The organism is Kaistia algarum (assembly GCF_026343945.1).
GTDB classification, from domain to species: domain Bacteria; phylum Pseudomonadota; class Alphaproteobacteria; order Rhizobiales; family Kaistiaceae; genus Kaistia; species Kaistia algarum.
Genome location: NZ_JAPKNJ010000002.1, coordinates 967,258 through 1,024,635 on the forward strand (window position 1 = coordinate 967,258; position 57,378 = coordinate 1,024,635).

General features: G+C 64.5%; 51 protein-coding genes, 1 tRNA gene and 1 pseudogene (1 of these 53 only partly in view). 27 read left to right on the forward strand and 26 right to left on the reverse strand.

Annotated features, from left to right (window positions below):
* Positions 1 to 113: 113 nt before the first annotated feature.
* A complete protein-coding gene (locus OSH05_RS17755) occupies positions 114 to 1,271 on the forward strand; it encodes a hypothetical protein (RefSeq protein ID WP_133163182.1) in 1,158 nt (385 codons plus the stop codon).
* A gap of 85 nt (positions 1,272 to 1,356) precedes the next feature.
* Here the strand turns inward: OSH05_RS17755 and OSH05_RS17760 are convergent, their stop codons facing one another.
* Genes OSH05_RS17760 through OSH05_RS17775 form a run of 4 tightly spaced genes read right to left on the reverse strand, consistent with a single transcriptional unit; the run spans position 1,357 to position 6,071 of the window.
* Positions 1,357 to 2,865 (reverse strand): sugar ABC transporter ATP-binding protein, encoded by a 1,509-nt coding sequence (locus OSH05_RS17760; RefSeq protein WP_165801762.1) that lies wholly within the window; start codon positions 2,863 to 2,865, stop codon positions 1,357 to 1,359.
* Between the two features lie 25 nt (positions 2,866 to 2,890).
* Entirely contained in the window at positions 2,891 to 3,853 is a 963-nt protein-coding gene (locus OSH05_RS17765; protein ID WP_104221676.1) for a sugar ABC transporter substrate-binding protein, read from the reverse strand.
* A 26-nt stretch (positions 3,854 to 3,879) separates the two neighbouring features.
* On the reverse strand, positions 3,880 to 4,860 hold the full coding sequence (locus OSH05_RS17770; RefSeq protein WP_104221675.1) for an ABC transporter permease: 981 nt from the start codon (positions 4,858 to 4,860) through the stop codon (positions 3,880 to 3,882).
* Positions 4,857 to 6,071 carry an ROK family protein gene (locus OSH05_RS17775; protein ID WP_266352705.1) on the reverse strand — a complete coding sequence of 405 codons (1,215 nt, stop codon included), beginning with the start codon at positions 6,069 to 6,071 and terminating at the stop codon, positions 4,857 to 4,859. The genes OSH05_RS17770 and OSH05_RS17775 overlap by 4 nt, the downstream gene beginning before the upstream one ends.
* A gap of 100 nt (positions 6,072 to 6,171) precedes the next feature.
* On the opposite strand from OSH05_RS17775, the gene OSH05_RS17780 reads away from it, so the two are divergent.
* Positions 6,172 to 7,437 (forward strand): metal-dependent hydrolase family protein, encoded by a 1,266-nt coding sequence (locus tag OSH05_RS17780; protein ID WP_104220398.1) that lies wholly within the window; start codon positions 6,172 to 6,174, stop codon positions 7,435 to 7,437.
* Between the two features lie 73 nt (positions 7,438 to 7,510).
* Here OSH05_RS17780 and OSH05_RS17785 read toward each other — a convergent pair.
* Positions 7,511 to 7,819 (reverse strand): annotated as a pseudogene (locus tag OSH05_RS17785) (IS3 family transposase); the annotation flags it as partial.
* A 174-nt stretch (positions 7,820 to 7,993) separates the two neighbouring features.
* Between OSH05_RS17785 and OSH05_RS17790 the strand changes: the two are divergent.
* The 6 genes from OSH05_RS17790 (at position 7,994) to OSH05_RS17815 (ending at position 13,952) form a co-directional block, all read left to right on the forward strand.
* Positions 7,994 to 9,085, forward strand: coding sequence for a LacI family DNA-binding transcriptional regulator (locus OSH05_RS17790; protein WP_266352711.1), 1,092 nt, complete (start codon positions 7,994 to 7,996; stop codon positions 9,083 to 9,085).
* Entirely contained in the window at positions 9,082 to 9,834 is a 753-nt protein-coding gene (locus tag OSH05_RS17795; protein WP_104220397.1) for a glucosamine-6-phosphate deaminase, read from the forward strand. The genes OSH05_RS17790 and OSH05_RS17795 overlap by 4 nt, the downstream gene beginning before the upstream one ends.
* 67 nt (positions 9,835 to 9,901) lie before the next feature.
* Complete coding sequence (locus OSH05_RS17800; RefSeq protein WP_104220396.1) at positions 9,902 to 11,071, forward strand: extracellular solute-binding protein; 1,170 nt, start codon at positions 9,902 to 9,904, stop codon at positions 11,069 to 11,071.
* Between the two features lie 76 nt (positions 11,072 to 11,147).
* Complete coding sequence (locus OSH05_RS17805; RefSeq protein WP_104220395.1) at positions 11,148 to 12,224, forward strand: ABC transporter ATP-binding protein; 1,077 nt, start codon at positions 11,148 to 11,150, stop codon at positions 12,222 to 12,224.
* Entirely contained in the window at positions 12,217 to 13,110 is an 894-nt protein-coding gene (locus tag OSH05_RS17810; RefSeq protein ID WP_104220409.1) for an ABC transporter permease, read from the forward strand. Before OSH05_RS17805 ends, OSH05_RS17810 begins: the two co-directional genes overlap by 8 nt.
* A 2-nt stretch (positions 13,111 to 13,112) precedes the next feature.
* Positions 13,113 to 13,952, forward strand: coding sequence for an ABC transporter permease (locus OSH05_RS17815; protein ID WP_104220394.1), 840 nt, complete (start codon positions 13,113 to 13,115; stop codon positions 13,950 to 13,952).
* 723 nt (positions 13,953 to 14,675) lie between these two features.
* Here OSH05_RS17815 and OSH05_RS17820 read toward each other — a convergent pair.
* A tRNA-Ser gene (locus OSH05_RS17820) sits at positions 14,676 to 14,768 on the reverse strand.
* 299 nt (positions 14,769 to 15,067) lie between these two features.
* Here OSH05_RS17820 and OSH05_RS17825 point away from each other — a divergent pair.
* The 3 genes from OSH05_RS17825 to OSH05_RS17835 all read left to right on the forward strand — a co-directional run bounded on the left by OSH05_RS17825 (position 15,068) and on the right by OSH05_RS17835 (position 18,891).
* Complete coding sequence (locus OSH05_RS17825; protein WP_104220408.1) at positions 15,068 to 15,979, forward strand: AEC family transporter; 912 nt, start codon at positions 15,068 to 15,070, stop codon at positions 15,977 to 15,979.
* A gap of 169 nt (positions 15,980 to 16,148) precedes the next feature.
* Entirely contained in the window at positions 16,149 to 17,165 is a 1,017-nt protein-coding gene (locus OSH05_RS17830; protein WP_104220407.1) for a Fe(3+) ABC transporter substrate-binding protein, read from the forward strand.
* Between the two features lie 55 nt (positions 17,166 to 17,220).
* A complete protein-coding gene (locus OSH05_RS17835) occupies positions 17,221 to 18,891 on the forward strand; it encodes an ABC transporter permease (protein WP_104220393.1) in 1,671 nt (556 codons plus the stop codon).
* A gap of 28 nt (positions 18,892 to 18,919) precedes the next feature.
* Here OSH05_RS17835 and OSH05_RS17840 read toward each other — a convergent pair whose 3' ends face one another.
* From OSH05_RS17840 to OSH05_RS17855, 4 genes are all read right to left on the reverse strand, one after another.
* Positions 18,920 to 20,437, reverse strand: a complete 1,518-nt coding sequence (locus OSH05_RS17840; protein ID WP_104220392.1) for a sugar ABC transporter ATP-binding protein — start codon at positions 20,435 to 20,437, stop codon at positions 18,920 to 18,922.
* Between the two features lie 2 nt (positions 20,438 to 20,439).
* Positions 20,440 to 21,399 carry an ABC transporter permease gene (locus OSH05_RS17845; protein ID WP_104220391.1) on the reverse strand — a complete coding sequence of 320 codons (960 nt, stop codon included), beginning with the start codon at positions 21,397 to 21,399 and terminating at the stop codon, positions 20,440 to 20,442.
* A complete protein-coding gene (locus OSH05_RS17850) occupies positions 21,400 to 22,434 on the reverse strand; it encodes an ABC transporter permease (protein WP_104220390.1) in 1,035 nt (344 codons plus the stop codon).
* A gap of 108 nt (positions 22,435 to 22,542) precedes the next feature.
* Entirely contained in the window at positions 22,543 to 23,562 is a 1,020-nt protein-coding gene (locus tag OSH05_RS17855) for a sugar ABC transporter substrate-binding protein (protein WP_104220389.1), read from the reverse strand.
* A 138-nt stretch (positions 23,563 to 23,700) separates the two neighbouring features.
* On the opposite strand from OSH05_RS17855, the gene OSH05_RS17860 reads away from it, so the two are divergent.
* The 11 genes from OSH05_RS17860 (at position 23,701) to OSH05_RS17910 (ending at position 34,454) form a co-directional block, all read left to right on the forward strand.
* Entirely contained in the window at positions 23,701 to 24,429 is a 729-nt protein-coding gene (locus OSH05_RS17860) for a GntR family transcriptional regulator (protein WP_104220388.1), read from the forward strand.
* Positions 24,430 to 24,532: 103 nt separating this feature from the next.
* On the forward strand, positions 24,533 to 25,270 hold the full coding sequence (locus tag OSH05_RS17865; protein ID WP_104220387.1) for an SDR family NAD(P)-dependent oxidoreductase: 738 nt from the start codon (positions 24,533 to 24,535) through the stop codon (positions 25,268 to 25,270).
* A gap of 48 nt (positions 25,271 to 25,318) precedes the next feature.
* A complete protein-coding gene (locus OSH05_RS17870) occupies positions 25,319 to 26,773 on the forward strand; it encodes a mannitol dehydrogenase family protein (RefSeq protein ID WP_104220386.1) in 1,455 nt (484 codons plus the stop codon).
* A 133-nt stretch (positions 26,774 to 26,906) separates the two neighbouring features.
* Entirely contained in the window at positions 26,907 to 27,578 is a 672-nt protein-coding gene (gene deoC, locus OSH05_RS17875; RefSeq protein WP_104220385.1) for a deoxyribose-phosphate aldolase, read from the forward strand.
* Between the two features lie 46 nt (positions 27,579 to 27,624).
* Entirely contained in the window at positions 27,625 to 28,401 is a 777-nt protein-coding gene (locus OSH05_RS17880) for a GntR family transcriptional regulator (protein ID WP_104220384.1), read from the forward strand.
* Between the two features lie 12 nt (positions 28,402 to 28,413).
* Positions 28,414 to 29,331 (forward strand): ribokinase, encoded by a 918-nt coding sequence (locus OSH05_RS17885; protein WP_104220383.1) that lies wholly within the window; start codon positions 28,414 to 28,416, stop codon positions 29,329 to 29,331.
* A gap of 26 nt (positions 29,332 to 29,357) precedes the next feature.
* Entirely contained in the window at positions 29,358 to 30,338 is a 981-nt protein-coding gene (locus OSH05_RS17890) for an ABC transporter permease (protein WP_104220406.1), read from the forward strand.
* Between the two features lie 158 nt (positions 30,339 to 30,496).
* Positions 30,497 to 31,474, forward strand: coding sequence for a sugar ABC transporter substrate-binding protein (locus OSH05_RS17895; protein ID WP_104220382.1), 978 nt, complete (start codon positions 30,497 to 30,499; stop codon positions 31,472 to 31,474).
* A gap of 14 nt (positions 31,475 to 31,488) precedes the next feature.
* The gene (locus OSH05_RS17900; RefSeq protein WP_165801663.1) at positions 31,489 to 32,958 is read left to right on the forward strand and encodes a sugar ABC transporter ATP-binding protein; all 1,470 of its coding nucleotides are present in this window, start codon (positions 31,489 to 31,491) and stop codon (positions 32,956 to 32,958) included.
* Positions 32,959 to 32,981: 23 nt separating this feature from the next.
* Entirely contained in the window at positions 32,982 to 33,455 is a 474-nt protein-coding gene (gene rbsD, locus OSH05_RS17905; protein WP_104220380.1) for a D-ribose pyranase, read from the forward strand.
* Between the two features lie 30 nt (positions 33,456 to 33,485).
* Positions 33,486 to 34,454: an alpha/beta hydrolase gene (locus OSH05_RS17910; protein ID WP_104220379.1), complete on the forward strand. Its 969-nt coding sequence runs from the start codon at positions 33,486 to 33,488 to the stop codon at positions 34,452 to 34,454.
* Positions 34,455 to 34,470: 16 nt separating this feature from the next.
* Here the strand turns inward: OSH05_RS17910 and OSH05_RS17915 are convergent, their stop codons facing one another.
* Positions 34,471 to 35,316 (reverse strand): helix-turn-helix transcriptional regulator, encoded by an 846-nt coding sequence (locus tag OSH05_RS17915; protein WP_104220378.1) that lies wholly within the window; start codon positions 35,314 to 35,316, stop codon positions 34,471 to 34,473.
* A gap of 125 nt (positions 35,317 to 35,441) precedes the next feature.
* Between OSH05_RS17915 and OSH05_RS17920 the strand changes: the two genes are divergently transcribed.
* From OSH05_RS17920 to OSH05_RS17930, 3 genes are read left to right on the forward strand one after another with little or no spacing between them, the layout of a single operon-like run.
* Positions 35,442 to 36,215, forward strand: a complete 774-nt coding sequence (locus tag OSH05_RS17920) for a phytanoyl-CoA dioxygenase family protein (protein WP_104220377.1) — start codon at positions 35,442 to 35,444, stop codon at positions 36,213 to 36,215.
* Positions 36,212 to 37,309 carry a zinc-binding dehydrogenase gene (locus OSH05_RS17925; RefSeq protein WP_104220376.1) on the forward strand — a complete coding sequence of 366 codons (1,098 nt, stop codon included), beginning with the start codon at positions 36,212 to 36,214 and terminating at the stop codon, positions 37,307 to 37,309. The genes OSH05_RS17920 and OSH05_RS17925 overlap by 4 nt, the downstream gene beginning before the upstream one ends.
* Positions 37,306 to 38,184, forward strand: coding sequence for a creatininase family protein (locus OSH05_RS17930; RefSeq protein WP_104220375.1), 879 nt, complete (start codon positions 37,306 to 37,308; stop codon positions 38,182 to 38,184). Before OSH05_RS17925 ends, OSH05_RS17930 begins: the two co-directional genes overlap by 4 nt.
* 2 nt (positions 38,185 to 38,186) lie before the next feature.
* Here the strand turns inward: OSH05_RS17930 and OSH05_RS17935 are convergent, their stop codons facing one another.
* The 15 genes from OSH05_RS17935 to OSH05_RS18005 form a co-directional block, all read right to left on the reverse strand.
* A complete protein-coding gene (locus tag OSH05_RS17935; protein ID WP_104220374.1) occupies positions 38,187 to 38,984 on the reverse strand; it encodes an alpha/beta fold hydrolase in 798 nt (265 codons plus the stop codon).
* An 80-nt stretch (positions 38,985 to 39,064) separates the two neighbouring features.
* Positions 39,065 to 39,976, reverse strand: a complete 912-nt coding sequence (locus OSH05_RS17940) for a DUF2950 domain-containing protein (protein WP_104220373.1) — start codon at positions 39,974 to 39,976, stop codon at positions 39,065 to 39,067.
* A 26-nt stretch (positions 39,977 to 40,002) separates the two neighbouring features.
* On the reverse strand, positions 40,003 to 41,499 hold the full coding sequence (locus OSH05_RS17945) for a DUF3300 domain-containing protein (protein ID WP_266352717.1): 1,497 nt from the start codon (positions 41,497 to 41,499) through the stop codon (positions 40,003 to 40,005).
* A 229-nt stretch (positions 41,500 to 41,728) separates the two neighbouring features.
* Positions 41,729 to 43,573 carry a VWA domain-containing protein gene (locus tag OSH05_RS17950; protein ID WP_323181466.1) on the reverse strand — a complete coding sequence of 615 codons (1,845 nt, stop codon included), beginning with the start codon at positions 43,571 to 43,573 and terminating at the stop codon, positions 41,729 to 41,731.
* Between the two features lie 200 nt (positions 43,574 to 43,773).
* Positions 43,774 to 44,340 carry an RNA polymerase sigma factor gene (locus OSH05_RS17955; RefSeq protein ID WP_266352719.1) on the reverse strand — a complete coding sequence of 189 codons (567 nt, stop codon included), beginning with the start codon at positions 44,338 to 44,340 and terminating at the stop codon, positions 43,774 to 43,776.
* 516 nt (positions 44,341 to 44,856) lie between these two features.
* Positions 44,857 to 45,771, reverse strand: a complete 915-nt coding sequence (locus OSH05_RS17960; protein ID WP_104220371.1) for an SMP-30/gluconolactonase/LRE family protein — start codon at positions 45,769 to 45,771, stop codon at positions 44,857 to 44,859.
* Between the two features lie 50 nt (positions 45,772 to 45,821).
* Positions 45,822 to 47,324: an aldehyde dehydrogenase family protein gene (locus OSH05_RS17965; RefSeq protein WP_104220370.1), complete on the reverse strand. Its 1,503-nt coding sequence runs from the start codon at positions 47,322 to 47,324 to the stop codon at positions 45,822 to 45,824.
* 30 nt (positions 47,325 to 47,354) lie between these two features.
* Positions 47,355 to 48,854: an aldehyde dehydrogenase gene (locus OSH05_RS17970; protein WP_407660406.1), complete on the reverse strand. Its 1,500-nt coding sequence runs from the start codon at positions 48,852 to 48,854 to the stop codon at positions 47,355 to 47,357.
* Positions 48,851 to 49,228 carry a carboxymuconolactone decarboxylase family protein gene (locus OSH05_RS17975; protein WP_104220369.1) on the reverse strand — a complete coding sequence of 126 codons (378 nt, stop codon included), beginning with the start codon at positions 49,226 to 49,228 and terminating at the stop codon, positions 48,851 to 48,853. The genes OSH05_RS17970 and OSH05_RS17975 overlap by 4 nt, the downstream gene beginning before the upstream one ends.
* Before the next feature lie 34 nt (positions 49,229 to 49,262).
* On the reverse strand, positions 49,263 to 49,679 hold the full coding sequence (locus OSH05_RS17980) for a hypothetical protein (protein WP_104220368.1): 417 nt from the start codon (positions 49,677 to 49,679) through the stop codon (positions 49,263 to 49,265).
* Positions 49,679 to 51,352 (reverse strand): GMC family oxidoreductase, encoded by a 1,674-nt coding sequence (locus OSH05_RS17985; RefSeq protein WP_104220367.1) that lies wholly within the window; start codon positions 51,350 to 51,352, stop codon positions 49,679 to 49,681. Before OSH05_RS17985 ends, OSH05_RS17980 begins: the two co-directional genes overlap by 1 nt.
* Before the next feature lie 36 nt (positions 51,353 to 51,388).
* Positions 51,389 to 52,360 carry an ABC transporter permease gene (locus tag OSH05_RS17990; RefSeq protein WP_104220366.1) on the reverse strand — a complete coding sequence of 324 codons (972 nt, stop codon included), beginning with the start codon at positions 52,358 to 52,360 and terminating at the stop codon, positions 51,389 to 51,391.
* Between the two features lie 2 nt (positions 52,361 to 52,362).
* Positions 52,363 to 53,313, reverse strand: a complete 951-nt coding sequence (locus OSH05_RS17995; protein WP_104220365.1) for an ABC transporter permease — start codon at positions 53,311 to 53,313, stop codon at positions 52,363 to 52,365.
* Positions 53,310 to 54,842, reverse strand: coding sequence for a sugar ABC transporter ATP-binding protein (locus OSH05_RS18000; protein WP_104220364.1), 1,533 nt, complete (start codon positions 54,840 to 54,842; stop codon positions 53,310 to 53,312). Before OSH05_RS18000 ends, OSH05_RS17995 begins: the two co-directional genes overlap by 4 nt.
* Before the next feature lie 77 nt (positions 54,843 to 54,919).
* Positions 54,920 to 56,140, reverse strand: a complete 1,221-nt coding sequence (locus OSH05_RS18005; protein WP_104220363.1) for a substrate-binding domain-containing protein — start codon at positions 56,138 to 56,140, stop codon at positions 54,920 to 54,922.
* Between the two features lie 359 nt (positions 56,141 to 56,499).
* On the opposite strand from OSH05_RS18005, the gene OSH05_RS18010 reads away from it, so the two are divergent.
* Together OSH05_RS18010 and OSH05_RS18015 are read left to right on the forward strand one after the other, a co-directional pair.
* Positions 56,500 to 57,267, forward strand: a complete 768-nt coding sequence (locus OSH05_RS18010) for an electron transfer flavoprotein subunit beta/FixA family protein (protein WP_104220362.1) — start codon at positions 56,500 to 56,502, stop codon at positions 57,265 to 57,267.
* Positions 57,268 to 57,270: 3 nt separating this feature from the next.
* Positions 57,271 to 57,378, forward strand: partial view of an electron transfer flavoprotein subunit alpha/FixB family protein gene (locus OSH05_RS18015; protein WP_104220361.1) — the 5' end (the start) only. The gene runs 861 nt beyond the window's last position; the window shows 108 of its 969 coding nt (coding positions 1-108); its start codon is at positions 57,271 to 57,273; its stop codon lies beyond the right edge, outside the window.

The following is a 57,378-nucleotide window of genomic DNA, read 5'->3' on the forward strand; positions in this document are numbered from 1 at the left end:
AATCTCGTCGACGACCTCATGCACGACTCGAGGTACAATTTGCGTTAGAAAATACTGATCATTGATGACTCCTGTTCGAGACAAGCTTACTTCCTTTCGTTTGAGAGATACGCATGGCGCACACGAGCGGTGGAAACGTAAACTTACGCAGCGGCGTAAAAATCTATGACAATGACTGGTATATTCGGTACCGGATGGAGCCGGATGAACTCGCCGATATGCTGGCGAGCTGGAACATCAGCTATGTCATCGCCCAGAGCCGATACCTGCCTATGCAGGATTCGGCGGTGCCGAGTCGGGTGACGCCCGCTGATCTTGAGCGATATGCCACTCTCGACGACGTGGCCGTGCGCAAGGCATTGGCCGAACGTGGCATCGGCTACTTTTCCTGCCTCAATATCTGCTTCGATCCGGACTATATCGCCAGTCATCCCGAACAATTGCCGATCGACCAGTTCGGCAAGATCGAGGAAAAGCAGGACTGGTATATCGGCGTGCCGCCAGATCGGCAGGCGAACCTCGCCCATAAGATCGACCTGCTCGAAAAGGGCGTCGCCGCCCTGATGCCGGATGTCGTGCATCTCGGTTTCATCCGTTGGCCCGGGTTCTGGGAGACGTGGCTGCCTGGGGACAGGCGTTCCGACAAGCCGGAATATTGCTACGCGCCGCAGACCCTCGATCGCTTCGCGGAGGCCTGCGGGCTGACGCTGGATACGTCGGATCCGGTCGCGGCGGCGGCGACGATCGCGCGTAAGCATCGGGCCGAGTGGACCGCGTATAAGAGCGCGACGACAGTCGGCGCGATCCGGCGGATCCGGAACGCGGTGCGGGCCGTGAAGGGCGATGTCGAGATCTCGATCAACACGCTGCCGTTCTTCGCTGACGACTTCGACCATTGCGTCACGGAGGTGTTCGGCCAGGATGTGCGCGCCCTTGCCGAGGTTGTCGACGTGTTCGAGGTGATGGCCTATCACCAGATCATGGCCCGTGAGGCGGAATGGCCCGCCAATGTCGCAACCGATATCCGCGAGCGCAGTGGGGCGAAGGCGATCTGTACCGTGCAAGCCAAGGCGATCTATCTCGAAGGCATGCATGCGGGCCGCGGGCGGAGTCCACTGATCGACGGGCCGGAATTCAGCCGCATGCTCGATGCCGTCGAGACGAGCCCGGTGGAAGGGCTGTGCGTCTTCACGCTCAACGATCTGATGTCGATCCGCGGCTCGCCGGATGGTCAAGCGATCGTCGATCGCCTGACCCGCTTCCGCCGCTGACAGGAAAAAGCCTCGAGAGCGGAACTCCCGGGGCTTTTCGACCAGACGCCCGGAACGATCTTCGATCCGACGATCTGAGTGAGTCTTAGGCTGTGGCAGGGGCGCCTTGGCTGATGGCGGCGAGCAGGCTCGCCCGGTCTAGGCGCTCGCGCGGCAGGATCTCGCGCACGCTGCCACCAACCATGATGGCGACGCGGTCGCTGAGACCCAGGATTTCGTCTAGGTCATCCGAGATCAGCAGGATCGCGGCGCCTTCCGCGGCGCTCAGCTCGACGATCTTGTGTAATTCGGCCTTGGCGCCGACATCGACGCCGGCCGTCGGCTGGTCGAGGATCATCGCTTTCGGGCGCGCCCCGACGGCGCGGGCGACCAGAACTTTCTGAGCGTTGCCGCCGGAAAGCGTTCCGACGATGCGCTTGCGATCAGGCGGTTGGATGCCGAACTTCGCGATCAGGCTCTCAACCAATGAGCGCTTCTGGCCGGCGCGGATGATGCCGAAGCGGGAGAGACGGGGCGACAAAGCGGTCGCTGCCGCGTTTTCCTCGATGTTGGAAGCGAGCGCGAGTCCGCTGACCTTGCGATCCTCGGGCACCATGACAAGGCCGGCAGTCGCTGAGCGCTGCGGTGAACGACGCGTCAACTCGCGTCCGGCGAGGCGGACCTCTCCCTTGGAAGCGACGTCCCCGATGATCGCCCTCGCCAGCCGGGTCCGACCGGCACCGATCAGACCGGCAATGCCGACGATTTCGCCGGCGGCAACCGTGAGGTCGACTGGCGGACGGCCGGCGACCGAGAGCCCTTCGAGCGTCAGAACCGGCCTGCTTTCCTGGGCGTGGCGCACGGCGGTGCGCGGCGGCGCCGCGGCGATATCGCCATGGCCGACGAGCAGGCGCGCCAACTGGGACACGGTGTAGGACGCGCCGGTGCCTGTCTCGACGACCTTGCCGTCGCGCATCACCGTGACGACATCGGCGACCTGGCGGATCTCCTCGAGGAAGTGGCTGATATAGATGATGCCGACGCCGCGCGTCTCCGCCATGCGACGCATGACACTGAACAATTGTTCGCGTTCGGCCGGCGCCAAGCGGGCGGTGGGTTCGTCCATGACGAGAATGCGGGCGTTGCGCGAGCAGGCGCGGACGATCTCCGTCATCTGCTGTTCGGCGACGCCAAGCTGGCGCACCGGAGTGTCCATCGGCAGCTTGATGCCGAGTGCCGCCGCTTCTTCGGCCGAGCGCTTGCGCAGGGCCGAATGCGAAATCAGGCCGGGCAGTCTACCGCGCGGATCACGGCCGAGGCCGATATTATCGGCGACCGAAAGGTCCGGGATCAGCGAGAAATCCTGATAGATCATGGCGACGCCCTTCTCGAGCGCCTGCTTCGGCGCATGAAGAGTGACTTCCTCGCCTTCGATCAGGATGCGGCCGTCATAATCAGCGAAGTTGCCGCCGAGCGTCTTCATCAGGGTACTCTTGCCGGCCCCGTTGTGGCCGACAAGAGCATGGATCTGGCCCCGTACGAGCTGGAAGTCGACGCCGTGCAATACCGGTCCGGCGCCGAAGCTTTTCCGGATCTGCTGCATCTCCAGTAACATCGCGCGGATCCCTCCTACAGCGTGATCAGCCGCCCCAGGCAGCCGGATGCTGCTCGACATTGTCCTTCGTGATGATGGGGAGGTCGAGGTAGTGGTTCGGCGAGGGAACTTCGGATGTCTTGCCGGCGAGATATTTGACGGAGTCCTCGATGGCAAACTTGCCCTGGGGCGCCGGGTCCTGGTTCACGGTGCCGAGCACGATGCCCTTGATGATCGCGTTGCGGACATCGGCCGGGTAGTCGCCAAGGATGAACTTGACGTCGGTTCGGCCGTTCTCAGCGGCGAACTGGGCGCCGTTCACGCCTTCCGGACCCTGGTCCACGATCGCATCCAGCTCGCCCTTGGGATATTTGCTCAGATAGTCCTGGGTGATTGCGAGTGCCTTGGAATTGTCCCAGTCGGCAGCCTGCTTCTCGATGATCTGGATGCCGGGGTGCTTCTTCAGCGTGTCCATCAGGCCGGCTTCACGGGCGAGCTGTGCCGAGGTGCCCAGCTTGCCGAGAATGTAGGCGACCTTGGCGTTCTCGCCGACCGACTGGACCAGGAGATCGCCCTGGCGCTGGCCGAAAACGAAGTCGTCGACGCCGACATAGGTGACGAGCTTTGCGCCGGTGCTGGTGTCGGCCGTCGTATTGACGGCCATGACCGGTATCCCGGCGGCGGTCGCCTGGCGGATCACCGGTACGATCCCTTGCGGATCGCTCGGCGCAATCAGGATCATGTCGACACCTTGGGTGATGAACTGCTGCACGACCGAAATCTGGGTCGCGAGGTCGCCGTTGCCGCTCTGGATGTTCAGTTCGACGCCAAGGTCCTTGGCCGTATCCTCGGCGGTCTTGATCAGGTTGGAATAGAACGGAACCGAGGTGTTCCAGATCATGAACCCGATCCGAGGTGCGTCCGCGGCCTGGGCGGCGGAGCCGCCCAGGGCGATCAGGGTTGCTCCGGCCAAGCCGAGCATGAGGCGTCTTGTCATCGAGGTCGTCATGTTAGTCTCCTCCTTTGAGATATTGATCAGCGCCGTTCGAGACGGCGGCGCTGATAGCTATCGATGCCGACCGCGACCAGGATGACCGCGCCAGTAACGGCGGGCTGCCAGAAGGGGGATACACCGAGCAGGTTGAGGGCATTTGCAATGACCCCCAGAAGCAGCGTGCCGAGAACGGCGCCGCCGACTTTGCCGACGCCGCCGCTGAGCGGGACTCCACCGACCACCACCGCGGCGATCGCGGTCAGTGGCCAGTCCGCCGCACTGGCTGGCTGGCCGATATTGGTCTGGCCAAGAAGGACGACGCCGGCGATGCCGGCGAACAAGCCGCCAAGGCCGTAGGTCGCAATCACCACGCGGTCGACATTGATCCCGGCGAGCCGGGCTGCGAGCCGGTTGCCGCCAACGATGTAGACGTGATGGCCAAAGGCAGTGAAACGCAGGATGGCCCAGGTGAGTATGGCCACCGCCGCGAAGATGATGGTCGGCACCGGGATGGGACCGATCCGACCTAGGCCAAGCCAAGTGAAGGATTCAGGCACGCCATAAACCGGTTGCGCCGCGGTGCCGACGAACATGATGCCGGTGACCAGCACCTGCGTCGCCAGTGTGGTAACGAAAGGGTTGATGCCGATCTTGGCGATGAAGAAGCCGTTGACGATGCCGACGCCAAGGCCGAGGACCAGCGCGGCGACGATGCCGAACGGCAACGATACATGGACGATGAGCGCCGCCGCAACGACGGACGAAGCGGCGCCGACGGCGCCGACCGAGAGATCGAAGCCGCCGAGGATGATCATCAGCAGCATGCCGCAGGCAACGATGCCGATGATCGAATTGCGCTGAAGCACATTGGCGAAATTGCCCCAGGTGGCGAAGTGCGGCACCGTCAGGCAGAACACGACCACCAGTCCGACGAAGATCGCCAGCAGCGCATAGTTCGACCAGACAGCCCCAGCCGACAGGGCAAGTCGTCGACGGCCTGCGCCGGTCGGCAGGGAGGTCATGAGGCAACTCCTTCGATCTGGACGCCGGATGTCGCGGAGAACCCGCTACGGGCGTGAAAAGCAGCTCGTGCCCGCTCGTGAGCCAGCAGTAAGGTGCCGAACAGCTCGGCCCGATCACCGAGGGCGCCGGGGCGAATGTCCACGTGCTCGACAGCGCGCGAGATCGCCGTGCGGCGCATGGCCTCCTTCATCGCATTGAGCAGAACGGGGCCGGCCCGCGTCAGCTCGCCGCCAACAAGGATGAGGTCGGGATTGAAATAATTGCAGAGGGCGCCGAGGGCACGGCCGACCATCGAGCCGGCGTCGGCGACGACGCGGGCGGGACCTGGGTTGCCTTCGGCGGCGAGGCGCAGCATCTCGGCTGGAGCGATGTCGCGATGCGTCGCTTCCAGCGAGCGGCTCAGCGCATTGACGGATATCTGTGCCTCGAGGCAGCCACGACTGCCGCAATGGCAGAGCGAGCCGTTCTCGTCGGTGACGACATGCGCGAGCTGCCCGGCCATGCCGTAGGCGCCGCGGAAGATCTGGCCCTCGATCGAGATGCCGAGCCCGACGCCCACCGACAGCAGGACATAAAGCATAACCTTGGAGCCGACGGCGCCACCGAGGCGGCCTTCGGCCAAGGCACCGAGATTGGCGTCATTGTCCATATAGACGGGGAGGCCGATAAGCCTCGAAAGGCGGGCCGGCACGTCGGCGCCGACCCAGCTTGCCAGGATCGAGCCCGGGTGCAGCATGCCGGTCGCCGCCTCGACCGGGCCCGGAACGCCAATGCCGACCGCCTCGATCAGGTGGCGATGGATGCCGTTGCGCGCGATCAGCGTTTCGACATGCTCGGCGGCCAGCGCCAGAGCGTCTTCGGCGGAAAGGCCGACGTCGAACGCGCATTCAAGTTCGTCGATCAGGCGGTAGTTAAGGTCGGAAATCGCGGTCTTGAAGCTCAGCCGGCCGAAGTCGATGCCGATCAGGTAGGCGCGCCGCTCCTTGAGTGCCACCAGTTCGCCGGGACGACCCGCCTGCTTTCGCGACGCAGGGGCAGGATCATCGATCGTCTCGATGACACCTTCTTCGATCAGTTCGGCAATCGCGCTGGAGGCGGTCGAGCGTGAGACGGACAGCAGGCGCGCAATTTCGGCGCGCGACCGCGGAGCGTCTTCCAGCGCATCCAGAATCGGGGCGCGAAGCCGATGGTGTGAGCGAGCCTTGGTCATCCGTCTTCCTCAAAATGGGAGTGGCATAGCCGTTCTAGTTTTGTCAATATCACTCAAATCAATCAATTGATTAGTCCAATTTCGAACAAATTAGGATCCGATGCCCTGCTATCGAATTTCCGCGAAGTCAGTCCTGCTCGGTGATGATCTCCTGTCTTGCACCGATGGGGCGGTTCTCGTCGACGACGGGCAGATCGTCGCCGCCGGCCCGGACGCGACGGTGTCTCGGCCCGACCACGCGGCCGCCATCGACCTCGGTGACGCCACGCTTCTTCCGGGCTTAGTCGACGCGCATATGCACACCTTCGGCATGTCGAGCAGGGGGCTGGCCGCTCTCAATACGGAGCGGGAGCCGTACCGTGCCCTGCGGGCCGCTGGCGAATTGCGCGAATTGCTACATGCTGGCTTCACTTCGGCACGCTGCCTCGGCTCCTCTATCGGGCCGGACCTGCGCCGGGCGATCGACGAGGGCCATATCGAGGGACCGAGACTGGTCGTTGCCGGGCAGTTCATCTCGTCGACCGGCGGCACCTGGGATGCGCCGCCTCTGCCGTCTTCCTGGGGCCGTGCTACCACCGCAGTGGCGGATGGCGCCGAGCAGATAGTGCAGGCAGTGCGCGAGCGGGCACGCTCCGGTGCCGATTTCATCAAACTCGGCCTGTCCAAGGGCGGCGTCCAGGATCGCTACCACGCCTGGGGCGACGATCCGCACGCGCAAGCCACGACCTACAGCGTCGAGGAAGTTCGTGCTGCCGTCGACGAGGCGCATCGCAACGGCATGAAGGTGAGCGCGCATGCGATCGGTCTGGCGGCGGTCAATCTGGCGCTTGATGGCGGCGTCGACATCATCGAGCACGGCTACGCGATCGATGATCAGACCCGCCAACGGCTGGTCTGGGAAGGGAAGATCGTCGTTACGACGATCTCGCAGCTCTACTTCCACCGTGCCGCTTATGACGAATTCCATTATCCGGACTGGGAACGCGACGTCTATGAGCGCCATTGGCTGGCGATGCGGCGCGATTTCGAACTCGGGCTGAAGGTCGGCATCCGCTACGCACTCGGCACCGACCTCGTCGGCAAGCCAACCCACCCTCTCTCCCGTGCGGCCAAGGAGTTCGAACTGGCGGTGGAGTGGGGCATGGCGAGGGAGACTGCGCTTCGCGCCGGTACGGTCCTTGGTGCCGAGGCGCTCGGAATTGCCGGGGTAACCGGTAGCGTGACAAACGGAAAGTCTGCCGACCTGATCGCGGTCGCAGGCAGTCTATCCAATCTGGCCGATCTGGCTTCTCCGATCCTCGTAATGAAGCAGGGTGAGCTAGTGCCGGGATTCATGAAAGCGGTTGGCATTCCGTCTCGTTGGTGATTTGGCCTGCTGCCCATTCGGTAGATGCCCGATCACGCCAATCCGCCCTTTTTGGAGAAACGACCTGGCTGACGCTGGTTTGGATGCGCACGCAACGACACATCGCCCGGATCGAGAACATCAAACGATGCTCGGCGACGAACGAGTATCTCGCTTTGCATCCCTGGCGAAATAATCGGTGGCGCTTTTGGGGATGTCGCGTTCCTCCGTGACGCGAGCAGTTCCATCTTCAGCCGCGGGATCTCCCCGGCCTGATCCGCTTTGCTCGGGCCCGACGGCTCCCCAAAACACTTCTTCCGTGCGCAAAGCGAATGCGGGCTCACCCCCCAAGGCGCTGCGAAACCTCGACGATCGGGTTGTCCCGCTTGGTGATCTGCGCCACCGCATCGCGCTTGAAATCCTTATTGAAGCTGCCGGTCCCCCTCGTCGCCTCCTTGCCTCCAAATTGGCGAAGGCGCCCTCAAATCGAGGGGTTGTTCCTCGAAGACAAACTTTACCTTGACCGTCGATGAAACCGGTTTCATATTTCATGAAACCGGTTTCATGAGGAGGGAGCGTGGCCAAACTGAGGGGGACTGGTACGCTCAATATTCGCATTGTCGCGAAGGAAGCCGGCGTTTCGCAGGCGACGGTATCGCGCGCGTTCTCGCAGCCGGACATGTTGGCGCCCGCGACGGTCGAAAAGGTATTGGAGACCGCCAGGCTCCTTGGCTACGTCCCCAATCAGGTCGCGCGCGCGCTCAGCACGGGACGTTCCGGCAACGTCGCGCTGATTCTTCCCGACGTCACCAATCCGTTCTTTTCCGCCTTGATGCGCGGGGCGCAGGCAGCCGCCCACAAGCGGGGCTATGCCACCTTTCTGGGCGATACGGACGAGACGGCCGCGCTGGAAAACCTTCTGCTTACCAAGCTGGCGGTCCAGGTTGATGGCTTTGTGCTCGCATCTCCCCGCCAGAACGAAGAAAGCATCCGCAAGCACGCCGCGCGGCGTCCGCTGGTTGTCATCAATCGGGATCTTGAAGGTATTGCTCGTGTGCTTGTCGATACCGCAGGCGGATTTTCAGATGCTGTCAAGCTACTCGCCGATTTAGGACATAAGACCTTGGCCTATGTCGGAGCGCCACGCGGTTCTTGGTCCAACCAGCAGCGCGCCGCGGCCGTCGAAAGTGCGGGCGCAGCCCTTGGGCTCCAGGTTTTCCAGGTCGATGCGGTTCGTCCCAGCCATCAGGCCGGCCAGGACTGCGTTGATCAGGTGCTTGCTGCCGGGGCGACCGCTGCACTGGCCGTCGACGATGCCGTCGCCCAAGGCATGATCGCCGGCCTTGCCAATCGCGGCCTGTCCGTGCCCGAGGACTTCAGTGTCGTCGGCTGTGACGATGTCATTGCGACCACGACCTATCCGCAACTTACGACCGTCAACGCCCATTGCGCGCTCGCTGGCCGCCAGGCGGTGGACCTTTTGCTCGATAGCCTGCTCGCGACAGGACAGCCCGGCGGCAGCCTGGTCCTTGTCGGCGAACTCATCGTTCGCGGCACTACCGGCGCGGCTCCCTCCCATCGCAAAGCCGACCGAATTGGACGACGGAAGACGGCAGAAGTCGGCTTGACCGCGCCACCTTTGGTATCTCCCACCAGGAAGTCAAAATGATCGAAATCAAGCAGTTTCCGACCAAGGATGAGAACGCGATCGCTGCCGCGGCCTTGGGCGCTCAAGTCATCGCCAAGGCCATCGCCGAACGAGGCTCTGCCAACATTGTTGTCGCGACCGGCGCCAGTCAGTTCGAAATGCTTGAGGCGTTGATCGGACGCGACGAGATCGATTGGTCGCGCGTTACCGCGTTCCATCTCGACGAATATATCGGCATGCCCGATACCCATCCGGCCAGCTTCCGTCGCTATCTCCAGGAGCGTTTCGTCAGCAGACTGCCGACGCTGGGCGCCTTTCATTTTGTGCAGGGCGACGCTGAGGATCTCGACGCTGAACTCGCGCGCATTTGCGCCGTGCTGGATGAGCATCCGATCGATCTGACATTTGCGGGTATTGGTGAAAACGGCCACCTCGCTTTCAACGACCCGCCAGCCGATTTCGAGTCCACCGACGCTTACAAGGTCGTGGATCTGGAGGCGCGTTGCCGGATGCAGCAGTTTGGCGAGGGATGGTTCGCCACCCTGGAAGATGTCCCCCATCGCGCGATTTCGATGACCGTGCAGAGAATTATGAGCAGCTCCGTCATCATTCTGACGGTACCGGACGAACGCAAATCGGAGGCTGTGAGGGAGGTTATTGAAGGTCCCGTCACCAATATGTGGCCCGCCTCAATCCTCCAGACGCACCCGGCGTGCCACCTTTTTCTCGATATTCCTGCCTCGAGCAAGCTCACCAAGAAGCTGATCTAGGTTCGAACCCGGCCGACGCCGCGAGGGTGTCGGCCTTCTGGTCACCCAACAGAGAGTGGAACACGTCATGACCTTCAAACGCTGGAAATCCAGTCTTTTAGTCGCAAGTGCAATCGTCGCGTCGACCATGCTCAGCGCCGCGGCCTTGGCCGAGCCGGTTACCATCAACGTCATTGACGTCGCTGGCGACCTTCAACTCAGCCAGCCGGCAATCGAGAAGTTCCAGGCGGAAAATCCGGATCTGGTTTCCAAATTCGTCTTCACCCAGGCAACCGCTCCAGAATTAGCCGGCAAGTTGAAGGCACAGCAGGATGCCGGGCGCGTCGACATCGATTTTGTCCTGACCGGCAATGACGCTCTGGCCGCCGGCATGGAACAGGGGCTCTGGCAGAACATCTTGCCCGCCCATGCCGACATGTTCGGCGATCTGAAGGAACTCTATATTCCCGGCGCCTATCTGATGCAGGAAATGGCCAAGGGCCAGGCGTTCGTGCTGGATTGGTATCCGTCGGGCCCGCTGCTCGAATATGCTCCCGATCGCGTCAAGGAAGTGCCCAATACCCCTGAATCGCTTTTGGCATGGTGCAAGGCCAATCCCAATCGCTTCATGTATGCCCGTCCAGCCAATTCGGGGCCGGGGCGTACTTTCGTGATGGGCCTTCCCTACATGCTCGGCGACAAGGATCCGCAGGATCCGATCCACGGCTGGGACAAGACCTGGGCCTATCTCAAGGAACTCGATACCTGCATCGAGTACTATACCGCCGGCACAACAGCCTCGATGAAGGAATTGGCGGAAGGATCGCGCGATATCATCGCAACGACCACCGGCTGGGATATCAACCCGCGCTACCTCGGCATCGTCCCGGAAGACTACAAGATCGCTGCGTTCAAGAACTTCCATTGGGTGGGTGATGCCAACTACATGACCGTGCCGAAGGGTATCCCGCAGGAGAAACTGGACGTCGTTCTCAAGCTGATGGCGTTCCTGATGAAGCCGGAGCAGCAGGCGATGCTCTATGGTACGGCCTACATGTATCCCGGCCCGTCGATCAAGGGCGTGACGCTCGACATGGCTCCGGCCGAGAGCCAGGCGCTGATCAAGCAATTCGGCCGTGCCGAATATGCCGACTTGATCGCGAATAATCCCACCGAGCCGCCGCTCGATGCCAAGCCGCTGGTCGCCATGTTCGACAAGTGGGACCGGGAAATCGGCGCTGCCAAGATGAAGAAATAGCCTGGACTTCGCGGGTCGCCGTGATGCGGCGACCCGCAATCAGGTGTTCTCTCAGTGACGAACGGGATTGAAGAGCATGGCGACGGCGTCCGCCGACTTTCGCGAGCTGCGGCTCGATCGCATCAGCAGGACCTTCGGAGCCCAAAACGCTCTGAAGGAGATCAGCCTGACGGTGCAACGAGGCGAGTTTGTTGCACTCCTGGGCCCGTCGGGCTGCGGCAAGTCGACCGCACTCAATTGTCTGGCCGGGTTGTTGCCGCTCACTGGCGGTTCGATATGGCTGGATGACCGACGCATTGACACGCTGAAGCCCGAAGAGCGTGGCTTTGGCATGGTGTTCCAGAACTACGCCCTCTTCCCCCACATGAGCGTGCGGCGCAATGTCGGCTTCGGCCTGCAGATGCAAAGTGTCGCAAAGTCCGAGATCCAGCGGCGGGTTGATGAGGCGCTCGGCGTTGTTCGCCTGGAATCGCAAGCATCCAAACTGCCGGCGCAACTGTCCGGTGGACAGCAGCAACGTGTAGCGATTGCTCGAGCCATCGCTGTCGAGCCGCCGTTAGTTCTCATGGACGAGCCGCTCTCCAATCTCGATGCCAAGCTCCGGCTGGAAATGCGCGCTGAGATCCGCCGAATCCACCGGATGCTCGGCTCCGCGACGATCTATGTCACACACGACCAGGACGAAGCCCTGTCTCTGGCAGACCGCATCGTCGTCCTGCGAGATGGATCGGTACGGCAGATCGGCACGCCGCAGGAGCTCTACAGGCGCCCTCTGCATGCCGACGTCGCCGAGTTCATGGGCTTCCGCAATAGCCTCCCCGGCAAGATCATTCGCCGCTCCGGCGAGGAGGTAGAAGTGGATTGCGGCCTTGGTGCAAGCTTGGTCGGGATAGCGTGCGATGCGAGGGACGGCGAGGACGTGGTCGTCGCGTTTCGGCCATCTGACTTGTTGGCGATGGCAGACGGGCCCATCCAGGCCAATGTCGCCAGTATGGAATATCGCGGCGAGGCCTATTACGGCGCGGCGACGGGGGCGGCTGGCCAGGAACTGTTCTTTCGTTCCGATTCTCCGCTCGGCATCGGTGACGCCGTATCGCTCGGCGCATCGAAGGATGCCGTTCTTGTGTATGCTGCGAGGCAAGACCATGGCTGACACGTCGCAGAGCACCCTGTCTCTCCGGCACAGACTGGCCGAACGGGGCATCGATGGTGTCACGCTACTGGTTCTGCCGGCCTCGCTCTTCATCGTTCTGCTCTTCGTCTATCCCTTCGCCTATGGCTTCCTGCTCTCCTTCACCCCTGCCTCCGGCGACTGGCTGGAGAACTATCGACGTTTTTTCGACGATCCGTACATGTACCGGACGATCTGGCTCACGTTGCGCCTGGCCATTCCGGTAACCCTGCTCAATATCGCGATCTCCGTTCCGGTCGCCATGCAGGTGCGGCATCTGCGACGGCAGAGGCTGCTGACAACGATCCTGGTGCTACCGATCACGCTCGGCACCGTGCTGGTCGCCGAAGGCCTGCTCAACTACCTCGGCCCACAAGGATGGTTGAATCGGGCGATGATCCTGTTTGGCTTCATCGATAAACCGATCCGCCTCGTCCACAATTACTGGGGCGTGTTCATCTCGCTGGTGATCACCGGGTTTCCGTTCACCTTCCTGCTGACGCTTTCGATGATCTCGGGCATTGATCCGGTCCTGGAGCAGGCTGCGGCAACCTTGGGAGCGAGGGCACGGCATCGTTTCCAGAAGATCGTCCTGCCGCTGATCTTGCCTGGCCTCGCCGTGACGTTTTGCCTGGCCTTCGTCGACGCCTTCTCCGTTTTTCCTTCGGCCGTCATGCTCGGCGCTCCCGCCGGCGAGACCCGAGTCATCTCGCTCGCCGCGTCCCAGGCCGCCTTCGAGCAGTATGACTATTCCTACGCATCCGCCATCGCGATGATCATGGCAGCGGTACAACTTTGCTTCGTCGGCGTGGTGCTGGCGCTGCGTGGTCTTTTCTACAAGGGACCGCTTGGCGGCGGGAAGGGCTGACTATGACCTTGGACAGCATCCTGGAAAAGCTCTGGAAGACCCTGATCTGGGCTTTCATGACTTTCTTCGTCATCAACGTCATCGCGATGATTGCGGTGGTGGTAGTCAATTCTTTCGGCACGCGCTGGCTCGGCACATGGCTGCCGGCAGCTTTCACATTGCGTTGGTATCTTTCTGCCTGGCGTGAATTTCAGCTGAGCGATGTGCTGCTGGTCACCTTCCAGATCGCAGGCGCCGTCGTGGTGCTTTCGGCTCTGATTGGCGTGCCCGCCGCCTATGCCTTGGCGAGGCGCAACTTTCCCGGCAAGTCGCTTGTGATGTTGCTCTTCCTGCTTCCGCTTCTGGTGCCGCCGATCACTTTCGGTGTTCCCTTGGCAACGGTGCTGTACCGATACGGCCTGGCGGGGACCATGAACGGTGTGATCCTGGCCAACCTTGTACCGACGATCCCCTTCACGATCATTCTCATGATGCCCTTCGTGGAGCAGATCGATTCCCGCGTCGAAGCGGCTGCCCGGGTGTTCGGTGCCAGCACCTGGCGGTTGTTCGTGCATGTTCTCGTGCCGCTGCTGGCACCGGGGATATTGGCAGCGTCACTGCTAGCGATGGTACGGACAGTCTCTATGTTCGAGCTCACATTCCTGACCGCCGGACCATCCAGCCAGACGCTCGTCGTCGCGCTGTACTATTCAGTCTTTGCAGCGGGCGTGCGCGCAGGACAGTCGATCGACGCCATGGCCGTGATCTACATGATGAGCACGCTAATCTGGCTGGTCGTCGCGCTCCGTTTTGTGAACCCGACGCAGATCGTAGGCCGTGCGAAGAAGGCTCGGACGACCTGACGTTGGCGATTGTGAACAAGCGCCCAAGTGGGACCTCGCACCAGTTGGCTTCAACTTATTGAGAGCACTTCAGGAATTCCCTATTTGCCGGGGTGTCGATCGGCGCTGATGGGGACCCCGGTTGTCTTCAAGATTTATGATGAAAATTAGATAGTTGGGTCGATTTAGACAGTGGCCGCCCGTCCGCGCCTGTTCACAAGTTGATGGCCGATACCCGGCTTCCCATCGACTGGGCGGGACAGCGTCAGACGCTTGGGTTTGAATAGCGATCTCACGGGACGCTTGGCGACAAGATCGTCGAGCCCGACTGCGTCGGCGCCGGCTCGGGAATACGGCCAGCCGGCTCGGCCATCGCTCGACGCAGAAACGACCTCCCACAATCACCACAGTCATGCCTATTACTCAGGCGGCAGCGATGCCGTTGGTAGCGAACCGCCGCCAACAATCGTCGTAGGCGTCGGGCTGTCACGCTGTTGTCTCCTCCTGCCGCGATCAGACGGACCGGCAAGCGCGCAGTCTGCGAACGCCCAGTCCCGACCGACATTGACTTCGGTACTGCCGAAAGTCGGCAGAGAGACGGGGCCGAGAAAACGGCGCGGAATCGACGTGGAAAACGTCTCCTGAAACCACGACAGCGATGAGGCAGCCGCAAGCCGCGGAAATGGTCGGCGAATTCGAGGCGTCAAAAGACAAAAATAGTAACAATATCAATGGTTTAGTAAGTGGCGGAGAGGAAGGGATTCGAACCCTCGAGACGGTTTTAAGCCGTCTACTCCCTTAGCAGGGGAGCGCCTTCGGCCACTCGGCCACCTCTCCGTCGCCGGGAATATCCGACCGAACCACGGCAAACAAGCGGTTTCTCGGCTGCGGGGCCGTTTTGGGCCAAGACTGTGGGCAAAGCCGGCCCAAGACAGCGCGCCCTCGCCTGCCATCGTCTCGCCTTGAGAGTTGCTCTAGGCGGAAAACTCGAACGGGCACTCGGGAGATCGATATCTCGGGCCAATTCCGACAGGCGTCCGCCTGCCTGCCATGGTGGGGGCTCCTGGGCATCGATTCGGGCGGCCTGCTTCGGCCATAATGGCACAATGGATTCGGGAGCCGCGCCGGGGGCTGCGATGCATGAGATCGTCCTGATCGTCCTTTGCCTTGCGATCGGCGCCCTGCTGCGCTGGAGCGGGCGGCTGCCGGAGGGGGCCAACAAGGTTCTCGGCGCCTGGGTGATTAACGTCGCCCTCCCCGCCGCTGCGATCGGCAGCCTGCGCGGCATCGCGATCGACAGTGCCTGGTGGCTGGCCGCGGCAACGCCCTGGATCGGCGTGGGGCTGGCCATCGTCGTGCTGGTGCCGGTTTGCCGCGCCTTGGGCTGGTCGCGGCAACGCACCGGCGCGCTGCTGCTGGGCGCAGGCTGGGGCAACACTTCCTTTGTCGGCCTGCCGATGATCGCTGCCTTCGCCGGTCGCCAATGGCTTGGCCTCGGCATCGTCATCGATCTCTTCGGTTCCTATCTCGCCCTGTCAACGCTGGGCCTTGCAATCGCCGCCGTGGCGAGTTCGGGAAAGCTCGATGGGCGCGCCGTGGCGAAGCGGATCGCAACCTTCCCGCCCTTCATTGCCCTTATCGTCGCCATCGCCACCAAGGACCTGGCGCGACCCGACTGGGTGACGTCGATCGTCGAATCCCTCTCGGCCACGCTGACCCCGATCGCGCTGGCCGCGGTCGGCTCGGCGCTACGCTTCGACCGGCTTGCCGGCCATCTGCCCGCGCTCGGCGTCGGGCTCGCGTTCCGCCTTTTGCTGGCGCCGCTGGCGTTCGTCGGCCTCTATCTGGCGTTGGGCACGGCTGGTGATCCTGTCGCCAAGGTCGCCATGCTGGAAATGGCGATGCCGCCCATGCTGGGCGCCAGCATCATCGCGCTCGACCATGATCTGGAGCCCGATCTCGGCGCCCTGCTGATCGGTATCGGAGTGCCCCTCTCCATGGCAACGGTCTGGGCATGGTGGACGATCATCGCCACGCTGCGGCCGTAGAAAGCATCACGCAGATACTCGGCACAGAAAATAGAATAATTCTAATGTACAACTATCCAATAATGTGAAACTATCTCAAAAAATAGCCGCGGACAATTCAACGATGTAAAGTTGACTTCATAATTCATCTATGGTCTTGCTCGCCCATCCTGAAACGGAGAGCATCAGCATGATCCGGAATACCCTGTTTGGCCTCTCGGCGCTTGTGACTGCCTTGTCGGCGAGCGCGGCGAGCGCGGCCGAGGTCAACCTGTATACGACGCGGGAGCCCGGTCTCATCCAGCCGCTGATCGATTCTTTCACGGCGAAGACCGGAACCAAGGTCAACACCGTGTTCCTCAAGGATGGGCTCGCCGAACGGGTCGCCAGCGAGGGCGCCAGTTCGCCGGCCGACATATTGATGACTGTCGACGCCGGCAATCTGGTCGATCTCGTCGACAAGGGCGTGACGCAGGCGATCGATTCCAAGGTGCTGACGGAGGCGGTTCCCGCGACTTTGCGCGACCCGAACAGCCATTGGTACGGCCTCTCCTATCGCGCCCGCGTTCTCTATGCGGCCAAGGATCTCGACCTCTCGTCCTTCACCTATGAGCAGCTCGCCGATCCGAAATGGAAGGGCAAGGTCTGCATCCGCTCAGGCCAGCATCCCTACAACACGGCCCTCTTCGCCGACTACATCGCCCATCACGGCGCCGAGGCGACGGAAACCTGGCTTGCCGGCGTCAAGGCCAACCTCGCTCGCAAGGCCGGCGGCGGCGATCGCGACGGCGCGCGCGACATTCTCGGCGGCATCTGCGACATCGCCATCGCCAATTCCTACTATGTCGGGCTGATGCGCTCCGGCAAGGGCGGCGAGGATCAGGTGAAGTGGGGCGAGGCGATCAAGGTCGTGCTGCCGACCTTCGAGAATGGCGGCACGCAAGTGAACATCTCCGGCGCCGCGCTCGCCAAGAACGCGCCGAACAAGGCCGAGGCGATCCAGTTCCTCGAATATCTCGTCTCTGACGAGGCACAAAAGATCTATGCCGAGGCCAACTACGAATATCCGGTCAAGGCCGGCGTCCCCGCCGATCCGCTCATCGCCGCGCTCGGCACGCTGACGGTCGACGACAAGCCGCTCACCGAAATCGTCTCGTATCGCAAGCAGGCGAGCGAACTGGCCGAGAAGGTCGGCTTCGACAACTGACAAAGGTTGGGCGGGAAGCCACGCCGGCTTCCCACCCTCCCCCAAGCCGACGCTGATGTCGCTCACCACCGCCAGACAGTTCATCGCAAGGCCATCGCTCCGCCGTTTTCGCGGCGGCTGGAGCGTTGCCGCCGGCCTTGTCGCGGCGATGGTGCTGCTGCCCGTGCTCGGTCTCGCCTCGCAGGCGGCGCTGGGCTCCGCCGGGCTCTGGACGCATCTTCTCGCCAATGTCCTGCCGGTGGCGCTGCTCGATACCCTGATCCTGCTCGGCGGTGTGGCGCTGGTGGCGGGATTGTTTGGCGTGGCGCTCGCCGTCCTCGTCACGGCCTTCGATTTTCCCGGCCGCGGCGCGCTCGAATGGGCGCTCCTGCTGCCGCTCGCCGTGCCGACCTATATCATCGCCTATGCCTATCTGGACCTGCTGCACCCGGTCGGCGCGTTCCAAGGGGCCATCCGCGCGCTGCTCGGCTATGCGAGCCCGCGCCAGTTCCGCCTGCCCGATATCCGCTCCATGCCGGGCTGCATCGCGCTGCTCGGGCTGGTGCTCTACCCTTATGTCTATCTGACGACGCGGATCCTGTTTCTAGGCCAGTCGGCCAATCTGGTCGATGCCGCGCGCACGCTCGGAACCTCGCGCTGGACCGTGTTCTGGCGTGTGAGCCTGCCCATGGCGCGGCCGGCGATCGCGGTCGGCGTCAGCCTGGCGCTGATGGAGGCACTGAACGATATCGGCGCCTCCGAATTCCTCGGCGTCCGGACGCTGACCGTCTCGATCTACACCACCTGGGTCACGCGGAGCGATCTTCCCGGCGCGACGCAGATCGCGCTGCTGCTGCTGTTCCTGGTAATCGCTCTGGTGTCGCTGGAGCGATGGGCGCGCCGCCGCCAGCGCTTTGCGGCAGGACGCAGCAACCGTCCGGCCAGCGCGCGGCGCGTCGGCGGCGCGGCCGGTATCGGGCTCCTCCTCCTCGGATCGGTTCCGGTGCTGTTCGGCTTCGTCGTGCCAGCGCTGCATCTGGCGAGCGAAGCCTGGAAGCGCTTCCAGTTCGCCGGGATCTCGCCACGCCTTGCCGGGGAGGCCGTGACCACCCTGGCGCTGGCAGCCAGCGCGACGGCTCTGACGCTGCTGCTGGGGCTCGTGGTCGCCTATGCCGGGCGGCTCGCGCCCGGACGCATCTCGGCGTGGAGCTATCGCCTCGCCACCATGGGCTATGCGGCGCCGGGAACGGTCGTCGCGATCGGCGTACTGATCGTGCTCGCCCCGCTCGACAGCTGGGTCGACCAGACCGCGCGGCAAGGGTTCGGGGTCGCCACGGGCCTGCTCTTCATGGGATCGGGCGCGGCGCTCGTCTATGCCTATGTCGTGCGCTTCCTGGCGATCGCCGCCGGCAGCATCGAGGCGGGACTGGCGCGGATCCCGCTTTCGCTGGACGGCGCCGCGCGCACGCTCGGTCGCACGGCGGGCCAGACGCTGTTCGGCATCCACCTGCCGCTGTCCAAGGCGGCGCTGGCGGCCGGCGCGTTGCTGGTATTCGTCGATTGCGTCAAGGAACTTCCGGCGAGCCTCTTGCTGCGGCCGCTCAATGTCGAGACCTTCGCAACGCATCTCTATGGCGAGGCCGCGCGCGGCACCTATGAGGAAGCGTCGATGGCAGCGCTCGCCATCGTCGCCTTCGGCATGCTGCCGGTCATCGTACTGGCCCGCGTCGGACGCGGGCGGAGATAGCGGAAAAGCGCCCTGCCCGGTTGGCCGCCTAAGCCGCCTTGTCCGCGTGGATCAGCTGCATGATGCCTTCGCTGATCCGCTCATAGTCGCGCGTGTTCTTCAGTTCGCCGGTGATGCGGTAATCGTTCATGACGACGATGCGGTCGGCGAGCGTGATCATTTCCGGCATGTCGGAGGTGATCAGCAGGATCGGCGTCCCGGCGTCGGACAGGTCGCGCAGCAGCTGGTGCAGATAGGCCTTGCTCTTGATGTCGATGCCGACCGTCGGCTCGTCGACGATCAGGAGCTGCGTGCCGGCCGCCAGCCATTTGGCGACGCTGATCTTCTGCTGGTTGCCGCCGGAGAGATTGCCGACGATCTGTTCCAGCGACGGCGTCTTGACCTCGAGCCGGGTGATGAAGGGTTCCACCTTGGCCCGCACGGTTCGATCGGTGAGCAGGCCGAGCTTGCCGGCAAGCTTGCGCCAGACCGCGATGCCGGCATTCTCCAGCACCGAATGCATGAGGATCAGGCCCTCCTGCTTGCGGTCCTCGCTGACATAGCCGAGCCGGTACTGATGGATCGCCTCCGATACCGAGCCGATCTTCACCGGCTTGCCGGCCAGCAGGACCTCGCCGGCCGTGACCGCGAAGGCGCCCATGATCGACTTGGCGAGTTCAGTCCGTCCGGCGCCGACCAGACCATAGAGGCCGACGATCTCGCCCTGCCGCACCGTCAGATTGATGCCGCTGTGACCGATGGCGGTCGAGACGCCGCGAAGCTCCAGAACCGGCGGACGGGCGGCGCTGTCGCGCTCCGGCCATTCCGGGATCTGCTCGCTGCGGCCGATCATCAGCCGCACCAGATCCTGCCGGCCGAGCCCGGCCATCGAACGGCTGTCGCAGGCGTTGCGGCCGTCGCGCAGCACGGTGACGCGATCGCAGATAGCCGCGACCTCCTCGAGCTTGTGGCTGACGAAGAGGATCGAGACGCCGTCATCGCGCAGCTTGCGCAACAGCCCGAACAGCACGTCCGCCTCATGCGGCGACAGCGAGGCGGTCGGCTCGTCGAGCAGCAGCACCTTGGAGCGCTGCGACAGCGCCTTGGCGATCTCGACGAGCTGCATCTTGGCGACGGAGAGGCGCGAAACCGGCATGCGCGAATCGACGTCGAGGTCGAGCAGGTCGAGCCAGCGCCGCGCCTCGGCATGGATGGCCTTGGAGTCGATCGGCCGCCACGCATGGGCAGAGGTGGATTCGAGGCAGATGTTCTCGCCGATGGAGAAGCGCGGGATCAGGTTGCGCTCCTGCGGCACAAAGCCGATGCCGGCGGTCATCGCATCGCGGGCCTTGGCGAAGCGGACGGGCTGGCCACCCAGCAGCAACTCGCCGCCATCGGGCCGGTAGACGCCGGTGATGATCTTGATCAGCGTCGACTTGCCGGCGCCGTTTTCGCCGAGCAAAGCGTGGATCGAGCCTTTCTCCAGCGTGATCGACACGTCGTCCAGCGCCTTGACGCCTGGGAAGACCTTGCCGACGCCGCGTGCCTCGAAGACGATCTCGCCCATGGTCACTTCCCCTTCACGGCGCCGGCGAGGCGCACTTCGCGCCAGCGATTGACGCCGACCGCCCAGAGGATCAATCCGCCGAGCACCACCTGGACCAGGAACGGGTCAATGTGGAACAGGACCAGCGCCTGCGTGATGATCGCGACGATGATGACGCCGAGCAAGGTCGCGGGCACGCTGACATGACCGCCCGAGAGCACCGCGCCACCGATGACGGGCGCCGCGAAGGAGAGGATCAGCCAGTCATCACCGATCGTGGGCTGACCGATCTGCAGGCGGGCGACCAGCGCGATGCCGGCGAGGGCCGCGAGCAGGCCGGAGATCGCATGGGCGGCGATGATGGTGCGCGGCACCGAGATGCCGGAGAGCGCCGCCGCATGCTCATTGCCGCCGACGGCGAGGATCTGCCGGCCGAGCGACAGGCGGTTCAGCAGGTACCAGGTCGCGAGGAAGACCAGCGCAGCCGGCAGGATCAGCCAGGGCAGCGGACCGATGATCGTCGTCGTGCCGAACGTCTTGACGCTCTCGGCCACGCCATAGAAGGGCTGGGCCCGCGTGATGGCGAGATTGAGCCCCTTGAAGATCGAGAGGCTGGCCAGCGTGATGACGAAGGCGGAGATGCCCGTCCACGAGATGAAGACGCCGTTCAGGACGCCGCCGGCCAGGCCGATCGCCATGGCGAGAACGGCGGCAATCGGCGCAGGGATGCCCCAGACCTGCATCATGCCGGCGAAGGAAATCGCCGCGAGGCCGCCGATCGCGCCGACGGAGAGGTTCATCTGGCCGATAGCGATGATGATCATCTGCGAAAAGGCGATGAGGCCGTTCACGGCCAGTGCCAGCAGCAGCACCTGGATATTCAGCGGCGACAGGAAGGACGGGTTGAACATCGCGATGCCGACCACCGCCACGACGGTGACGACGAGCGGGCCGAACCAGTCGGCGCGGAGATAACTTGCCATTCAGGCCACCCTCAGATGCGCGAGGTAGGAGCGGCGCGCCTTGTCGATCAGCACGGCGAGCAGCAGCAGCAGCCCCAGGCAGGCCTGGACCCAGAACTCGCCGACCCGCAGCAACAGCAGGCCGTTGGTGAGCATGGTGACGAGGATCGCGCCCAAGAAGGTGCCGAGCGGCGAGGCCCGGCCGCCGGCAAGCAGCGTGCCGCCGAGCACGGGGCCGAGAAAGGCGGGCAGCAGCCAGTCCTGGCCGAGCTGGCCGGCCATGGACGGGATGGCGGCGCCGTTGCGCGCCATGACGAGCATGGCGGTCAGCGCCGCGAGCGAGCCCGACAGCATGTGGCAATAGATGAAGACGCGGCCGACCGGCACACCGGAGAAGGCGGCGGCTTCCGGCTTGGCGCCGGCGGCGAGCATCTCACGGCCGACGACCGTGTAGCGATACATGATGGAGAGCAGCAAGCCGACCACGGCAGCCACGATCAGAAGCGGCGACAGCATGCCGAAGAAGCGCGCCGTGCCGAAGGCCGAAAACACCGGCGGCAGGCCGCGGAACGATTCGGCCCGGGTCAGGAACACCATGGCGCCGAAGAAGATGCTCATGGTGGCGAGCGTGATGATGAAGGAGTGCAGGCCCGACTTGACGACCGCGAAGCCGTTGATCCAGCCGAGCGCGGCACCGAATGCGAGCGCCAGCACAATCGCGATCGGCCATGGCACGCCGACCTGCTCCAGCAGCCAGCCGCAGAACATGGCACCGCAGACGCCGATGGCGCCGACCGCGAGGTTGAGCCCGCCGGTGACAATCACCACCATCATCGCGAAGCCTACCATCGCATTGACGGCGGCCACGCGGCCCAGCGCGAACATGTTGAACGGCGAGAGGAAATTCTTCGAGAACAGGCTGAACAGGAGCGCGAAGCCGATGATGAGGACCAGCAGCCCGAATTCATTGGTCAGATAGAATTTCGGGCGTCCGCTCGGGCTCGGCCGGGCCGCGCTGGCGGCCGAAGGCGTCGCGGGAGGGTTGTCGACGGGCATGTTCCGGGCTCCACCGCCACCTGAAGAAATCGCCCCGGAGCATGGCGCCGGGGCGGGTATTGTCGCCGCGAAACCGTGAGCGGCTTCGCGGCGCTATATCAGCAACGACTACGGGCAGTCGAGATAGGTTGCCTGGAACGTGGCGAAGAGATCCTTGGTGATCCCCTGCATCGCCGTCACATAGGTGTCGACCTCGGCCGCATCGACGAACACGGTGCCCGAATCGATGAACTTGGTCGTCAGCGCGTTGCTCTTGAACGGCGCGTCGGCCTTGACCTTGCAGCCGGTGCGCAGCTTGTCGGCGGCGAACGAGCCGATATAGCCCTGGCCGTAGGGGTTCTGCAGCATGGTGCCGTCGACGTAGCCGTCCTTGATCGCCTTCAGCACGACCTCGTCATGGTCGATGCCGACCATCTTGATGCGCTTGTCGCCGATCTTGCGCAGCGCGTTCGAGGCGACCACCGCCGGCACCCAGGCCGTGGTGATGATGCCGTCGACTTCGCCGGCATGGGCGGCGAGATAGGCGTTGATCTTCTCTTCCGCCGGCTCGGGCGCGTCGATGTCGGCGATCACCTGCACGACCTCCGCGCCACCTTCCTTCGCGGCCTTCTCGACGGCGTCGATGCGAAGCTGCGTGTTCGGGTCGACCAGGAAGCCGGTGAAGTGGGCGATGCGCTTCTTGCCGTCGCCCATCGCCTTGATGAGGTGCTGCGTGCCGATATAGGCCGAGTTACCGGTGTCCGTGCCGAGGCAGAAGGCGGCCGGCGACGGGTCCTTGAGGCAGCCTGCGAGCGCGATGACCGGCGCGCCGGCCGAGGTCAGCTCCGTGGCGGTCGAGACCGATCCGACAGGATCGCCCGGGAAGATCAGGAAGGCGTTGTAGCCCTGCGTCAGCAGGCTCTCGAGCAGTTCGTTCTGCTGGCTGAGCTCCCACTTCTGGGGAACCTTGTAATCAGCAGCGGCCAGGCCGAAATCCTTGGCCGCATCCTTGCCGGCCTGTTCCCAGGCGGCGAAATAGGGGTGCGGACCGCCCGGAACCAGTGCGACCTGCGTATCCGACGCATAGGCGGTGCCCAGCGTCAGCATCGCGGCCGCGGCGGCCAGCGTGAGCTTCCTGGAAAACGACATGAATTGCTTCCTCCCATAAGAGTTTGAGGTCACGCCAAGCCCTCCGCATCCCGGCTTGCGTTCCAGGGACGGACCCTAGTATACAAGAATATGTAACGCAACAGGCTTCCCACCACGGAGCGTTCGGCGAGAAGGACGATGCACTCAGCAATCGCGATAGCGCCTGTCAAACCGGAAGCCGATGCCTTCGATTTCGATTTCGTCCTCGATCGCCGCCGACCCGTGGCGGATCAGATCTACGAATCGTTGAAGGCTGCCATCGTCTCCGTGAAGCTGCTGCCGGGCACGTCCATCAGCGAGAGCCGCATGTGCCGCCATTTCGGCGTATCACGCACGCCGGTCCGCGCGGCGATCCTGCGCCTTTCCGAGGAGGGCCTGATCAACGTCTATCCACAGCAGGGCAGCTACGTCTCCGCGATCGGCCTCTCCGACATCCGCGACGGCCATTTCATCCGCAAATCGCTCGAGCTTTCGATCCTGTCGGAAGCGGCGGCGCAGTGGACGACGCAGAAGAGCCTCGAGGCACGCGCGATCGTCGCGCGCGGCGCGGACGCTGTCGCGGCGGGTGACATCGAGGCATTCCACGAGGCTGACGAACTCTTCCATCAAGCGTTCACCGTCTTCGCCAATCACCCCGGCGTCTGGCCGGCGATCCTGCATGCGAAAACCCGGCTGAGCCGGTTTATCCATCTCTTCGGCAATTCGGAACGTCTGCCCATCGTCATCGAGGAGCACCTGGCCATTCTCGACGCGCTCGACGCGGGCGATGCCGACGAGGCGCGGGCGCGGCTCGACTATCACCTCGACAAGATCTTTCGCCTCTTCGACCAGGTTCCGGACCCCTACCGGCCTTACCTGACCGACTGAGGCCCACCACCACCCATCGCGCGCCGCATCGGCGCGAGCGACGCCCCACGATGCCCGCTCAAGGGCGCCCGACACAGCGGCAGCGTTGCCGAGGAGGAATTTCATGAGTTCGCATTCCAAGACCGCCCTGGTAACGGGTGCCGCCGGCGCGATCGGCGCCTCGATCGCGCGGGCGCTCGCCGGTCTCGGGGCGCGGGTCCTCCTGGTCGACATCGCCGCCGCGCCGATCGAGGCGCTGGCGGACGAGATTCCCGGCTCCGTGCCGGTCGTGCTCGACCTATCGGACACGGACGCCGTCGCGGCGCGGATCGATGCGCTCAGCGCCGAGTTCGGCGGCATCGACATCCTCGTCAACAACGCCGGCATCTTATCCAACAACAAGGCGGCGACGACGACGATCGAGGAATGGCGGCGCGTCACCGCCGTCAATGTCGACGCCGCCTTCGTTCTCAGCCGCGGCGTGCTGCCTTCGATGCGCGCCAAGCGCTGGGGCCGCATCGTCAACATCTCGTCCTATGCGGCGAAATCGGGTGGGCTCACCGCCGGCACGGCCTATTCGGTGTCGAAAGCGTCGCTCATCGGCCTCACCTTCTCGATCGCCCGCGAGACGGCATCCGAGGGGATCACGGTCAACGCGATCGCGCCGGCCTATGTCATGTCGCGCATGATCTCGGAACAGCTCACCGAGGCGCAGCGCCAGCAGCAATTGGCGCAGATTCCCGTCGGCCGCTTCTGCGAGCCCGAGGAAGTCGCCCACGCCGTAACGTTCCTCGTCTCGCCGCTCGCCGGCTTCATCACCGGCGAGGTCGTCGATATGAATGGCGGCCTGCATTTCGACTAAAGCGCTCCACGCAGACGCCCTTCCCCTCCTGAACGGCCGCGATCCATCATGACCGAACGCCTCGACACGCAACGCCTCGCCGCCCTGCCAGCCGCGATCCTCCGTCCGGCCTATGACCGCGCCGCTGTGCGGCCCGGTATCGTGCATCTGGGCGTCGGCGCCTTCCACCGAGCCCATGAAGCAGTGGCGATCGACGATTGCCTGGCCGCCGGCGATAGCGGCTGGGGCATCGTCGCGGCATCGCTGCGCAGCCCCGATACGCGCGATGCGCTGAACCCGCAGGACGGGCTCTACACGGTGGTCGATCGCGATTCGGAGGGCGACCGGTTCCGCGTCATCGGGGCGATCCTGCGCGTGCTGGTGGCGCCGGAAGACCCGGCGGCGCTGGTCGCGGCGATGGCCGATCCGAATGTGCGCATCGTCTCGCTGACCGTCACTGAGAAGGGCTATACGCGCCGCTCGGACGGGACGCTGGACGAAGACCATCCGGATATCCGCCACGACCTCGCCGAATGGGGCCGGCCGCGCTCGGCGCTCGGCTTCCTCGCCGCGGCGCTGGAGGCGCGCAAGGCGGCAGGCGTCCCGCCCTTCACGGCTCTCTCCTGCGACAATCTCCCGTCCAATGGCGCGACGCTGAAGGCGCTGCTGACGCGCTTTGCCGAACTGCGCTCGCCCGAACTCGGCACCTATGTCCGCGACAAGGTTGCCTGCTCGTCCACAATGGTCGACCGCATCGTTCCCGCGACGACCGATTCGGATCGCGCTTTGGTCGACGATGCGCTTGGCGTCACGGATGCTTGGCCCGTCGTGACTGAACCCTATTATTCCTGGGTGATCGAGGATGATTTTCCGGCCGGACGGCCGGATATCCGCACGCCCGGCGTCCTCTTCGTGGAGGATGTCGCGCCCTATGAACTGATGAAGCTGCGCCTCCTGAACGGCGCCCACTCCACCCTCGCCTATGCAGGCCTGCTGCTCGGCCACGACAATGTCGCCGCCGCCTTCACCGACCCAGATGCGCGCGCGCTCGTCGATGCGCTGTGGCGGGAGAGCGCGGCGACGTTGCCGGATGCCGGGCTCGACAGCGACGACTATTGCGCGCGGCTGGCGATCCGCTTCGGCAACCGCGCGCTCCGGCACAAGCTTGACCAGATCGGCACCGACGGCTCGGAGAAGCTGCCGCAGCGTATCGCCATGCCGCTCCGCGAAAACCTCGCCGCCGGCCGCAAGGCGAGCGCGCAGGCCTCGGCCATCGCGTTCTGGATCGCAGCGCTCGAGCGACGCGGCAAGGGCGAGTTTGCTTTCACCGACCCCCGCCTCGATCGCTTGACGACCCTCGCTGCGCAGGCAGACGCGAACGCCGCGGCCGGCGATATCCTCGCGCTTCTGGGGCTCGGCGATCAGTTGGAAGCAGCGCGCGCGCTTGTATCCCCAGTCCTCGAACTCATCCGCCGCGAAGGAGCAAGGGCCGCAATCCGCACCGTGGCCGCCGCTTCCCGCTAGGCGCCAGCGGACAGCCGAGGACTAGACCTACGTAGTCGTATACCAATTGGAACCGAAAAGTCGTTGCGTCGTTCCGGACGGCCCCTAGTCTGGAATGACAATAAGATATGCCAGGAAACGACAAGGGACGGCCATGGAACTCTCCGCCATCGCGGCTGTCATTCAGCATACCAACGTCTCGCCGACGGCAACCGATCGCGACATTCGCCGCCTCTGCGACGATGCGCGGGAATTCGTCTTCAACGGCGTTATGGTGCAGCCCTGCTGGATCGGCCTTTCGCGCCGCCTGCTGGATGGAACCGCCATCAAGGTCTGCTCGGCCATGGCCTATCCGATGGGCGGCTCGCTGACCCGCAGTAAGGTCGCCGAGATGCGCCACCTCGTCGAGGAAGGCGTCGACGAGGTCGATTTCATGCCCAATCTCGGCCTGCTGCTCTCCGGCGAGGAAGATGCTTTCCGCGACGAAGTGACGGCAGTGGTCGCCGCGGCTGTAGGCCGGCCGGTCAAGGCCATGCTGGAGCTGGAAACGCTCTCGGTCGAGGAACGCCGCGCGGCCGTCCTCGCTGCCGAGGCTGCCGGCTGCACCTATGTGAAGAACTCGTCCGGCTGGGGTATCGGCGGCAAGGCGACGGCGGAGCTGATCCGCTTCATGTCGGCGACCGCTACCTCGGCCAAGGTCAAGGCGTCCGGCGGCATCCGCACCAAGCAGGACGCCGAGGACATTCTCTCGGCCGGTGCCGTGCTTCTGGGCACCAGCGCGGGACCCAACATTATGCGAGGCGGCGCGGGTACCAGAGCCTACTGAGGAGGGGCTCTGGTGCGAGGAGGAGGAGCGTTGAGGGGGGAGCTTTGTGCGCAGTATCGAGACGATCGAAATCCGGCCGATGAACGCGGCCCATCAGACAGGCACGCCGATCTATAAGCAGGTCGCGATGCACATCATCTCGGAGATCTCGGCCCATGAGGCCAAGGCGGGAGCCCGCCTCCCCTCCGAGGATGCGCTGTCGGAGCTGTTCGGCGTCACGCGCACCACCGTGCGCCGCTCGATCGGCGATCTCGTCCAGAAGGGCCTGCTCAACAAGGTCCATGGCGGCGGCACCTTCTTTCGCGGCACGTCGGTGATCGAGCAGCCGCTTGCGACGTCGATGATCTCGTTCTCCGAGGCGCTCGACGACCTGAATTTGAATTTCGAGACGAGCGTGATCGAGGCGCGTCGGATCAACCGCCCGAGCGAGATCGTGCGCACGCGGCTCGAGGTCGACGGTCCCGTCTATTATCTGCGCCGGCTCCGCAGCGTCGGCGGCCTGCCGATGATGGTGGTCGACTGCTATGTGCCGGTGAAGGAGTTCCCGAACCTTCTCGACCATGATTTTTCCCGCTGCCGGCTGTTTTCGGTGTTCGCCGAGAGCTATGGCGTCGAGGTCTCGCATGGCACGCGCACCTTCTGCGCGATCGCCTCGACGGCCGAGCTCGCCAGGCTCCTGCGCGTCTCCGTCAGCGACCCGCTGCTCTTTTCCGAACAGACTGCCCGGCGCGCCGATGAAAAGGCCGTCGAGATCTCGAACATCTGGTTTTCCGGCCGTCACTTCAAACTGGTCGCCAATCTCTCCCGCCCCAAGAACGAATAGGCTCACCGACCGATGATCACGGTTCCCCACGCCGATATCGTCGTCTTCGCAAGCTATCTCGTCGGCCACTCTGTGGTCGTCGATCGCTTTCCCGATGGCGGCCAGACACTTACCGGACGCGACTACGCCAAGGGCCCCGGCGGCAAAGGCTCCAACCAGGCCATCCAGGCGGCGCGCATGGGCGCCTCCGTTTCGATCATCGCCTCGATCGGCCGCGACGCCGATGGCGACGAGGCGATGGCGCTATGGGAAGGCGAAGGCGTGCGCACGGCCGATGTCGTGCGCAGCGCCGAGGTCCCGACCGGGGTCGGCTTCATCCAGATCAATGCCGAGGGCGAGAACACCATCGTCATCGATCTCGGTGCGACCGGACTGATGACACCCACCTTCATCCGCGCCAATGCCGGCGCGGCCAAGGGCGCGAAGATCGTCATGGCCCAGAGCGAATTTCCCGCGGCCGGCGCGCTGGAGGCAATGGCGGTCGGGCGTGAACTGGGCGCGCTCACCATCTTCAATCCGGCGCCGATGGATCGCTGGCTCTGCGACGCCGACCTATCCAATGTCGACATCATCACACCCAACGAGGGCGAGGCCGAGGCTTTGGTCGGCCTTGGGTCGGTTGAATCCAATGGGCGGGCCCTTGCCGCGCGGGTCCGCAAGGCCGCCGTCATCACGGCCGGAGCGGATGGCGCCTATTGGTTCCTGCCGGACGGCAGCGGCGGCCATGCGCCGGCGCGGGCCGTCGACGTGGTCGACACCACGGGGGCCGGCGACGCCTTCAACGGCATCCTCGCCGCCGGCCTCGTCCAGGGCCTCGCGCTCGACGCCGCAATCCGCATGGCGAGCCAGGGCGCCAGCCTCGCCTGCACCAAGCGCGAGGTGATCCCCAGCCTTCCCCGCCTCGACGATCTGACGGCGGCCGCCCCATGAGCAGCGTATCCGGAGCGACCCGCGCCATGCCCGAATCCTCCCTGAAGAAAGCAGCGTCACGCCTGCTGCGCTCGCGTGAACTCGGCGTTTTCATTCCGCTGCTGCTGATCTCGATCTTCTTTGCCTATCAGTCGCCCGTGTTCCTGATGGAGCAGAACCTCCTGAACCTGTTGCGCCAGATCTCGCTGCTCGGCGTGATGGCGATCGGTGCGACCTTCGTGCTCATCGCCTCCGAGGTCGATCTTTCGGTCGGCTCCGTCTACGGCCTCTCCGGCATCGTCGCCGGGCTGCTAATCACCCAGGCCGGCCTCCCCGACTATGCGGCGCTCGGCCTCGTCATCGTGCTCGGCTTCGCCATCGGCCTTGCTAATGGCGCCGTCACCGTGTTCGGCCGCATCCCGTCCTTCATCGCGACGCTCGGCTCGCTCTACCTCATCCGAGGCCTGACGCTCGTCATCACGGGCGGCCAGCCGGTAACTCTCGAAGCCGACGCCAATGCCGATTGGCTGCGCTACATCGCGCAGGGCATCGTCTTCGGCAAAGTCTCCATGCAGGTCGTCCTGCTCATCGTCGTGGCGCTGATCGGCTATGTGCTGCTGCATCGCTCGCGCTTCGGCTTCGAGATCTTCGCTGTTGGCGGCAATGAAAAGGCGGCCGAGGTCATCGGCATCCGCACCGGCAAGGTGAAGATCTTCGCGTTCGCGATTGCGAGCCTCACCGGAGCACTCTGCGGCGCGGTCAATTTCGGCTTCATCGAAAGCGTGCAGCCAACCAATGGCCAGGGCCTCGAACTGGACGTGATCGCCGCCGTGATCATCGGCGGAACGCGTCTCGGTGGCGGCCAGGGCTCGATCCTGGGGACGCTGCTCGGCGTGCTGCTCATCGGCGTGCTGCGCAACGGCCTCGTACTGCTCGGCGTCTCCGCCTTCTGGCAGACGGCGACGATCGGCGCGGTGGTGATCCTGGCGGCGCTGGCCAGCGCCATGCTGAACCGCAAGAGAACCTGAATCTCGCAAGGGGTCCGGGCCGGCACAGGCGCCGCTCCGGACAGGGGGAATTCACGCAAGCGGGAGCCGAAACCTGTCGCTTGCCAAGGAGGATTGCCGCTCAGGGGCTGGTCTCGGAGCGGCTTTGCAAGCGGGATCGACCGCTGAGGGAGGAAGTTATGACGTTCCTGAAATCCATGGCCGCGCTCGCCGCCGGCCTGTCCATGATCGCGCTCACCGGCGTCGCCTCGGCGGAGGAGTTCAAGCTCTCGCCCGAAATCGCGCAGCACGCCAAGGATGGCAAGAAGCTCGTCTTCGCCGTTTCCTATCATGACCCGTCGGTCGCCTTCGCTGGCCCGATCCGCGACGGCGTCACCAAGGCGGCGGCCGATCTCGGCGTCGATGCCAGCTTCGTCGGCCCCGTCGGCGGCGGCGCCGAGAAGCAGATCGCCGAGCTTGAGACGATCATCGAAAAGGGCGTTGACGGCCTTGCCATCTCCTCAGCCTCGACCGATGCACTAGCGCCGCTGATCAACAAGACGCTGGCGAAGGGCATTCCGGTCATCGCCTTCAACACCGACAATCCGAAGTCGGACCGGCTCACCTTCATCGGCCAGGACCTCGTCCTTTCCGGCGAGACAGTGGCCCAGCAGCTCGTGAAGTACATGGGCGAGAAGGGCAAGATCGTCATCACCTCGGTCGACACGGCCGCCCAGTGGAGCCTCGACCGCGAAGGCGGCGCCCGCAAGGAGCTCGCCAAGCATCCGGGCATCGAGGTCGTCGGCATCGTCAACACCGGCACCGAGTCGCAGGCGATCTATGGCGCGATCGAAAACACCTTCGCCGCCAATCCGGACCTGACCGGCATCATCTCGCTGGAATGCTGCTCGTTCCCGCAGATCGGCCTGTATCTGAAGCGCAACCCGCGCTCGGGTGACTTCGCCGCCGTCGGCTTCGACCTGTTGCCGCAGACGCTGACGCTGATCAAGGACGGGCACCTCGACTCGACCATCAGCCAGAACCCCTATGCCCAGGGCTACAAGTCGGTCGAAGTGCTGACGGACATCGTCAAGAACGGCAAGATGCCGCCGAAGATGATCGACACCGGCGCTGAGATCGTCGACAAGACCAACGTCGACCAGTACATCGGCAAGTAGTCCGGACGACGATGATGACGCCCGCGATCCATCTGAAGAACATCGGCAAGCGCTATGGCAACCTCTGGGTGCTGCGTCATGCCGACTTCCGCGTCGACCCCGGCACCGCCCACGCTTTGCTCGGGGAAAACGGCGCCGGCAAGTCGACGCTGATCAAGATCATCGCGGGCGTCCACGCTCCTTCCGAAGGCACGATCCAGATCGGCGGGGCGGACAATGTCTCCCTCTCCGGGGCTGGCGACGCGATGGCGCGCGGCATCGCCGTGGTGCACCAGGAACTGGACCTGTTCGACAATCTCACCGTCGCCGAGAATATTGCGCTCGACAGCCATCGCAAGGGCTTCTTCAAGCCGTCGCGCGCGCAGATGACCGCCGAGGCCGAGCGTGTGCTTGCCCTGCTCGGCGAGACGAGCCTCACACCCGATACGTCGCTCGGCCAGCTCACGACCTCCGACAAGCAGAAGGTCGCGATCGCCAAGGCCCTCGGCCGCGACGCGAAGCTCATCGTCTTCGACGAACCGACCTCTTCGCTGAACGGCCATGATGCCGACCAGCTCATGGAACTGATCCTGGAGATCAAGGCGCGCGGCATCGCCATCGTCTATGTCAGCCACAAGATGACGGAGATCCTTCGCATCGCCGATCAGGTGACAGTGCTGCGCGACGGTGCCGTCGCCCTATGCGCCCCGGTTTCCGCCATTGACCACGAGCAGATCTCGACCGCGATGCTGGGAAGGCCCGCCGGAGAGATTTTCCCCGAACGCCCCGCCGCAACGGAATCTTCCGATACCCTGCTCGCCGTCAAGGCTCTGGCGGGTCGAAACGTCAACGCCGTCAGCTTCGAGGCGAGGCGCGGCGAGGTGCTCGCGCTCGCCGGCCGGCCGGATTCCGGCGCCTCCGAGACGCTGCGCCTGCTTTTCGGCCTCAACCACAGGACGGGCGGCGAGATACGCCTCGGCGGCACCCCCTACAATGCGCGCAACAGCCGCGACGCGGTCACAGCTGGTGTCGGCTATATTTCGGCCGACCGGCTGCGCGAAGGCATCATGCCGTTGCAGGACGTGATGACCAATGTCGGCTCGGTGATCCATCTGCATTTCGGTGAAGGCGGCGAGAGCCTCCGCACCAAATCGCTGAAGGCAATCGCCGATCTCAACGTGAAGGCACGCTCGCCGGAGCTGCCGATCACGGCGCTCTCCGGTGGCAACCAGCAGAAGGCGCTGCTGGCGCGCTGGATCGCTGCCAAGCCGAAGCTCCTTTTGCTCGACGATCCGACGCGTGGTGTCGATGTCGGCGCCAAGCAGGAGATCTATCGCCTGATCCGCAGGCTGGCGGCGGGCGGGACAACCATCGTCTACACTTCGTCCGAGACCCATGAGCTGACCGAGCTCGCCGACCGGATCCTGCTTTTCCGCGACGGCTCCATCGCCGAGAGCTTCTCCACTGTCGACGCGGAAACGCTCGACCACCGCATCGCATCCTGACGACATCCCCAAGGGAGAAACACATGAAACGCCACGGCATCCTCAACGCCGAGCTCTCCGGTGCCATCGCCGCGCTCGGCCATGGCGATATCCTGATCGTCTGCGATGCGGGCTTCCCGATTCCGGCCAGCGCCAAGCGGGTCGATCTAGCCCTCGTCCAGGGCATTCCGACGATCGAGCAGGTGCTGGAAGCCGTCGTTTCCGAATTCATCCCCGAGAAGATTGTCTTCGCGGAAGAGATGAAGGCCAACAATCCGCCGTTGGCCCGCACCGTCGAGCGGATTTTCGGCAGCGACGATCTTGCCACCGTCAGCCATGCTGAGATGCTGTCGCAGATGGGCGGGCGCGCCAAGGTGATCGTGCGGACCGGCGACTTCAACCCCTGGGGCAATATCGCGCTCGTCTCGGGCGTCGATGCGCCGCGCTGGTTCGACCGCGAAGAAGTCGTTACGCCGCCCGACTATCAAACGCGCATCGCGCGCATGAAGCGGGGCTGACAGGCCTAGCGAAACGAAGAGAGGGACGAGATGACGGGCAATACCAAGGCGGGCAGCGATTGGGCCTATCCGGCGGAGCTTTCTCCGACGGCGAGCGCGTCGCTTGAATTCATCGCCAATCTGGGCGCCGGCCTCCCGCCCCTCTCCGAGGTCGACGCGGAGACGGCCCAGCGTCTCGTCAACCCGCTTTCGGCCCGTTACAGCCAGACCATGCTGAAGGGCCTGGCTACGATCATTCAGGCGCAGCTGCCGCTGCCCGGCGGCACCATGGACGTGCATGTCTTCGATGCCGCCCCGGGCACCCCGCAGCCTCTCTTCATCTTCATCCATGGCGGCGGCTGGGTGCTGCTGCATCCCGACTGCTTCGATCATGTCTGCGAGGACATCGCCGTCAAGCTCGGCTGCAAGGTGATCAGCCTCGACTATCCGCTGGCCCCCCAGGCGCCCTGCCCCAAGCCGCTCGACGCCTGCGTCGAGGCCGTGCGCTATCTGAAGGCGCATGGCATGCCCGGCCTCGCCATCGAGGGGCCGACCTGGGTTGGGGGCGATTCCGCCGGTGCCAACCTGTCGCTCGGCACACTGCTTCGGCTCAAGGGCGATGCCGCTTCGCCGGACGCGGGCGTGCTGTTCTATGGCGTCTTCGACAACGACCATTCGACCCGCTCGCACCAGGTCTATGGCGATGGCCGCTTCAATCTCTCGACCGCCGACATGGACTGGTTCTGGCACTACTACACCGGGGGCGTTTCGGCCGAGGCGCTGGCGGATGCCCGCCTGATCGATGCCGATCTCGCCGGATTGCCGCCGCTCTTCCTCGCCGCGGCCGAACTCGATCCGCTGCGCGACGACACGCCGGCGCTCGCCGACCGGCTCGAAACGGCGGGCGTCCAGCATGAGCTGCACCTCATTCCGGGAGCGCTGCATGGCTGCATCAACTTCGCGAATTTCTATCCCGAGGTAGAAGAAACTTACGCCGCGATCGCGCGCTTCCTGCGCTGATACCAGCGGGCGCGGATCAGAAGGCGCGCTCCGCCCGGCGCCAGTTGGCCGGGCTCGAACCGAGGTGTCGCTTGAACTCGCGGCTGAAGTGAAACACATCGGCGAAGCCGCAGCGAAGGCCGATCTCGCCGACAGGCAGATCGGTATCGGCGAGCAGGCTCTGCGCCTTCAGCAGCCGCTCATGCATCAGCCAGCGATGCGGCGAGGTATTGAGGTGCTGGGCAAAGAGACGGCGAAGATGGGTCGCGCTGACCCCGCCGACCGGCTCCAGCGCCTCGGCCTGCCAGGTGGCGGCGATGTCCTCGCGCATCGCCGTCATGACGCGGGTGAGCGGAAGCGGAAGCCCGGCACTGCGGCCTGAACGGCCGCCCTTGCCGGCGAGGATGACGAAGAGCGAGGCCACCAGCTGGTTGAGCTCCAGATCGAGCGTCGGTTCGCGCCGCTCCAGCGCCGCGAAGAGCCGCTGAAACCAAGCGGCGAGCCTTTCGGCATCCGCGGCGTCGCGAACATGTTCGTTTTCACCAAAAATTGAAATTCGAACCGAGGCTGCCGCCGGCCCGTCGAGCCGCAGCCACAAAAGCTCCCATGGCGATTCCGGATCCGCGCGATGTCCATGCGCCGCCTCGTTGGCGAGCCAGGCGACCTGCCCGCCCTTCACCGCGAACCGACGCCCAGCGCTGTCGATCTCGCCAGCCCCAGCCACGCAAAACAGAACATCCTGCCCCGCGTGACGACCGCGCGACAGCGATGCATTGGCGACGGCCTGCAGATGGCCGGCGCGCAGGACGGAATAGCCGCATTGCAGCCAGCCGGGCCTTGGCGCATGGCTGTAGGAGCGGACAGGATTCTTTGTAAGGTTCATGTTCGTAATATACAAAGCGGCGCGCGAAGCGTCTATTCCGGACGGCAGCTTTCTGCGGCAGAATGCACAAAGTCGGGGGAGACGCGGGCCGGCTCGACAGACCGACCGACCAAGGGAAACGCCACATGCTTACGCACGAACAATATCAGCGCTACCAGAACGAAGGCTATGTGATCCTCAAGGGCTTTCTGACCGAGCAGGAAACGGCGCATTTCCGCGACAGCGCCCGCGATGACCTCCGCCGTCAGGCCGAAGCCGGCGAGACGATGCAGAAGGGCGACAAGGCCGGCAACACCACGCTCCTGAAGATGTGGTACGAGGCCGCCGACGACGTATATGGCTATGTCGCCCGTGACGAGCGGCTGGTGACGATCGCCCAGCAGATCATCGGCAAGGACACCTATCTCTACAGCCACAAGATGACCATGAAGGAGCCCCGCAAGGGCGGCGCCTGGGAATGGCATCAGGACTACGGCTATTGGTACCAGAACAAGTGCCTGTCGCCGGAAATGCTGTCGATCTGGATCTCGCTCGACAAGTCGGTGAAGGAAAATGGCTGCCTCCAGGTCCTGAAGGGCTCGCACAAGCTCGGCCGCATCGACCATGTCCGCGTCGACGGGCAGACCGTGGTCGACGAGGAATATCTGAACGCAGCCATCGAGCGCTTCCCCCTCGTTTATGCAGAGATGGAGCCCGGCGACGCGCTCATCTTCGATTGCAATCTGCTGCACCGCTCGGACGCCAATACTTCCGACATGCCGCGCTGGGGCTATATCGCCTCATATAACGCCGTCGAGAACGAGCCCTTCCGCAAGGTGCGCGACTATGGCCATTTCCAGGTGCTGAAGCAGGTTCCGGCCGGCACGCTGCTCACGGCAAAGTCCAAAGTCCCGGCATGATCGCGCTCGAGGACCAGCCGGCCCTCGTTCTGCATGCACTCGGCCAGACGCCGCGGATCGAGAGGGTGACGATCTCCCCTCCCGGCCCCGGCGAGGTCTTGGTGCGCATCCTGGCGAGCGGCGTCTGCCATACCGATATCGGCTCCGTGCAGTATGCGCGCACGACGCCGGTCATCCTCGGCCATGAGGGCGCGGGAATCGTCGCCGCGCTCGGCGAAGGCGTGGCCCATCTCGCCATTGGCGACCATGTGGCGATCAACTGGCAGGCCAAATGCGGCACCTGCCGCAACTGCGTTTCCGGCCGGCGACAATTCTGCGAGGGCATTCTCGGAACCAGCGAGCCCCGGGTCCATCTCGAAGGAAAGCCGCTCGCCGTCCTGCTGAATGCCGGAACCTTCTGCCCCTATGTTGTCGTCCCGGCCTCCGGCGCCGTGCCGATCCGTAACGACATGCCTTTCGCAGTGGCGGCTCTGCTGGGCTGCGCGGTCGCGACCGGCGTCGGCGCGGCGATGTTCAGCGCCAAGGTTCAGCCGGGCGACGATGTGGTCGTGATCGGCTGTGGCGGCGTCGGCCTCAACACTGTACAGGGCGCGCGGCTCGCCAATGCGCGCGCGATCATCGCCGTCGACCGCGATCCGGAGAAGCTAGCACTCGCCAGGCGGCTTGGCGCCACGCATGCCGTCGATAGCACTGCGGAGACTGTTCTGGACGCTGTCATGAAGGTGACGAGCGACCGGGGCGTCGACCATGCGTTCGAGCTGGTCGGGCGAACGGATCTGATGGTCGAGGCGCTCGGCCTTCTGGCGCGGGGCGGTCGGCTGACGCTGGTCGGCGCTGCCGGGCGGGAGGACGAGATGGCGTTCAAACCTCGCGGCTTCATGAGCAAGCAACAGACGATCTGCGGCTGCATCTATGGCGACGTCCAGCCCGAGCGTGATCTTCCCATGCTCGCCGACTGGTATGCCGATGGGCGGCTGGAGCTCGACGCGCTGCATACGAGCACGATCGGAATCAACGACTTGCCGGCACTCTTTGAACCGGGCTATCGCCAGACAGGCATCCGCACCGTGGTGTCGTTCGAGGAGTTCGCATGACCGTCTATGCGCTGGAAACGCTCTTCCCCCGCGAGATCGAAGCCCGGCTGGCGGAGAACCCGATCCTCGTGCTCCCCTTCGGCACGATCGAATGGCACAGCCACCATTTGCCGGTCGGCCTCGACGGCATTGTCGGCGAAAGGCTCAGCCGGGAAATCGCAGAGCGGGCCGATGCAGTGCTGGCGCCGACCTCCTATTGGGCCGTCGGTGGCGTACCCTTCCCGCATACGCTCAACCTTCCGATCGCACTGGTCGAGCCGCTGATCGAGACGGTGTTCGAGCAGTTCGCGGGCATGGGCTTCAAGGTCGTCGTCGGGTTTACCGGCCATTTCGGGCTCGAACAGACGCTGGCGCTGAAGCGCGCGGCGCTGGCCGTGATGCGCCGGAGCGAGGCGACGATCCTGCCGCTGACGGAATATGACCCGGTCACCGACCTCTATACCGGCGACCATGCCGGCATCGGCGAGGCCTCGCTGCTCTGGGCCGAACGGCCCGACCTCGTTAGGCTCGATGCGGTCGCGGCAAGCGAAAAGCTCGACGGCGTGATCGGCGAGGATCCGCGCGGCCGCGCCAGCCTCGAATACGGCCAGCAGCTCGCCAAAGCCATCGGCGAACGCTCGGCCGATTGCGCCCGCCGCATGCTGGCCGAGATCGGCACGCCGCGCCGCGCGCTCTTCCTGGATGCGCTGGAAGCTGCCGTCGATGCTCTGGAACTGACGCAGACGCTGCGCTCGAAGCTGCCGAAATCCTCGGTCCCGCCGATCGCGACAGCCGATTATCTCGCTCATTGCGCGGCCTTCGTCGCCGGAGACTATGAACGCGCCACGGACCTCGCCCGCGGCAAGGCGGCGAGCCTTCGGGCCATCGCCGGCTGATCTCAGCCGGCCGCCCCGATGCCGGTGACATTCAGAAAGCGGTCGATCATCGCATTGACCTGATCCGGGACTTCAAGCTGGCAGAAGTGCCCGGATCCGACCACCTTGCCTTGGAGGAGATGCGGAACGAGCTGGCTCAGCCTGGTCATGTCCGAGCGCGGGCTGGGCTCGTCGGCCGCGATGTAGAGGTTCGGCAATGACATGGTCTTGCCGCCCTCCGTCGGATCAAAATCTCGCAGGCCCGTGAAAGCTGAGATCATCATCTGCTGCGGCGCGGACGCCATGCCGGCGAGAATGGACTGCCTGCGCGCCGGGTCGTCGCTATCGATCAGCAGCACCTTGGAAACATAGGTCTCGACAGCGTTCTGGTAGTCGGGGCGCTTCAGCGCCTCGATGAAGGCATTCATCCCCGCCCGCGCCGTATCCGTCAGGACGGTCGACGAATCGAGTTCGACGACCGCAGCCGGGATATCAGGATAGCGGACACCCAGATCGAAGGCGATGATGCCGCCCATGCTGTGACCGACGACGACCGGCTTCTCGACGCCAAGTTCGCCGAGCATCCACACGACATCGTCGGTAAAGGCGGAAATCGGGTAGTCCTGAACTGGCTTGTCGCTCGCGCCGTGACCGCGCAGATCCGGCGCGAATACCGTATGGCCTCGCGCGGCGAAATGGTCGAACTGCGGCGAGAAATAGCTGTGGTCGCAACACCAGCCATGCACCAGAACGATGGGAACCCCGTCGCCCCGCGCCAGCCGATAGCCGAGCGCCACGCCATCCCGCCGCAGGAAGTCCATCGCTCCGCCCTCCCAAGCTGTCGCCTCAAGCGCGATAGCGTGGAAGGCGCGGGAGGACAAGCCGTGTCGCCCTGGCAGCGCTACTCCGTGGGAACCACCGCCCAGCCGGGCCCGGGATTGAAACTCAGGATCCGCGTCGCCAGCTTGTCCGTCTGCGGGCCGATATTCGACTGGTAGACCTCGCCACGCTGGTCGCAGAGGAAACTCATGACGCCGGAACTGCCCCACTCCGCCGGATAGGCCAGCATGGCGAAGCCGGCCAGCAGACGGCCGTTCACCAGATAGTCGTAGGCGCCGCCCGGCGCTTCGGGACCCTGTCGCGTCAGGATGCGGAAATGATAGCCATGATAGGTCCCCGGCTCGTCGCCTTCGCCGCTCTCCACAGCTGCGATGCGGTCTCCGAGCGGACTGATATCCGTCTGGCTTTCCGGCTCCCAATAGAGCCCGTCATGCAGCCCCTCCGAACTGAGGAAACGGCGCGCATATTGCTGGACCGGTTCATCATCGTGCAGCGAGGCGAAATACTCGTTCTGAGCCGCCACATAGTCGGCGCAGGCATCGATGGCGAGAAGCTCGTTGCGCCCGACGGCGCGATCGATCACCGCCTGCCGTCCGGCGGCCAGATCGAATGTCCAGCCATCCTTCCCCTTCTTCAGCGGCACCGGAAACTGCCAGCCGCTGGCGCCGAAGACGAGCCGTTTCTCGCCATTCTCACCATCGACGACGGATGTACCGTTCTCCGCGAGTCCGAGAAAATCGGCTAGCTGCTGGCGATCGACGTCGGCATCACCTGAGGTGAACAGATCGCCGCCGCCATCGCCGAAGATCTTGTCGAGCCACCCCTGCCCCGGATGGCGCGCGCCGTCGACGAGGGCCGCGGATGCCGCTTCCGGCGTTGGAAAGACCTGCTGAGCCGCCGCTGGCAGCGCGGGGACGAGCCAGACGGCGCCAGCGATACCCATTGCGAGGATGATGTTACGAATTGCCGGCATGATTGCCTCCCGATCGAGCCATGGACCTAGCGACGCCCGCCACCACCGCGGCCTCCGCCACCACCCCGACCTCCTCCGCCATGGAAGTTCCCGCCACCGCCGCCACCGCGATTGAAGTTGGCTCCACCACCACCGCCCCGATTATAGGATGGCTGCGGTCGATAGGCATTCTGGCGGCTCGCCGCGCCGCGATTTCCCACTGACGGCGAAGCGCCGCCGAGGCGAACATCACCAAAGGCCGTTGGCTTCGGCGCTTTTTTCGCGGGCGCACGTGCCGCAGCGGGCTTCTTGGCCGCCGGCTTCTTGGCCACCGGCTGCTTGACGCCGCCCTTGTCGAGCCCCGCGCCCTTGTTGGCGAGCGAACCGCCCTTGTTGCCCACGGCGCCCTTGTCGGCAAGCGCGCCGCCCTTGTTGCCGGCACCGCCCTTGATATCCGGCATCGCGGACGCCTTGCCGCCACCGGCGTTGCCGGCGCCCAGCTTTGGATTGTTGCCGCGATTGCCCGTGGCGGCACGGTTGGCGTTGCCGGACCGGTTTGCAATGTTCGGCTTGCTGCCTTGGCCTGGACGATATTTGTCGCCGTCCGGGCGCCAGGGCCGCGTATTGCCATTACCGATATTGACGTTGTTGTTGCCGCCAATGTTGATGTCGTTGCCGATATTGACATTGCCCGGACGCCCGCCATAGCCGGGATAGCCCGGCCGATAGCCCGGATAGCCGGGCCAGCGTGGCGGATAGGCCCAGCCCCGGTTCCAGTCCCAGACATTGTCGACCGCAACGCCGACGGCAACCCCCAGGCCGAACCCGACGGCCCCATAGACGAAATTGTCGCCATAGCTGTCGTCGTAATAGACGGTCGCCGGATCATAGGTCGGAACGTAGATCACCTCGGGATCCGTCGGCTGGATCACGATATAGCTTGAGCTTCCCTGCTGCTGGACGGTCACGGTCTGCTGCTTGGTCGACTTCAGCGAACCGCCTTTCTCGGCCTCGGCGCGCAGCGTCTGGACCATCGCCGCCACGTCTTCAGGTTGATTGACGAAGGCATCGCCGAGATCGGTCGTCACGTCGAGATCGGTGTTCAGCTTCTGGATCACATCGGGAAAACGCACCAGAGCCTTGACCGTCGGATCCCAGCTCTGCGTATCCGCGCCGGAGAAATCACCCTTCTTGACCGCCGCCTCGTTCTTGTCGAGCCAACGCGCCGCCTGGACGATATCGACCGGATAGGCACAGGCCGGCAGCAACTGGGCCAGCAGAGCATCCGGATAAAGCGCGAACGGCGCCAGTAGCTTGCGCAGCTCCGCCTGCGTGAACGCCTGGTCAGCCGGCACTTCCGCCGCTGCCGCCGCCTCGGCATCGGCCGGGCTTGGGGCCACATTGTCCGCCGGCGTCGGCGCGTCCTCAGCAAAGGAATGCGAGGGCGGCAGGCCGAGGAGCAGCAACGAAGCCAGCGCAGCTGCGCCGGCCCATCTCGAAGCCCCGGCAAGTTGTGAACCAATGCGGGCAGCTCGGAACATCATTCTCCCTCCCGGCCATCCGATCCATACATGGGAGCGGATGTTTATTGACGCCGATACTAGCGTTTAACGCCGTCAAACGGGAGAAGAATATCTCGCCATACTTCGGCAGACTTGAGAAATATCAAAACGCGGTGTCCGACCCCTGGGCTTTCATCCAGACCTGATCTTCAGGCGGCCGAAGCATATCAAGAGGCGGAGGACGCCCAGAGGCGCCCCCCGTCATCGTTTTTCAGCGTCGGGACGTGAGATCGGATGCGATCGGGACGAGCCGCAGGAACTCGGCGCGATAGCCGCCTTCATCCTTGCCGCGCGCGCCCATGGCGAGATCGCGGATTGCCTCCCAGCTCATGTCGTCGCCATAGCTGGAGCCCTTGAGCTTCTGGCCGAAGGCGGCGACGGCAGCAGCGAACCGCGCATCGTCATCCGCCTGATCCAGGCTGCCAGCGGCGATCGTCCGCGGGATCGGCGTATCGATCAGACGGCTTTGGTCCGAGCCCGGCAGCTTGTAGCGCAGCTTGAGGAAGCCGAATTCGTCCGACGGGGCGGCTTCTGTCGCCGGAGCCGGCTTCGCCTCCGCATAGCGCAGCGGATCGATCTGCTCGCCGCCCTTGCCTTTCGGCGTGATCTCGTAAAGCGCGGTGACCGTGTGGCCCGCACCGATATCGCCGGCATCGACCTTGTCGTTGTTGAAATCCTCGCGGTTGAGCGCGCGGGTCTCATAGCCGATCAGCCTGTATTCGGAGACGGCAGCCGGGTTGAACTCAAGCTGGAGCTTCACATCCTTGGCGATCATGTCGAGCGTGCCGCCGGCCTCCTCGACCAGCACCTTCCGCGCCTCGGCATAGCTGTCGATATAGCTGGCATTGCCATTGCCGTTCTGCGCCAGCGCCTGCATCAGCGCATCGTCGAGATTGCCGCGGCCAAAGCCGAGCACCGAAAGCGTGATGCCGTCGTCGCGCCGCTTGCGGATGAAATCCTTGAGTTCGTCCGGATCGGAGATGCCGACGTTGAAATCGCCATCGGTCGCCAGGATCACGCGATTGACCGTGCCCTCGACCTTCGACTGTTCGGCGAGGCGGTAGGCAAGCGCAATGCCTTCGGCACCAGCCGTCGAGCCGCCGGCCTGCAAGCCGTCGAGCGCGGAAAGAACCTTCGCCTTGTCGCTCGCCCGGGTCGGTTCGAGCACCACGCCAGCCGAGCCCGCATAGGCGACGATCGCCACCGTATCCTTCGGGCCAAGGCTGTCGACGAGCAGAGCGAAGGCGCGGCGGAGCAGCGGCAGCTTGTTCGGCTCGTCCATGGAGCCGGAGGTATCGACCAGGAAGACGAGGTGCTGCGCCTTCTTCTCGGCCGCCGGCGGCACATAGCCCTTGATACCGATGCGAAGCAGCTCCGTCTTCGCATTCCACGGTGTGGGGAAGACGGCGAGGCTGACGCGGAACGGCACATCGGCAGTTGCCGGCGCGGGATAGGCATAGGGGAAATAATTGATCATCTCCTCGATCCGCACCGCATCCGGCGGCGGCAGCACGCCATCGTCGAGCGAAGCCCGGACATAGGCGTAGGACGCCGTATCGACATCGACCGAGAAGGTCGAGACGGGGTCGGTCGCGACCGATTTCAACGCGGATTCATCGAATTTCTCGAACCGGTCGCCGCTGGGCTCCGCGGCTGCGATGGTCCCACGGCTGCGGGCGGCCAGCACGGCACCGGTCGGCGCCGACGCGGTTTCGCCTGCCGATGCAGTTTCGCTCATCACCATCGCAGGCGGCGGCGGAGCTGGCTGCGCGGCCGCAACGGCCGCGTCGGCGGCTGGCTGGGCTGGCACAGACAAGGGCGGCGGCGTGGCGTCCTGGGCTTCGGCGGCCTGCTTCCTGGCCGGGGTCGGCTTTGCCGGGACTGGTGCCGGCACCGCGCTCGGTGCGCTGACCGGCTGGCGCGCGATTTCCTCACCCGCCGGAAGCTCGGCGACAACCGTTCGCGGCGCGATCGGATGGCCCGAATAGACCTGATAGGCGAGCGGCAGCGCGACGAGCGCCAGTGCGGCGCCGCCCAGCGAAAGACGATGATCCATGATCCGGTTCCCTGTTTCGAGAAGCACGGATCTGAGACGTTCGCCCCAGGAAGATCCTTGGCGAGGCGCTGCGGATTTATTCGCAGCCTGCTCGAAGGCGGCCGTCGCAGCTGCGATCGCCGCAGCTCGCGCGGCCGGATCGGCCCTCGGCGCCCGGAGTCCGGCGAGGGATTTCAGGCGGTCTTCGGCCGGCTCTGTCATCACAGCAGCCCTCTCAATGTCTTCCGCGCCTCATGGACATGCCAGGACACCGTTGCCTCGCGGCATTCGAGGATCACCGCAGCCTCGGCGTGGCTAAGTTCCTCCGCATAGACCAGCAAGACGGCGTCTCGCTGCTTGGGCGGGAGGGCGCGAACTGCCCGCCACAGATCCACCACAGCCACATTCGCCTCCTGATCGCCCGGGTCCTCGTCGGGACTGACCAGCGCATAGGCGCTGGCGTGTCTTGCCGTGCGTGATTGGGCGCGCTGAAGATCGCGAACCGCATTCAGCGTCACCCGGTAGAGCCAGGTCGTGAAGCCGGATCGGGCATCGAAGGAACGGATGGCCTCGCCGAGCTTCAGGCAGACATCCTGCGCAACGTCCTCCGCATCCGGCCGATTGCCGCACCATTTGAACGCGGTCGCGAAGATGAAGCCGTAGTGCGTCTCGACAAGCCCAGCGAAGGCCCGCGCATCGCCGCCGCGCGCACGCTCCAGAAGCGACGACGCGTTCGCCGGGGCCAGCTGAGCGTCTTCAGGTTGAGTGGACCCCGCGGCAAATGTCACGATGGGTGGCTTCCCCGGAACAGATCAGCCCATAAGACGATGGCGGAGCGGCGTTCCTTGGGCGGGGAGCAAACTATTTTTACGGGGCCGATCTCCGGAATGAGCTTGGCCGCAAGCCAAAAGTCAGGATCTCGCGCCATTTGCTGCATTGCACAACGGCGCGTGCATCACAGTATAGCTGATCCGTAAAATCAGAATATCCAGGCAGTCAACAGCCAGATGATGGCGATCCACGCAATGACGCAGGATATAATGACAATCGCCCAGGCCCGGCGCCGATACCCACGGTCGGATAACTCCGAATCGGCGTCATCCCGCACAAATAATCGTGAGAGCAATGGCGCGAGGACTTCCGGCAATCGCTGTTTCCTTGGTTCACCCTAGACCTTCTCGCTCGTTAGCAGATTTTTGACCCTCTTGCATAGCGGCTTCTGCCCGCGGATGCAGGGTTCCGGTCGCGCCGCGTTGTGTCATGCAGCATCAGGAGATCAGCGTGGGGCCGCCCTATTGCAGGGATCAGCGGCTGAACGGGAACGGTGCGCCGGCGACGTTCAGGAAAACGGCATAGACCCGCGTCGTCGCCGTGATGAAGAGGCGGTTGTTGCGCTTGCCGCCGAAGGCGAGGTTGGCGACCACTTCCGGCACCTTGATCTTGCCGATCAGCGTCCCGTCCGGCGCATGGCACTGGACGCCGTCCCAGGCGCTGATCCAGGCATTGCCTTCGACATCGATGCGAAGGCCATCCGGGATGCCGGGATTGATCTCGGCGAAGACGCGGCTGTTGGCAAGCCGATCACGCACGACATCGAACACGCGAACGTGATGCGGCGCCGTCTCGTCGGTGAGGAAGCCGGAATCGGCGATGTAGAGCTTCGTCTCGTCCGGCGAGAACGCCAGTCCGTTCGGCATCGCGAAATCGTCGGCCACGATCGCGAGGTCACCGCTCGCCGGATCGAGGCGGTAGACGTGGCAACCGTCGATTTCCTGGGTGTCCTTTCGCCCGACATAGTCCGAAATGATCCCGTAATTGGGATCGGTGAACCAGATCGAGCCGTCCGACTTCACAACGACATCGTTGGGCGAATTCAGCCGGCGGCCGCGATAGCGGTCGGCGAGTACCGTGATCGAGCCGTCCCATTCGGTGCGGACGACCCGCCGGCCGCCCTGCTCGCAGGTGACGAGACGGCCTTCGCGGTCTCGCGTATTGCCATTGGCGTTGGGCACGGGCGCGCGAAAGAGCGACACATGGCCCGTCTCCTCGTCCCAGCGCAACATGCGCTCATTGGGAATATCGCTCCAGACCAGGCAGCGCAGGTCGGCGAAATAGACCGGCCCCTCGGCCCAGCGATTGCCCTCGTGCAGCGTTTCGAGAAAGGCGACCGGATCGATTAGCGCCTTGAAGCGCGGGTCGAGGATTTCATAGCAGGACATCGGCGTTCCTCCGGATCGGAGGGCGACGCGCCGGCGCCGCCCTCCCCGTTTCAGGGAAGGCGGATCGCGACCGTCTTGACCTGCGTGTAGAGGTCGAGCGCCTGCGCACCAAGCTCGCGGCCCCAGCCCGACTGCTTGAAGCCGCCGAAGGGCAGCGCGCAGTCGTTGAAGTTGTGCGTGTTGATCCAGATCGTGCCAGCCTTGACCTTGGCGGCAAGCTTGTGGGCGAGGCCCAGATCGCGCGTCCAGAGGCTCGCGGCGAGGCCGAAGGCCGTGTCATTGGCATCCCGCGCGATCGCGTCGAGATCGTCCGTATCGAACGGAATGGCACAGACCACCGGCCCGAAGATCTCCTCGCGTATCACCGACATATCCGGCCTGGTCTTGGCGATCACCGTCGGCGTGACGAAGAAGCCGTCCTCGCCGAAGCTCTCGCCGCCGGTGACGATCTCGGCGCCGTCACGGCGACCGTCCTCGATGAAGCCGGTCACTTTGTCGAACTGCTCGCGCGAGATCAGCGGCCCGACCTCCGTCTCCGGATTGAGGCCCGCGCCGATCCGCATGGCAGCCGCGCCGGCCGCGACGCCCTCGACGACGCGATCATAGACCTTCTTGTGCACGAACAGGCGCGATCCGGCCGTGCAGCATTGGCCCATATTGAAGAAGATGGCGCTGGCAGCCCCGGCGATCGCGACATCCAGATCGGCATCCGGCAGCACGATGGTCGGCGACTTGCCGCCGAGTTCGAGGCTGACCTTCTTCAGATTTCCCGTCGCCGCACGCGCGATGAGCTTGCCGACATCGGTGGAGCCGGTGAAGGCGATCTTGTCGACATCGGGATGAGCGGAGAGCGCAGCGCCCGCCGTCTCGCCGAAGCCGGTGATGACGTTGACCACGCCATCGGGGAAACCGACCTCCGCGAAGAGTTCGCCGATGCGGAGCGCGCCGAGCGGCGTCTGCTCGGCCGGCTTCAGGACGACGGTGCAGCCTGCTGCGAGCGCGGGCGCGATCTTCCAGGCGAGCATGGAAAGCGGGAAGTTCCACGGAATGATCTGCGCGGCGACGCCGACCGGCTCGCGCCGCGTATAGCAGTGCCAATCGCCGGGGGCCGAGATCGGGATCTGCTCGCCATTGATCTTTGTCGCCCAGCCGGCAAAGTACCGGAACGTCTCGGCAGTGAACGGTACCTCGCCCTTGCGGGAATCGTTGATCGGCTTGCCGTTCTCCAGCGAGTTGAGCGTCGCCAGTTCGTCCGTGATCGCGTCGATCGCGTCGGCGAGCTTCCACATCAGTTTGGCGCGCTCGGCCGGAAGCATGCGCGACCACGGACCTTCGAAGGCGGCGCGCGCAGCCTTTACCGCCGCGTCGACATCGGCCTTGTCAGCCTCGGCGACATGGGCCACGACGCGGGCGCTGGACGGATCGATCACCTCGGTCGTCTTGCCGGAGAGGGCCGGCACCCATTGCCCACCGATCAGAAGCTTCTTCGGCGCGGCAACGAAGGCGGCGGCAGGGCCCACAAGCTTCGGCGCAGCATGAATATGGACGTTCATAGGGGGATCCTCCCGGAATGGTCTTGAAGATCAGCGCTGGACGAAGGGGCTCGGGACCGAGTTCATCGTGTCGATCCAGACGCTCTTCTCCTGCAGATATTCGCGAATGGCCGACATGCCGTTCTCACGACCGATGCCGGAACGCTTGTAGCCGCCGAAGGGCGAGAGATAGCTGGTGGCGCGATACATGTTGACCCAGACGCTGCCGGTCTGCAGCCGATCCGGCATCCGCAGCGCGCGGCCGAGATCCTGGGTCCAGAGGCCGGAGGCGAGGCCGTAGATGCTGTCATTGGCGATCGCGACCGCCTCGTCTTCATCCTCGAAGGGAATGACGGAGAGCACCGGCCCGAAGACTTCCTCCTGGGCAATCCGCATCGACGACGCGACGCCGCCAAAGATCGTGGGCTCGACGAACCAGCCGGGAGCCAGCGCCGGATCCTCCGGGACCTTGCCGCCGAGAAGGCATTCGGCGCCCTCTCCCTTGGCGATGTCGATATAGTCGAGCACCTTCTGGCGCTGCGGCAGCGTCGTGATCGGGCCGACCTGGGTCTCCGGATCGAGCGGATCGCCGATCCTGGCGGTCTTCGCAAAGGCAACCAGTTTCTCGACCACCTCGTCCAGCACCGAACGCTGTACCAGCGCGCGCGAACCGGCGATGCAGGTCTGGCCCGAGGCCGCGAAGATGCCCGACACCAGGCCGGGAATGGCTGATTCCATTCGCGCGTCGGCGAAGACGATATTGGCCGACTTGCCGCCGAGCTCGAGCGTGACCTTCTTCAGCTCCGATGCAGCCGCCTGATAGACCCGCTGGCCGGTGGCATCGCCGCCGGTGAAAGCGATCTTGGCGACCTTGGGATGCCTGACCAGGCGATCGCCGATCTCGTGACCGAAGCCCGTGACGATGTTGACGACGCCCGGCGGAAAGCCTGCCTCCTCGAACAACTTGCCGAAGGCAAGCGCCGAGACAGAGGAGAATTCCGACGGCTTCCAGACGATCGTGTTGCCGGCGGCAAGGGCCGGCGCCAGCTTCCAGGCCGCCAGCATCAGCGGCGAGTTCCAAGGCGTGATGGCGACGACGACGCCGAGCGGTTCCTCACGCGTGAAATTGAACACGCCGGGCTTGTCGATCGGGATGACGCGGCCTTCAATCTTGTCGGCCAGCCCACCGAAATAGTGAAACCACTGCGGCATGTAGTTGAGCTGCATGCGCATTTCGTTGATCAGCTTGCCGTTGTCCCGCGTCTCCAGGACGGCGAGCGTCTCGGCGGCCGCGGCAAGTCGATCGGCGAAGCGGCGAAGCAGATGGCCGCGGGCGGTAGCGGTCATCCGCCGCCATTCGCCCCGGAACGCATCGGATGCCGCCTCGACGGCGGCATCCACGTCGGCCGTCCCCGCGCGCGGAACCTCGGCCCAGGGCTCCCCAGTATAGGGGTCAAACGACTCGAAAATGTCTCCACTCTCGGCCTGGGTCCAGCGGCCGCCGATCAGCATGTCATGCTTCACGACGGGGACGGGCATGCGGATGGTCATGCCCCGACTTCCTGGAACGCCTCGCGGGCGATGCGGAAGGAATCGACACCGGCCGGCACGCCGGCATAGATCGCGACCTGCAGGAAGACCTCGCGGATCTCGTCCTTGGTGACGCCGTTCTTGAGCGCGCCCTTCACATGCATCTTGAGCTCATGCGGCCGGTTCAGCGCGCTGATCATGGCGAGGTTCAGCATCGAGCGCGTCTTCTTGTCGAGCGTCTCGCGGCCCCAGACGGCGCCCCAGCAATACTCGGTGACGAGTTCCTGCATCGGCCGGTTGAAGTCGTCAGCGGCGGCGAAGGACTTCTCGACGAACTCGGCGCCGAGGACCGACTTGCGGATTTCGAGACCCTTGTCGAAGGTCGGATTGGTCATGGGAGGTCTGCCTTTCTGGGAGGAGCGGGAGGTTCTAGAGACCGGGCGTCGGCCGGTACTTGCGGCCGCGGGCGATCACTTTCGCGAGCGAGCCGTCGATCAGGTAGCTCTGCGTCGCCTTGGAATCGTAGGCGACGTTCTCCTGGCCGGGATAGCCGATGAGTTCGCGCACGCGCGGGTTCATGTAATAGGTCGCGAGCACGATGGTCGTCACAGCACTGAAAGCCGGACCGTCGCCGACATTCAGCTTTTCGAGCGCCTGCTCAACGCCTTCGGATGTATCCACCGAGACGCCGCGCTCGAAGCCTTCCTTGAGGTCGATGCGGAAATCGAGGGATTTCAGCGCATCCTCATAGGAGCAGACATCGCTGAAGCGCGGCATACGCCCATAGGATGGGATGAGGAAATCGGCGAGTTCGAGGAACCGCCCGCTCGTTTCGGTCGCGTTCATCAGGCCACCTTCTGGTTGCGGCGTTCGGCGATCAGGCGCCGCGTATTGCGCAGCGCCACTGCCATGATCGTGGCCGTCGGATTGGTCGCGCCGGAGGTCGGGAAGGTCGAGGCGTCGAAGACATAGAGATTGGGGATGTCGTGCGTGGCGCCCCAGGGATCGACGACCGACTTCTTCGGGTCGGCGCCCATCACCGTCGTGCCGATCAGGTGCCAGCCGGATTCGCGCACCGGCGTCGAAACGAGCGTCTCGATCGCGCCGGCGGCCTTCACGGATTCAAGGCAGCGATCGATGTTGAACTGCAGCAGGCGGTTCGAGTTCTCGTTGACCTTGTAGATGATCTGTGGTGCCGGCAGGCCGTCGGAGTCGACGAGATCCTTGGACAGCACCACCTGGTTCGACTCTTCGGGCAGATCTTCGCCGACGATGCCCCAGATCAGCGAATGGCCGAAGCGACGGTCAACGTTCTGGTGCAGGTTCTCGCCCCAGAAATCCTGGAAGCGCCCCTCCTCCGCGACATAGACCTTGGAACCGATCGCGCCCGAGACGCCGACGGGACCGCCGGACGGCATGCAGTTCCATTTCGAGCCGCGCACGAAGCCACGGCTCTCGTCGGTCTCGTAGAACTCGAGCGAATAGACCTGCTGGCCGAAGGGGCCGCGCCAGCTGTCGAGCGGATCCTCATAGGAGGCGAGCACCGAGGCGAAGGGGTGCATCATCAGCCGCTTGCCGACGAGGCCCGAGGAATTGGCGAGCCCGTCCGGATGGCGGCTGCCTCCGGACATGAGCAGGAGGCGGGGCGTCCCGACGCCGTTGGCGCAGAGGATCACGACCTTCGCCCGCTGGCGGCGATCGCGGCCGTTGGCGTCGACATAGACGACCCCGGTCGCAAGGCCGTTGGCGTCGACCTCGACCTCCTTGACGCGCGCTTCGGTCACGAGGCGAGCACCGGCCTTCAGCGCCAGCGGCCAATGCGAGCGATCGGTGGTCGATTTGGCGCCTTCCGGACAGCCGGTCAGGCAGGTGCCGCGGCGGACGCAGGGATTGAGCTCGCCGAACTTTTCCGACGGGATCGCATTGCTGCCGGGCCACCAGTGCCAGCCCATCCGCTCCATGCCGAGCGCACCGCGACGGCCGACGGATCCCATGGGTAGAGCCGGAAACGGATAGGGTCCGCGCGGCGGGAAGGCCGGATCGCCGGAAAGGCCGGAAACGCCGACCTCGCGCTCGATCTCGAGCTGGAACGGCAGCAGATCCTCATAGGAGAACGGCCAGTCTTCGCCGACGCCGTCCATCGAATAAACGCGGAAATCCGACGGCAGGAAATGCATCCACTGCGCGCCGTAGAGCGTGGCGCTGCCGCCGACGCCGGCGAACATCAACGGGTTGATGTCGGTGGTTGACGTGTCGACGGGATAGTCGCGCGGATTGTCGCGAACATTCGGGTTCGGATGCCAGAGCTTGGTCGAGACCAGTTCGTGCTCCGGCCGGGCGCCGGTATAATCCGCATAGTCCGGCCAGTTGCCCTGCTCCAGCACGACGACGGAGAATCCGGCGCGGGCCAGATGCAGCGCCGCGACGGAGCCCGACGGCCCGGCGCCGACGATGACGACGTCCACCTCTTCGTCGCGCCTTGGCCGCGCCCCACGCGCTCCGATGTCCTCGACCGTCATGAATTCCTCCGTAATGCCTTGTCCTGCCTTGAAAAATCAGATCAGGCGGGTTCGGTAGAAAGCGGCAGCGCCGACGATAATGACGCCCTTGATGATGAACTGGGCCTCCACGGGAAAGCCGAGCAGGATAACGAGATTGTTGATGACGATGAGCACCGCGACGCCCATCAAGGCGCCGAAGACGCTGCCACGCCCACCGGAGAGCGCAACGCCGCCCATCACGGCCGCCACGATCGAGTCGAGCTCATAGCCCTGTCCGACCCAGTTGGAGACCGTGCCGACATATCCGAGCAGGAACAGCCCGCCGATACCGGCGCAGACGCTGCAGATCACGTAGCAGAGGATGGTGACGGCGTCGGGCGAAAGGCCGTTCAGGCGGGCGGCGCGGGGATTGGCGCCGACCATGTAGATCTCCCGGCCAAGCCGCATCCGATGCAGCAGGAAACCGAGGAAAGCCGCCATCACGGCCAACGTCCAAAGATTGATCGGGAGACCGAGGACACGCCCGTTGGCGAGCCAGGCCATGCCCGGCGGCAAGGTCGAGATCGGCGCTCCGCCCGTATAGGCGAAACGGGCGCCCTGCAGGATGATCATCATGGCGAGCGTCGCCAGGAACGGACTGACGCCCCGTTTCGTGACCAGCCAGCCATTGACGAAACCGACCACGGCCGAAAGCACGATCGCGGCGACGAAGATGAGCGGGATGACGGAATCGCTAGTCGCGCGGAAGGCGGTGGCGAGCACGGCGACCGTCGCCATCAGCGATGCGACGGAAAGGTCGAGCCCGCGAACCAGGATGACGAAGGTCTGCCCGAGCACGACCATGCCGAGGGGAGCGGCCAGCGTCAGAAGATTGAGCAGGTTGGCCGGCACCAGGAAGGTGGGCGAGGCGATCGCTGCGACCACGAGGAGCAGGATCAGGAACAATCCGAGCCCGAAGCGCTCCGACAGCGCAGCCAGCGAATAATGGGAGACCCGGGCGCGGGCCGGCTTCTCGGCGAGCGTCATGATCACTCCCGGCGTGTTTTGTGGAGGCCGACGGCGGCGATGATGATCACGCCCTGGACGACCCATTGGTAGAAGGACGAGACGCCGCTGAAGTTCAGCATGCTGTTCAGCATGGAGACCAGCAGGACCCCGAGGAAGGTGCCCAGCACGCCGCCGCGGCCGCCGATGAGAATCGTCCCGCCGACGACGACCGGCGTGATCGATTGCAGCGTCAGCGTCTGGCCGATGCGCGGATCGCCAACGCCGGTGCGGGCGACGAGGAAGATCGCGGCGATGCCGGCACAAAGGCCCGACAGCGCATAGACGAGGATGGTCACGCGCGAGACCGCGACGCCGTTCAGTCGCGCCGCCTCGTGACTGCCGCCGACGAAATAGAGGCTGCGGCCGGACCTTGTGCGCTGCAGCCAGAGGCCGGCCAGCGCGAAGATGACGACGAGCGCCAGCGCCGTATAGGGAATGCCGGCGATATCGCCATAGGCGAGTTCCTCGAACACGGCCGGAACCGAACCACCCGGCTCCTTGCGGTACATCAGCGTCGCGCCGAAGATCACGGACGACGTGCCCAGCGTCACGATGAGCGGATGGACGCGCAGCGTCACGGTGAGGATGCCGTTCAGCGCACCGATCGCGGTCGAGCCGACAAGCGCGATGGCGATCGCCGGCACGATCCAGTCCGGCTGCCATTGCAGGAAATTGGCGAGGAACACCGTCACCGCGCCGACCAGGGCGCCGATGGCGAGATCGATGCCGCCGATCAGGATGACGAATGTCTGGCCGAGGCTGGCGACGCCGAGCACGACCATCTGCTGGAAGAGATTGCCAAAATTGCGCCAGGTCAGGAAGCGGTCCGAGAGCGCGCCGCCGGTCACCACCAGGATCGCGAGCAGGACGAGCACGATCAGATAGGACGGCAGCATCCGGTGACGCTGGAAGACGCCTGCGATGGCGGTCATTGCAGTTTCCCCTCCCCGGCCGGCCCGCCGGATCCAAGGCTCACGACGGCGAGCTTCATGATCGACTCCTCCCCGATCGCCGCGCCCGCGAGTTCGCCCGCGACGCGGCCCTGCGCCATGACGACGACGCGATCGGCGAGGCCGACGACCTCGGGCAGTTCGGAGCTGATCATCAGCACGGCGATGCCCTGGTCAGCCAGATGGCGGATCATGCGGTAGATCTCGACCTTGGCACCGACATCGACGCCGCGGGTCGGTTCGTCGAGAATGAGCAGACGGTCGGCGATCCGGGACCAGCGGCTGAACAGCACCTTCTGCTGATTGCCGCCCGAGAGATTGCCGACCTTCACGTCCTGCGACGGCGTCGCGACGCCGAAGGCCTGGATCTGCTTTTCTGCGATCTCGCGCTCGCGGCTGCGCTTGATCATGCCGCCGCTCGACACGGTACCCAGCGAAGGCGCGAGGATGTTCGCGGCGATCGACAGGCCGAGGAAGAGCCCCTCTTCCTTGCGGTTCTCCGTCAGGAAGCCGACACCGCGGCCGATCGCTTCCTTCGGCGTATGCTCTGCCAGTGCCTTGCCGTCGACCTTGATCGTGCCGGCATCGACGTCGCGATATCCGAAGACGGCCTCGGCGACCTCGGTACGGCCGGAGCCGACCATGCCGGCGAGCGCGACGATCTCACCAGCCCGGACCTCGAGGCTTGCATCGTGCAGGCGATTTCCCGCGGCCAGCTTCTCGATCGAAAGCACGACCGGCTTGTCGGTGGCTACGGCCGGCTTCGGCGGGAAGATCTGCTCCAGTTGCCGGCCGACCATCATGGTGATCATCGTGTCGCGGGTTAGGTCCTTGACCGCGTTGACGCCGGCGATCTGTCCGTCCTTCAGCACCGTCACGCGATCGGCAATCTCGAAGATCTCTTCGAGGCGGTGCGAAATATAGACGATACCGAGACCCTCGGAGCGCAGTCGCCGCATGTTCTCGAAGAGCAGGTCGACCTCGCGGCCGGAAATCACGGCGGTGGGCTCGTCGAAGACGATGAGCTTGACGTCGCCTGTGAGGGCCTTGGCGATCTCGACCATCTGCTGGTCGGCCAGCGACAATTGGTCGATATGGGCGCGGGCGGGAATGTCGACGCCAAGACGCGCCAGGATGGCCTCCGCCTTGCGGATCGCCGCCGAGCGCGACAGGAGGCCGAAGAGGCCACGGGGTTGCGCGCCAATGAGAATGTTCTCGGCCACCGTCAGCTCGGGAAAGAGCGCCAGTTCCTGGTGGATGATGTGGATGCCGGCTTCCTGCGCCTCGCGCGGCGAACGCCAGGAGACGGGCTTGCCCAGATATTCGATCGTCCCGGCATTGGGCTTGACGGCGCCACCGATGATGCGAGTAAGCGTCGACTTGCCGGCTCCATTCTCGCCGAGCAACGCGTGAATCTCGCCGGGCAGAACGGTGAAATCGACCCGGTCCAGCGGCTTGACGCCGGGATAGACCTTTTCGATCGCGTGCAGACTGATGATGGGAACCGACATGTAAGACGTCTCGAACGTGGCGTTAAGCCGGACCGGCGCGGGGCATTCCACCCCGCGCCGTCGCTTTCTGCGAGCCGTTACTTCGGATAGTCGGGATTGAAGGTGCTCGGATTGTAGCCGGCCGGCAAGCCGTTGCTCGGCGAGAGGTCGCCCGGATCATCCATGCTGACATGATCGAGCAGGTATCGGTCCGCCTTGACCGAAGCCGTATCGGCGCCGGGCGACATGACAATCTGCATGTTCACCTCGACCTTGTCGGGCACGGATATGCCGTTCAGGACGTTGAGCGCGGTCTCGACGCCCGTGATGCCCATCGAGGTCGGATAGTCGATGCCCACCATCGGGATCTCGTATTGCGAGGCGAGCTGGTACATCCGCGCAATGTCACCGCCGGTGATCGGCGGGAACTCGCCCTTCTTGTAGCCCGCGTCGATGAAGGCCTCGATCGCGCCAGAGCCCTGCAGGGCGCTGTCGGCGAGCACGCCGTCGATCTGCTTGCCATATTTCTGGATGAGCGCCGCCATGACCGACTTGCCCGTCGCCGGGTTCCAGTCGGTGTACTGCATGTCCAGCACCTTGATGCCGGGATACTTGGCGAACACTTCCTTGTTGGTGCGGATGCGGATTTCCGCGGGGCTGGCGCCCGCGATGCCCGGAAGCATCACGATATTGCCCTTGCCGTGAAGATATTCGGCCAGCCACTGCGCCTCGATGCGGCCGACGGCCGAGTCGGAAGCGGTCACGAAGGTGATGTAGTTCTCAGGCGACGTCACCTTGCGGTCGACCATCACGACTGGGATGCCCTGCTTCATCGCGCGGCCGACGACCTGATCGAGCGCGTCCTCCGTGGCAGGAGCAATCAGCAGGAGGTCGACGCCCTGGCTGATCAGGTCCTGAATGTCGGCGATCTGCTTGGCTGGATCGTCATTCGCATCGGTGACGATGAACTTCTTGATCTGGTCCTTGTGCTGGCCGGCCGACCAGAGCACGCCGTGCTGGAAGGCGACACGCCAGGCATTGGAGATCGACGCGTTGGAGAAGCCGATCACATAGGGACCGTCTTTCTTCCACTTGGAAGTATCGACCATGTTGTTGAAGCCGGGGTTCCACAGCCAGGTGCGCGGAACACCGTAATATCCCGGCTTTTCAGGCTTCGCGGCCGCGGCGGCCGGAGCCGTATCGTCGGCCATCGCAGGGGCGAGGCTCGCCGCGCCCAAAAGGGCGGAAAGCGCGAGCGGTCCAACCCATCGCATGCCACGGCCGAACGCAGCCACGCGCCGATTGCGCGAATTCTTCATGTTCTCTCCTCCGAAGGTTCTGTTTTTATACGGGCCCCGACTTAATAAGCGTTCGGTCCTCCGGCCCTGACACAGTCTCTGCAACTATAAGTCGTCTACGACTCCCCGATGGGCGTCTCAATTCAATCGACTATGCAGGAAAATCTGCATCAGGCTCGCTGTGAGACGCATTGCAGTTCAATTCGTTCGGCAACCGTTACAGACCGAACGAGATCGATCGTCAATCAGCAGGGAGGTGATAGCTGTTATTACCTTCTGAGCTTCATCGAACCCGGTAAGGTGCGCGCATTCGTAGCTGGATCGGATGATCTGTCCGCAGGCGAACTGGCCCCCATCAAGAAGGCCGGTCGGAGGAAACAATGCATATTCTTGTCGTATTGCGCATGGTCCCGGCACCGGCGACCGAGTTCGAAATTCTCCCGGAAGGGCTTGGGCTCGACCGCGAATGGATGGATTTCCAGCTCAATGACTTCGACGACCAGGCCCTGGAAGAGGCGGTGCTTCTGAAGGAGGCCTCCGGCGCCCGCGTCACGGCCGTTGCCATCGGTGAGGGCGCCAACCGGGTGCTGCAGATGGCGATGGCGCGCGGCGCCGACGACGCCGTTCTCCTCTCCGGCGACGAGGAAGCCGGCCTTGCCTCTCCTGCCGGCCTCGCTGCCGCTCTGCTGCCGCTGATCGAAGAACGCAAGGCGGATCTGATCCTCACCGGCGTACAGTCGGCTGAGGATCTGTTCGGCCAGCTCGGCCCTTATCTCGCTGGGCGGCTCGACTGGCCGCATATTTCCGGCACCAGCCATCTGGCTGTGGCGGGCGGCGGGCTAACCGTCGCGCAGGAACGCGGCAATGGAGTCGTTGCGCGCTATCGCATCGCCCTGCCGGCGGTTCTGGGCGTGCAGACCTCGACCAAGGCACCCCGCTATGTCTCCGGTTCGAAGCTGCGCGAAGCGGCCAAGGCGCCCATCGCCAAGGGACCTGCCGTTGACAGCCTGCCCGCCGATGGGGCGCGGCTGGCGATGCTTTCGATGCCGCTCGCCGGCGAAGGCGCCGAGAATCTCGGCAATGTCGCCGAGCATGTTGCCGACCGTATCGCCCACATTCTCGCCGAGAGGGGCCTTCGGGCCGGCTGATCCATGAAGTTCCTCGTCTGCACAGAAACACGCTCCGGAAAGATCGAGGCGATCTCTCTGGAAATGCTCGCCGCGGCTCGCACCATTGCCGCTCCCGGCGATGAAGTCGTG

Coding starts and splice junctions, on each gene's coding strand:
- rbsD (WP_104220380.1), top strand. CDS start 32,982: ATGAAACGCCACGGCATCCTCAACGCCGAGCTCTCCGGTGCCATCGCC.
- OSH05_RS17815 (WP_104220394.1), top strand. CDS start 13,113: ATGACCTTGGACAGCATCCTGGAAAAGCTCTGGAAGACCCTGATCTGG.
- deoC (WP_104220385.1), top strand. CDS start 26,907: ATGGAACTCTCCGCCATCGCGGCTGTCATTCAGCATACCAACGTCTCG.
- OSH05_RS17915 (WP_104220378.1), bottom strand. CDS start 35,316: ATGAACCTTACAAAGAATCCTGTCCGCTCCTACAGCCATGCGCCAAGG.
- OSH05_RS17825 (WP_104220408.1), top strand. CDS start 15,068: ATGCATGAGATCGTCCTGATCGTCCTTTGCCTTGCGATCGGCGCCCTG.
- OSH05_RS17870 (WP_104220386.1), top strand. CDS start 25,319: ATGACCGAACGCCTCGACACGCAACGCCTCGCCGCCCTGCCAGCCGCG.
- OSH05_RS17765 (WP_104221676.1), bottom strand. CDS start 3,853: ATGACGACCTCGATGACAAGACGCCTCATGCTCGGCTTGGCCGGAGCA.
- OSH05_RS17845 (WP_104220391.1), bottom strand. CDS start 21,399: ATGGCAAGTTATCTCCGCGCCGACTGGTTCGGCCCGCTCGTCGTCACC.
- OSH05_RS17950 (WP_323181466.1), bottom strand. CDS start 43,573: ATGGATCATCGTCTTTCGCTGGGCGGCGCCGCACTGGCGCTCGTCGCG.
- OSH05_RS17800 (WP_104220396.1), top strand. CDS start 9,902: ATGACCTTCAAACGCTGGAAATCCAGTCTTTTAGTCGCAAGTGCAATC.
- OSH05_RS17965 (WP_104220370.1), bottom strand. CDS start 47,324: ATGAACGTCCATATTCATGCTGCGCCGAAGCTTGTGGGCCCTGCCGCC.
- OSH05_RS17985 (WP_104220367.1), bottom strand. CDS start 51,352: ATGACGGTCGAGGACATCGGAGCGCGTGGGGCGCGGCCAAGGCGCGAC.
- OSH05_RS17885 (WP_104220383.1), top strand. CDS start 28,414: ATGATCACGGTTCCCCACGCCGATATCGTCGTCTTCGCAAGCTATCTC.
- OSH05_RS17920 (WP_104220377.1), top strand. CDS start 35,442: ATGCTTACGCACGAACAATATCAGCGCTACCAGAACGAAGGCTATGTG.
- OSH05_RS17770 (WP_104221675.1), bottom strand. CDS start 4,860: ATGACCTCCCTGCCGACCGGCGCAGGCCGTCGACGACTTGCCCTGTCG.
- OSH05_RS17755 (WP_133163182.1), top strand. CDS start 114: ATGGCGCACACGAGCGGTGGAAACGTAAACTTACGCAGCGGCGTAAAA.
- OSH05_RS17990 (WP_104220366.1), bottom strand. CDS start 52,360: ATGACGCTCGCCGAGAAGCCGGCCCGCGCCCGGGTCTCCCATTATTCG.
- OSH05_RS17910 (WP_104220379.1), top strand. CDS start 33,486: ATGACGGGCAATACCAAGGCGGGCAGCGATTGGGCCTATCCGGCGGAG.
- OSH05_RS18010 (WP_104220362.1), top strand. CDS start 56,500: ATGCATATTCTTGTCGTATTGCGCATGGTCCCGGCACCGGCGACCGAG.
- OSH05_RS17775 (WP_266352705.1), bottom strand. CDS start 6,071: ATGACCAAGGCTCGCTCACACCATCGGCTTCGCGCCCCGATTCTGGAT.
- OSH05_RS18005 (WP_104220363.1), bottom strand. CDS start 56,140: ATGAAGAATTCGCGCAATCGGCGCGTGGCTGCGTTCGGCCGTGGCATG.
- OSH05_RS17760 (WP_165801762.1), bottom strand. CDS start 2,865: ATGTTACTGGAGATGCAGCAGATCCGGAAAAGCTTCGGCGCCGGACCG.
- OSH05_RS17865 (WP_104220387.1), top strand. CDS start 24,533: ATGAGTTCGCATTCCAAGACCGCCCTGGTAACGGGTGCCGCCGGCGCG.
- OSH05_RS17795 (WP_104220397.1), top strand. CDS start 9,082: ATGATCGAAATCAAGCAGTTTCCGACCAAGGATGAGAACGCGATCGCT.
- OSH05_RS17810 (WP_104220409.1), top strand. CDS start 12,217: ATGGCTGACACGTCGCAGAGCACCCTGTCTCTCCGGCACAGACTGGCC.
- OSH05_RS17900 (WP_165801663.1), top strand. CDS start 31,489: ATGACGCCCGCGATCCATCTGAAGAACATCGGCAAGCGCTATGGCAAC.
- OSH05_RS17980 (WP_104220368.1), bottom strand. CDS start 49,679: ATGAACGCGACCGAAACGAGCGGGCGGTTCCTCGAACTCGCCGATTTC.
- OSH05_RS18000 (WP_104220364.1), bottom strand. CDS start 54,842: ATGTCGGTTCCCATCATCAGTCTGCACGCGATCGAAAAGGTCTATCCC.
- OSH05_RS17835 (WP_104220393.1), top strand. CDS start 17,221: ATGTCGCTCACCACCGCCAGACAGTTCATCGCAAGGCCATCGCTCCGC.
- OSH05_RS17975 (WP_104220369.1), bottom strand. CDS start 49,228: ATGACCAATCCGACCTTCGACAAGGGTCTCGAAATCCGCAAGTCGGTC.
- OSH05_RS17860 (WP_104220388.1), top strand. CDS start 23,701: ATGCACTCAGCAATCGCGATAGCGCCTGTCAAACCGGAAGCCGATGCC.
- OSH05_RS17780 (WP_104220398.1), top strand. CDS start 6,172: ATGCCCTGCTATCGAATTTCCGCGAAGTCAGTCCTGCTCGGTGATGAT.
- OSH05_RS17995 (WP_104220365.1), bottom strand. CDS start 53,313: ATGACCGCCATCGCAGGCGTCTTCCAGCGTCACCGGATGCTGCCGTCC.
- OSH05_RS17940 (WP_104220373.1), bottom strand. CDS start 39,976: ATGCCGGCAATTCGTAACATCATCCTCGCAATGGGTATCGCTGGCGCC.
- OSH05_RS17945 (WP_266352717.1), bottom strand. CDS start 41,499: ATGATGTTCCGAGCTGCCCGCATTGGTTCACAACTTGCCGGGGCTTCG.
- OSH05_RS17855 (WP_104220389.1), bottom strand. CDS start 23,562: ATGTCGTTTTCCAGGAAGCTCACGCTGGCCGCCGCGGCCGCGATGCTG.
- OSH05_RS17925 (WP_104220376.1), top strand. CDS start 36,212: ATGATCGCGCTCGAGGACCAGCCGGCCCTCGTTCTGCATGCACTCGGC.
- OSH05_RS17830 (WP_104220407.1), top strand. CDS start 16,149: ATGATCCGGAATACCCTGTTTGGCCTCTCGGCGCTTGTGACTGCCTTG.
- OSH05_RS17960 (WP_104220371.1), bottom strand. CDS start 45,771: ATGTCCTGCTATGAAATCCTCGACCCGCGCTTCAAGGCGCTAATCGAT.
- OSH05_RS17935 (WP_104220374.1), bottom strand. CDS start 38,984: ATGGACTTCCTGCGGCGGGATGGCGTGGCGCTCGGCTATCGGCTGGCG.
- OSH05_RS17805 (WP_104220395.1), top strand. CDS start 11,148: ATGGCGACGGCGTCCGCCGACTTTCGCGAGCTGCGGCTCGATCGCATC.
- OSH05_RS17895 (WP_104220382.1), top strand. CDS start 30,497: ATGACGTTCCTGAAATCCATGGCCGCGCTCGCCGCCGGCCTGTCCATG.
- OSH05_RS17850 (WP_104220390.1), bottom strand. CDS start 22,434: ATGCCCGTCGACAACCCTCCCGCGACGCCTTCGGCCGCCAGCGCGGCC.
- OSH05_RS17970 (WP_407660406.1), bottom strand. CDS start 48,854: ATGACCATCCGCATGCCCGTCCCCGTCGTGAAGCATGACATGCTGATC.
- OSH05_RS17840 (WP_104220392.1), bottom strand. CDS start 20,437: ATGGGCGAGATCGTCTTCGAGGCACGCGGCGTCGGCAAGGTCTTCCCA.
- OSH05_RS17890 (WP_104220406.1), top strand. CDS start 29,358: ATGCCCGAATCCTCCCTGAAGAAAGCAGCGTCACGCCTGCTGCGCTCG.
- OSH05_RS17930 (WP_104220375.1), top strand. CDS start 37,306: ATGACCGTCTATGCGCTGGAAACGCTCTTCCCCCGCGAGATCGAAGCC.